The sequence below is a fragment of the Christiangramia qingdaonensis genome, from assembly GCF_048381525.1.
Classification (GTDB): Bacteria; Bacteroidota; Bacteroidia; order Flavobacteriales; family Flavobacteriaceae; genus Christiangramia.
On the sequence record NZ_JBLWIM010000008.1, the window covers coordinates 397,177 to 454,847 of the forward strand.

Here is a 57,671-nt window from a genome sequence, read left to right on the forward strand (position 1 = left end):
AAGCTGAGCGCGAAGGTGACTACGGTAAAGTAGCTGAGATTCGCTACGGAAAGATCAAGGAAGCGCAGGAGAAGCTAGAAAAGCTACAACAGAACGTTGCTGAAAATCAAAGTGAAAAATCATTGATCCAAGAAGAAGTTACCAATGAAGATATTGCAGAAGTAGTTGCGAAGTGGACAGGGATTCCGGTGACCAAAATGCTTCAAAGCGATCGTGAAAAATTACTCAAATTAGAAGATGACCTTCATAAGCGTGTGGTTGGACAGGATGAAGCGATCATCGCCGTTAGCGACGCAGTTCGCCGTAGTCGTGCCGGACTTCAGGATCAAAACAGACCAATTGGATCTTTCCTGTTCCTGGGAACAACCGGAGTTGGTAAAACAGAGCTGGCCAAGGCGCTTGCGGAATACCTGTTCGACGACGAATCTGCGATGACCAGGATCGACATGAGTGAATACCAGGAAAGACATTCGGTTAGCAGATTAGTTGGGGCACCTCCGGGATATGTTGGATATGATGAAGGTGGACAACTTACTGAAGCAGTGCGAAGAAAACCATATTCCGTGGTATTACTAGATGAGATCGAAAAGGCACATCCTGATACTTTCAATATTTTACTTCAGGTTCTGGATGAAGGAAGACTTACAGATAACAAAGGTCGTGTTGCAGACTTCAAGAACACCATCATTGTAATGACTTCTAATATGGGGAGCCAGATCATCCAGGAGAGATTTGAAGCTATCAAGGATGTAGATGCAGCGATGGAATCTGCTAAAGTGGATGTACTTGGATTGCTGAAGCAAACTGTTAGACCAGAATTCCTGAACAGGATCGATGATATTGTAATGTTTAGTCCGCTTACTCGAAAAGACATCAGGCAGATTGTGAGCTTGCAATTGAAAGGCGTAAAGAAAATGCTCGCAAAGCAACATATAGTTTTGGATGCTACAGATGAAGCACTTGATTATCTCGCTGCGAAAGGTTTTGATCCACAATTTGGTGCCAGACCCGTGAAAAGAGTAGTGCAAAGAGAAGTACTTAATAAACTATCCAAGGAAATCCTATCTGGCAATATTAGCACAGACAGTATCATTCTTCTGGATGAATTCAACGAAGAGCTGGTGTTTAGAAACCAGGAAGAACTTTCAGAAAATTAATCATAAAAAAAGGCGGTATTTCTACCGCCTTTTTTTTCTTCAACTATTCAATCTACCACTGATCAATTTCATTCTTCAATTCCTCCTTAGACTTTCCAGTTTTTTCCTGCATACGACCTAACATCTCATCAAATTTCCCTTCGGAATACGTAGTGTCATCATCAGTTAGATCTCCATACTTTTGTTTAAATTGTCCTTTGATTTGTTTCCATTTTCCTTCTCTTTGATCTTCATTCATAACGATTGATTTTGGTTAATACATAAATGTATTCATAGCATAGGCCTTAGCATCCCAAGGAAGTCCTATTTTTGTCTTAAGGATTTGTTATTTTTGATTTCTTCAAAACTCACTATGAAACTTCGATTACTATCTCTCTTTTCAATTTTAATTTTTAGCAGCTGCGGCGTCACTTCAAGAATAGAAGATGACCAGGTTAGACTGAATTATCTGGATGAATTTGTAATAGATGAAAACCTGAAATTTGAAGACACAAAAATTGGTGGACTCTCGGGAATAGACTACGCAAACGGAAAATTTTACCTGGTCAGCGATCAGGCATCCAATCCAAGAATTTACCAGGCCAATATCAAATTAGCCGACTCCAGAATCGAAAACATCGAGATTACTGATCTTATAAAGATTAGAAGACCTGAAGAATATTCGAAAGTAGTATTAGATCTTGAAGGCCTTCGCTATGATCCAAGAAATAACGGCTTTCTCATAGTTAGCGAAGGTTTGATCTCAGATGGACGTGATCCCGGAATTTATGAGACAAATACTGAAGGTGAAATAATCAGATCTTATAGTATTCCAGAACATTTTCAATCTAAGAATGATCAAAAACCACGGAACAACGGAGTTTTTGAAGGCATTACAAATACTGTTGATGGATTGGGAGTTTGGATTGCTACAGAATTACCCTTAGAAAAGGACTCTTCCAAACCCAAGATATTTCCTTCACGTTCCCACTCCAGGATCACCAAATTTAATACTGAAACTGGAAATGCAATCTCGCAATTTGTCTATCCACTTGAAGGAATCGCGAAGCTGCCTATTAATTATTTTGCGCTGAACGGAATCACAGAGATCCTTGAATATGCTCAAGATCGATTTCTGGTGATGGAACGCTCCTATTCTGCCGGTTATGGTTCCCACGGGAACACGGTGAAAATCTTTGATGTAGATGCAAGCAAAGCTACTAATACCCTAAACGAGAATTCGCTTCGAAAGGCTAACTATCAAACGGCAAAAAAGAAGCTTATTTTCAACTTTAAGTCTGTAGAAGATCAGCTAACCGATGGGATTGTTGATAATATCGAGGGCATGTGTTTTGGACCGGAACTGGAAAACGGAAACCGCAGCTTGATACTGGTAGCCGACAATAATTTTAATTCTTTCGTTAGGCAGTTAAATCAATTTATTCTCATGGAAATAAATATTTCAGAGTAATTTACAATCCTATAAAATCTTTCTCATGTCTACAATTCTTAAAATAGTACTTCCGTTCATTCTTCTTTTTGGAGTCTCTTCCGAAGAAAATATTGAAAACAATATTATACAGGAGACAACTACCTACTATTTCATAAGACATGCTGAAAAAGATCGCAGCAATAAAACTGAAAAAGATCCAAACCTAACTGCGGAAGGTTTGAAAAGGGCACAACGCTGGGCTGAAGTTTTAAAGGATATACCCCTTGATATGGTTTTGAGTACAAATTATAAACGCACCTTGCAAACAGGCGCTCCAATTGCAGGTAGTAAGCAATTGTCGATCGAAAACTATAATACCAGCAATGGATTTGATGATGAATTCAGGAAAAGAACGCATGGAAAAAGCGTTTTGGTGGTAGGACATAGTAACACGACTCCGCAGTTCGTAAATGAAATCCTTGGCGAGGAAAAATATGCAAATATTGATGATACCGAGAATGGAGCGTTATTTACTGTGCAAATACTTCCGAATAAAGAAATTCTAGACCAGGTACTTTACCTTAATTAATACTGTCCAGTTTTACCCGAATATTTTTTGTCTCTATAATGGATAGGAGATCCAACTCGCGTTCCTGGTAAAGACTATCCAGTTTAGTTAGCTGAACTTCAATATCTTTATATTCATAATTCTCGTAATCTACAAAGCTAATTCCTTCGATCACCCTGTGGTTAAAAGCTTTCCGGAATCTTACACCACCATCATTCACTTCAAAATTATAGGCTAGGTAGTCTACTTCAAAATTTTGAGTATCGATCCAGTACATATATTCATCCTCATGATCTGTTCCTCCCCCATTTTCAGAAAAGGTAACCTTGATCTCATAATATTCCCTTCCCGCGATGGTATCCTTCCCAATCAATTGCCTATTCGCGGCTTCAGCCATGAGTCCGTATGGTAAATGCACGAAATAGTTGACTGAGTTAATGGAATTGCCGATTGGCAGCATTAAAGAATCATGGACCACAACATTACTATCATTGATCATTCGAGTCAGCCTATCATTATCTAGAACATCTACCACTCTATTTCCTGAGGTATCGGTCATGATTCGAGTATAGCTAAACTCACCACCCTTTCTATAGCTCTTGTATTCTTTACCACGAAAAGTATAGTCGATCTCCGCCATTTCGTATAATTTGCCGCCAGATCTTTCTATAGCATTTTGAACGATCTCATCTGCCGTCAATGTATTTTCTTTTTCTGCACAGCTAATTATAAATAGAGAAATTAAGGCTGGAAGCAAACGTTTCATAGTAGAATTTTGAGTTCGCAAAAATAATAAACTTTGATCAGCTTCCTCACCGCTAATTTTAAAATTGCTTTAGTATGTTTTTAGCTTAAAGCTTGTATTTTTGTGACCTATGAAGAATTCTGTAAGCATCAAGAATCGAAAAGCGAAGTTCAATTATGAATTTCTGGATAAGTATACCGCCGGGATCAAGCTTGCGGGTACCGAGATCAAAGCAATTCGTGAAGGTAAGGCGAACATCGCAGAGAGTTTTTGTGAATTTAATAATCACGAGCTATTTGTGATCAATATGCATGTGGAGGAATATTCTCATGCCACTCATTTTAATCATAATCCAAAAAGTGAACGTAAACTTTTATTACAAAAAAGAGAGTTACGCAAACTGGAAAAAGAAGTGACCAATTCAGGATTGACCATAATTCCTCTAAAAATGTTCATTAACGATCGCGGGTTGGCAAAGCTACAGATCGCACTGGCAAAGGGTAAAAAGCTTTACGATAAGCGGGATACGATTAAAGATCGTGATAATAAAAGACGCCTGGATAGAATTCAGAAGGACTACAAATAATTTACTGCAACTTTTTGCGTTTATTTAGCATCTGAAAACTACCTCATGCTAAAAAAACTACTTGGACTCTGCCTTTTTCTGGCATTTTCCAGCCTTTCTGCTCAAATTACCGGTAAAATTTCTTCGGAAGATAATGAGCCTCTACCTTATGTGAACATCTACACAGAATCTGGTAATATCGGAACTACTTCCAACAATGAAGGCCTTTACGAACTCAAACTGAAGGAAACTGGTGAATATGTGATCGTATTTCAATTCCTTGGCTTTAAAACTCAGAAGAAAAAGGTCAATATCACCCAATTTCCTTACGAACTCAATATCCAGTTGAGCTCAGAAAGCACCAGCCTGGATGAAGTTACCATACAGAATGATGAGAATCCAGCCAACAGAATTATGCGGCTGGCGATCGAAAATAGAAAACAAAACTCGAACCGACTGGAAAGTTTTACGGCCGATTTTTATTCCCGGGGGTTATGGAGAATTGAAAATGCCCCAGAGAAAATTATGGGCCAGGAAATTGGTGATCTTGGTGGCGGACTCGATTCTACCAGAAGCGGTATTGTTTATTTAAGTGAAACAATTTCTAAGATCTCATTTCAAAAACCAGATGATTTCAAGGAAAATATCATTGCGTCAAAGGTTTCTGGAGATGACAATGGTTTTAGCCTCAACTCGGCCCAGGAAGCATACTATTCCTTTTACGAGAACACTATTAATTTAAACAGCGAAATGGTTTCTCCGCTGGCAGATTATGGATTTAATTATTATCGGTACAAGCTGGCAGGTACTTTTTTTGATGACCGGGGTAATCTTATCAATAAGATCGAGGTGACTCCAAAGCGTAAGCAGGACCGTGTATTTTCAGGTTTTGTCTATATCGTGGAAGACCTCTGGCAAATTTACGGGATCGATCTTACTACTACTGGTACAGCCATACAGGTTGCACCAATTGAAGAAATAGTATTTAAGCAGAATTTCAAATTTTCTGAAGAAAACAAGCTTTTTATCCAGATCTCCCAAAGTGTGGACTTCAGTTTTAAGATCTTCGGGTTTGGCGGGAACGGAAGGTTTACGGCAGTCTACAGCGATTATGATTTCGATCCTGGTTTTTCTAAAAACAGCTTCGGAAAGGAGATCTTAAGCTATTCACAGAATGCGAACGAAAAGGATTCGGTTTCCTGGGAAAAAGTACGTCCCGTACCCCTTACTTCAGAAGAAATTAATGATTATGCAAAAAAAGACAGCATCCAGGAAGTTCGCAGTACCAAAAAATACCAGGATTCTATAGATACCGAAAGAAATCAATTTGGAATAACCGATGTGCTTTTTGGATATAGTTATAGAAATAGCTGGAAGAACAGATCTTTTAGTTTTAGTGCTCCAGTATCAGGAATCGGTTTTAATACGGTACAGGGCTGGAATACTGATATTACAGTAAATTACACACAACGTACCGGCGAGGATCAGGAGAATTACTGGAGAGTCTTTACAGATATAGATTATGGACTAAGTGAAGACCGATTGCGTTTAAACGGTGGTTTTGAGAAAAAGTTCAACAACTATAGTAAGGACTTTCTGAGAGTTTCCGGAGGTGTGGAAAGCGCGCAAATCAATGCAAACGAACCTATTTCCCCGTTACTGAATAGCATCACTACTATATTTTTCGAAAGAAACTATATGAAGCTTTTTGAGAGAAGCTTTGCTAAAGCGGCATACGGCAGGGATATCTTTCCAGGTTTAAGAATTTTTGGCGAACTGGGCTGGGAAGACAGGACAGCTCTTACAAATTCTACAGATCATGTGATTATCGACTGGGAGGATCGGGAATACACTTCTAACAATCCTCTACAGCCAAACAGCTTTGGAACGAGTTTATTTGAGGATCATCATCTTTTTAAGTCCAGATTGGATTTCGGAATACGCTTTGATCAGAAATATATGAGCTATCCTAATGGGAGATATAATGTATATGAGAACAAGTATCCAAAATTGAACATTTCATGGGAAAGCGGATTTGGAGCAAGTGAGGAGCAGTTCAACTATAATCAATTTAAGGCAAGAGTAGAACAAAGTGTAAAAATTGGCAATAAAGGAACTTTCCAATATATGGCCAACGGCGGACTATTTAGTAATGCGGAAGGTATTAGCCTGGTAGATTACCAGCATTTTAATGCGAACCAGACGCGAATTGGTTTCGGCAGTTACGTGGGAGCGTTTAACCTGATGCCTTACTATAACTTTAGCACTAATGAAAATTATGCAGAATTTCATGCAGAACATGATTTCCAGGGTTGGTTTCTGGGCAAGATTCCGCTTATCAATAAATTGAACTATAACCTTATTCTGGGCGCACATCGCTTAACGACAAACAACAGAGCTCCTTATTCTGAATATTCTATAGGTCTCGATAATATTGGCTTCGGAAAATACCGTTTTTTAAGACTGGACTATGTGGTTTCAGATTTTAACGGTCAAAGAGATGGCGCTTTTATCTTCGGTTTGAAGTTCTAAACTGAAATATCTGTATCACATACTTCAGGATTATTTAAAATAATAAAAGGCTGAAATCGATGATTTCAGCCTTTTAATTAATATCAAATCGGAAGAAACTATTCCTCTTCGTCTGTATTTTTTTCAGCTTTATCTTCCTTCGCAAAGCTGGTCATTCCATTCTCCACTAAAAGATTATACCACTGAATGATCTTTTTCATATCACTGGCGTACACACGATCTTCGTCATAATCAGGAAGAATTTCAGAAAAGAATGCTTCCATTTCATTTTTGGAAACCTTGTGATTTATCGTTTTTTCACCATTCTCTTTTTCACTAATCTTTTGAAAAACCTCACCTAACGGAATCTCTTCTGTGTAGGTATAGATTGCGATCTCGCTAAGAATACTTACGTTGTGACGCATGTTTACGGCAATTTTCTTGCCATCTAGCATAGATTTAGCAACAAAGCCGCCTCTTGTTTGCGCGGTAAGCTCATAAAGTCCCGGTTTTCCCGAAATAGCAAGAATTTTATCTAATCCCATAGTCTTTTTAAATTTAGGTTGGCAAATATCAAGTCCCAGACTTAATTATCAAAGCCTTTAACGGGCTTTTTTCGCATTCGGAAAACGCATTTTATAATCTACGTTGATCTTTCCCTTCGAGATATTGCCTAATTTACTCTTAATCAATCTTTTCTTTAAACTAGAAAGCTTATCTGTAAACAGTACACCTTCAATATGGTCATATTCATGCTGAATGACCCTTGCAGCTAAACCGCTATACTGCTCGACATGCTTTTCCCAGTTTTCGTCATAATATTCGATAGTTATATCGGGTTGACGAAACACATCCTCCCGAACGTCTGGAATACTAAGGCAACCTTCGCTAAAAGCCCATTCTTCACCGCTTTCTTCTGTGATCTCCGGGTTGATAAAAACTTTACGAAGATCTTTCAATTCATCTTTTTCAGAATCACTTAAGTCGTCATCTTCGGCGAAAGGAGCTGGATCGATCATAAAGATTCGAACAGGAAGACCTATTTGAGGAGCTGCAAGTCCAACACCATAAGCATTGTACATGGTATCCCACATATTATCGATCAGAGCTTCCAGTTTTGGATAATCCTTGTCAATATTTTTAGCTTTTTTCTTTAGAACGGGATCCCCGTAAGCTACAATTGGTAAAATCATTCTATATATTTTTCGACTTTCTATTTTCAAAGCCGTCATTGTTCTATTTATAAAGCCAGGTTTGAAGAATGATCGTGGCACTAATTTCATCCACGAGTGCTTTATCTCTCCGCTTTTTCTTTTTCAGTCCGCTATCGATCATGGTTTGAACCGCCATCTTGCTGGTGAATCTTTCGTCCACCCGCTCCAGAGGCATCTCTGGAAACTTTTCAGTAAACTTCTTCAGGAACTCCTGGATATGTACTTCGCTTTCAGAAGGCATATCATTCATTCGCTTTGGTTCACCTACTAAAACTCTTTCTACATTCTCGTTCTCAAAATAGGTGTTCAGAAAATTCAACAGCTCAGGTGTTTCTACCGTTTTAAGACCAGATGCGATCATTTTCAATTCATCTGTAACGGCGACTCCCGTTCGTTTAGTACCATAATCAAGCGCTAAAATTCTGCCCATCTTCAAAATTTAGGCAAAGGTAAGGTTTATATTGGTTTGTCCATAAATATTGACTGATAGCTGTTATATTTGAAAAAAAATACAAAATGGACCAGTTGAAAGCTACAATTGAAAAGGCATGGGAAAACCGTGACCTTCTAAAAGATACTGAAACTACAGATGCTATCCGTAAGGTGATCGACCTTCTAGACAAGGGAGAACTTAGAACCGCTGAACCGGTAACAGATGGCTGGCAGGTGAATGAATGGGTGAAGAAAGCAGTAGTTCTTTACTTCCCGATTCAGAAAATGGAAACTCTGGAAGCCGGTATTTTCGAGTATCACGATAAGATGCCTTTGAAAAAAGGATATAAAGAAAAAGGAATTAGAGTTGTACCAAACGCTGTGGCGAGACACGGTGCTTATATTTCATCAGGCGTTATTTTAATGCCAAGCTATGTAAATATTGGCTCCTATGTAGATGAAGGCACCATGGTAGATACCTGGGCGACCGTTGGAAGCTGTGCTCAAATTGGAAAAAATGTGCATCTAAGTGGTGGAGTTGGTATTGGCGGAGTTCTGGAGCCGCTTCAGGCAGCACCAGTAATTATTGAAGATAATGCATTCCTTGGATCCCGAAGCATTGTAGTGGAAGGAATTCGTGTAGAGAAAGAAGCTGTACTTGGTGCAAATGTAGTTCTTACTGCATCTACCAAGATTATCGACGTAACAGGAGATGAACCAAAAGAATTCAAAGGCTATGTTCCGGCAAGATCGGTAGTGATCCCTGGAAGTTATACAAAAAAGTTCCCTGCAGGTGAATACCAGGTTCCGTGCGCCCTTATTATTGGGAAACGAAAGGAATCCACGAATAAGAAAACATCATTGAATGATGCCCTTCGTGAGTATAACGTGGCAGTTTAGCAATAGATTTGAAAATACTTGTAATACAGATGAAAATGATTGGGGACGTACTTACGTCCTCAATCTTATTTGAAGCACTTCGGAAAGAGTACCCGACCGCTCAGCTGGATTATCTAATTTACAAGCATACAATTCCCGTTGTAGAGAACAATCCTGATATCTCAAATATTATAATTTTTGATGCTGAAAAGCATAAGAGCCTGCCAGGCTTGATAAAATTCGGTAAAAAACTGAAGGAGAATGATTACGACATCGTTATCGATGCCTATTCTAAACCATACTCTGCTTTAATCTCTCATTTGACAGGTGCGAAAAAGATTATCGGACTTGAAAAATGGTATACAAAACTAGTTTTCAACCATGTCTTTAAAAATGAGAAAATTGCCAGGACTACAGCAGGACTCGCTATAGAAAACAGGTTAAAATTATTACATCCTTTAGGTTTAAAGGACTTACATCCTATAAAACCTAACGTCTATCTCACTTCTGAAGAAATCAATTGGGCACAGAATTATCTGTCAGCACAAAAAGTTGATATGACCAGTCCAGTTTATATGATCTCTATCCTAGGTAGCAGTGATGAGAAAACATATCCTGAAAAGTATATGGCTGAAGTTTTAAATTTCATTGCTTCTAAAAAAGACTGTACATTATTATACAACTACATTCCTTCGCAAAAACCGCAGGTAGATAACCTTATAAATTTGCTTTCAGAAGATGCAAAAGAAGTCTCCAGACCGGATATTTTCGGTAAAAGTTTGAGGGAATTTCTTGCTTTAAGTTCTCAATGTACAGCGCTAATTGGTAATGAAGGTGGAGCTATAAATATGGCTAAAGCACTTAATACTCCAACTTTCGCGATCTTCTCACCACAAGTTTCCAAAGAAGCCTGGTCCAGTTTTGAAGGTAGCAAAAATTATAGCGTACATCTTCACGATTATCATCCTGAAAAGAATGACTACGATGATTTTAAACCACAATTATTCCTGGCGAAACTTAAGGATTATGTCGAAGTTCACGACTAGCTTTTATTGATGCCGAATTTTGTACACGTAGATTTTGTGTCCCGGGTATTCTTACGAATGCTTCGGTTATAATCTATGGACTCCTGAGTTTTATAACCCCGTGGATGATCCAGGTGCACACAAATTGCCGAGTAACGAATTTGCTTACCTTTGATACCTGAATTTACCAGCCGTTCACCTAATTCCCGATCCTGACCACCATATTGCATACGCTCATCAAAACCATTCACTTTCAGAATATCGCTTGTCCAGCCGCTGGCATTATGACCATTCCAGGTTGGACTTGTTGGAGTAATCTTATTGAGGAAATCAGCTTTGCGACCCTTAGAAGTAAGTTTCATGGTTTTAATGATCGATTTGAGTCCATTTTTTTCCAGCCAGGATTTCTCAAAACAACGCTGCATCTCGATATCTTCCTTATTTATCTTTTCTGAAATATCCATGGGTAGCATAAAATAGCCACCAGACAGAAAATAACCAGGTTCACGACAATCAAAATGCACTTGCATAAAATCCTTTCTGGGAATGCAGTCTCCATCTGTCATTACAATATATTTTGAAGAGCACTTAAGGATCGCCTTATTGAGGATCTGTGACTTCTGGAACCCATTATCCTCATGCCAGACATGCACTACAGGAATCTCCGTTTCTGCTGAAAATTGCTCGATCAAATCACGGGTTTCCTGCTTAGATCCATCATCTGCGATTACAATTTCAAAATCCCGGAAGCTTTGTATACTAAAACCATACAGCGTTTTCTCCAGCCATTTTGGTGCATTATAAGTGCTTATAATGACAGACATTTCGGATTTTTTCATTTCTTCCAGAATTTTAATTTCTTTTTCAGTGCCTTTTTTCTCTGAAATTTATGCTGAAACTGTTCTGTATAAAACCACATTTTTTCAAAAACTTCAGCTTCAGATTTTCCAATAAGGGCGGCATATTCATTCGCCATGATCTTTACCATTTCCTCCTTAGGAGTTAAACGCGAAAAATTTTGCATTCTTTCCTCAAAATTCAGCTCCTTGAAATTCATGCGATTAAGATCCACCAGGAAAAATTCGTAAGATTTTCCAGCCCTAATAATGAGCGTGTTGCCCGGCGAATGGTCCAGGAATTGAATATTTTTTTGATGCAGGTCATAAGTAAACCTGGTAAAAGCTTTCAGGATATTTTCGTGATCTGGAAAACCAGGATCGGACACCAGTTCTCTGAAAGTAAGATGTGCTTGCAAATGCTTGCATACATAGAAACTTTCACGAAAAAATACAGAAGAAGGATTCTCAAAATAAGCTACAGGAGCCGGGGTTCCAATTCCTTTTTCTTCAAGAATACTGGCATACTCGAATGATCGCTGTGCCTTTGACTTTCTAAAAAATCTGTAAGCGATCTTATTTACCGTATTGGGAATTCTGAACGATTTAATGTTGAATTGCTCAGCATCATTTTCAAAGATCCTTATTTCATTACGCCCTTCAGCCAGAACCTTACCTTTTGAATCAAAGTTCTCAATGCATTGCCTTATAAAACCAGATTGTTGCTGGTAGTTTTTTGAGAAAACAGCTTTCATTCTGAAGAAATTAAATATTTTGCAACTCCGTTTTCACACTTCTGTTTTTTCTGACTAATAGTCGCCTGCTGAATTTCGTTATTAGACCCCAATTGATCTTTAGATGCTTCAGGATGGTAAATATGATATACAATTCCTCCATATTTCAATCTTTTTCCAGCTATTCCCGCATTGAGCATTCTTAAAACAAGTTCTGAATCCTCTCTTCCCCAGCCAGAAATATCTTCATTATACCCGTTGACTTCGAGGAAATCAGAACGCCAGAATGATAAGTTGCAACCACGAACCTTATTGCTGAAATCAAGACTTTTTACATTACTGTTCCGCAAATAGGGAATTCTGATCGTGCGTCCCCTTTTTTTGATACCAGCACTTAAAAAATTGAAATCAATGATCTTATCCACAAATACTTTTGGTTTGAAATCCTTCGTAATGTTCACCCTTGATCCAAATAAAAATACCTTCTTCTCGGCGATCGCAAGGTGATCTTTAATAAAATCACGATGCATGATGCAATCTCCATCTATCTGTATGATATAATCTGATTTACTACCTGCAATAGCTTTGTTCAAAATTTCTGATCTTCGAAAGCCTCTGTCTTCGTGCCAGACATGATTTATATCAAGGCTACTCTGCTTTTTAAATTCGGTGATCAATTTTGTAGTTTCTTCAGCAGAACCATCATCTGCAATAAGAACCTCATCAGGAGCAACCGATTGATTTTCAAGGCTTTTAAAAATAAGCGACAGGGCTTCAGGCCAATTATATGTTGATACAAGCAGGGCTGTTTTCATCGACGTAGTTCTTTTTGCATCATATCTTTATAGACCGCAAAGGTAGCCTCCCCGTAACGTTCAGCTGTAAATTTCTGAAGAAAAATCTCGTAAGACCTTTCTGTGAACTGAGTTTTTAATGCTGGATTATTTTTAATCTTCAGGATTTTTTCTGCCATCAATCCCGGACTTTTGATTGGTACAGAAAATCCATTAACGCCATCTTCGATGACCTCATCCACCACTCCAACCCTGGTACTTACAATGGGCGCTTTATAATAGAGCGCTTCTACTAGAGATGAAGGTCCGCCTTCCCTCTCTGAAGTTACTACGAACGTATCGAATTGCGGTAAAAATGAAAAAGCATTCTTTTGAAAGTCGGTCATTATAATATACTCTTCCAGTTTCCTTTCAGCAATCATCGATTTAAAACCGGGAGTAAGTTTCGAGAAATCACCCATCTGGATAAGTCGGATATTCTTAATGCCATGTTCGTGAACGATCATGTTCATGGTTTCTATGAGAACACCCAGATCTTTGGCAGCAGTATGATTCGCGATACTCCCTAGCAAGAATACATCATCTGGGATCTCATATTTATCCCTAAGCTGAAAATCTGGCGCTGGTCTGGAATCCTGTACTTTAATCCCATTATAAACGACGACCAACTTTTCTTTGTTCCGATCGCTTAAGATCTTTCCGAAGTGAGTTTTCACATATTCAGAAATACATAATATGGTATCTATATTCCGGTAATTATACTTGTATTTACTGAGTAAGCTGGTTTTCTTACCTCTAATACCTTTACGGGCAAATAAGGTTCTGGTCTTTAACTTCTTCAGAAGATCTGTTACCACGTAACCGGTGACTGCGTCGCTGGTATGTAAATGAATGATATCGATCTTGTTTTCCTTAACGATCCGGTATAGTTCATTCCTGTATTCCGAAGAATAGGGTTTGCAATATGGCACGGAAAGGATCTCCACATCCTTTTTAGATGCTTCTTCTTCCAATCGTGTATCCTCAAAACAGAATAGTTTTTGAGTTACATTGAAGGCCGGCAGTTCATCCATAAGATACATAAGCTGTTGCTCATTACCTCCCCATGACCTTGCCCCCGAAACATGTAATACCGTCATTTATTTTGAACGTTTAGCGCAAAGATAATTATTGCAGCTTAAGGCCAAAATTATCATTCTTTTTAAGTTTGTTGTTGCTAACTTCGCCTACTTGAGAAAAGAGCCCAGAATACTGCATATTTCTGCTGCCAGCCGATGGGGAGGTGGAGAAAATCATATTCTGAACCTATGCCAGGAAATGGATTCGGCATCACATATTGTTTTAAGCCGTAAAGGATCAGATCTTTCTAAGCGTTTAAAGCTGGAAAATATTGAAGTATATAGTGCTCCACTCCTCACTAAATTTGATCTACGATTTGTCTGGAAGATCATTGTGCTCTGCAAAAAACATAAGATTGACCTGATACATATTCATGATACCACGGCTCTTACGCTTTCGATCATGGCGACATATCTTTCAGCAAATTTGCCACCTTATATCCTTAGTAAAAAAACATCGTTTCCTATAAAGGATCGCAAAAGAACACTGTATAAATATAATCATGCCCAGATCAAGAAAATTCTGTGCGTGTCTGATATTACCCGGCAGATCACTTCAGAAAAGGTAATGGATCAGGAAAAACTGGTAACGGTCTATCATGGAACAAGCGTTCCGAAGGAAAATATCGGTAATATTATTTTAAGGGAGCAATTTAATATTCCGAAGAATGCGATATTGGTCGGAACTATTGCCAATCATATTCGAGCAAAAAACCTTGAAACCTGGGTGAATACAATAGATTATATTGTTAATAAACTGGGACACACTAATTATCATTTCCTAGTTATTGGCAGCAAAACCGATCGAACCGCAAGTTATCTGCAAAGAATGAAAGAAAAAGGACTCGAGAACTATTGTCATTTTTCAGAATTTATACCAGATGCTTCGGTGTTAATTCCTCAATTCGATATTTCTTTGATGACCTCCCAAAGTGAAGGTATTCCCCAATTTATTTATGAGAGCTTCTATTATAAGGTTCCAGTGGTCGCTACGGAAGTTGGTGGAATTCCAGAAATTATTACGAACGGAGAAAATGGTTTTCTAAGTAGACCACATGACGGGGTGAGCCTGGCCAATAAATTAGTACTTTTGTCCCAGGACAGGTCGTTGCAGGAGAAATTTACAAAGATCTCATACCAGCGACTCCTCGAAAACTATACAACCAAAAGAATGGCGGCCAATACGTTGGCTCAATATAAAGAAGTGCTTTATGGAAAAAATGGAACAGGAAGTTAGAAATTGCATAGATGTCTTAAAAAAAGGAGGTATCATACTTTATCCAACCGATACAGTTTGGGGAATAGGTTGTGACGCTACGAATGCGAATGCCGTAGACAAGATATTTCAGCTTAAGAAAAGAGAAGAATCTAAAGCACTGATTTGCCTGGTTTCAAATTTCAAGATGCTAGAACAGTATGTGGAAGATGTGCCGGAAACTGCCTACGATATTCTAAAGTACGCCAAGAAACCTACGACTATCATTTACGATAAGCCTGTACATATTGCAGAAAACCTGGTTAGCGATGATGAATCTCTAGGAATTCGTGTAGTACGAGACACTTTTTGCTCAGACCTTATTAAAAAATTAAAACGTCCATTGGTATCTACCTCGGCGAATGTTAGCGGCCAGCCGACACCACAATCCTTTGATCAAATCACACCTCAAATTTTAAAAGGTGTAGACTATGTAGTAAATTTGCAGCGTTCAAAAAAATCGCTAAAACCATCAGCAATTATCAAGTTAAGTAACGATGGGCAGGTGAGTGTGATACGCAAATAAAGATGCCGAAATACCATAATTACAGCAAAGCTTTACATCATAAAATTTTTTCTGTTATTTCCCAGGCTGCAGACGAGCTTGAAGTCGACGCCTATGTAATTGGTGGATTTGTACGTGACCATATCCTTGAGCGCGGCGAACCTAAAGATATTGATATCGTAGCTGTTGGCAGCGGAATCGAACTTGCGCAAAAAGTTTCAGATCTATTACCAAATAAACCCAAGGTTCAGGTTTTTCAAAATTTTGGTACGGCCATGCTTCGAGCCAATGATATGGAGATCGAATTCGTAGGTGCCAGGAGGGAAAGTTATCGCAAGGATAGTCGGAAACCCATCGTAGAAAACGGAACCCTTACAGATGATCAGAATCGGCGTGATTTCACCATCAACGCACTGGCTTTAAAACTGAATGAAAATGGGTTTGGAGACCTGCTCGATCCTTTTGATGGATATAAAGATCTACAGGACAGGATCATTAGAACACCTTTAGATCCCGATATCACCTATTCAGACGATCCACTTCGGATGTATCGCGCCATTAGATTCGGTTCGCAGCTTAATTTTATGATCGAAGCAGAATCACTTTCAGCAATTAAAAGAAATAATAAAAGGATCAAGATCATTTCAAAAGAGCGCATCATGGATGAGCTTAATAAGATCCTGATGAGTAAAAAACCTTCCAAAGGCCTGACTCTCTTATTTAAAGCTGGTCTTCTGGCTAAAATCTTACCTGAGCTTACCGCCTTACAGGGAATTGATGAAGTAGAAGGACAGACTCATAAAGACAATTTCTGGCATACTCTGGAGGTTGTAGATAATATTGCGAAGAATACCGATGATCTCTGGTTGCGCTGGGCCGCATTACTACATGATATTGGAAAAGCTCCAACCAAGAAATTTCATAAGAAAATTGGATGGACCTTTCACGGTCACGAATTTGTGGGTGCGAAAATGGTCTTCAAATTATTTAAGCGGTTGCGACTTCCCTTAAATGAGAAAATGAAGTTCGTGCAGAAAATGGTTTTGATGAGTTCGAGACCGATTGCGGTTGCAGACGATCATGTTACCGATTCAGCCGTACGCCGACTTATCTTTGATGCCGGAGATCATATCGAAGACCTTATGACGCTTTGTGAGGCCGATATCACGACCAAAAACCCTAAACGCTTCAGAAAATATCATAATAACTTTCAACTGGTTCGGCAAAAGATCGAAGAAGTGGAAGAGCGCGATCATGTTAGGAACTTCCAGCCACCGGTAAGTGGTGAAGAAATTATGAGCACCTTTGGCATCACACCAAGTCGTGAAGTTGGGCAAATTAAGGATGCCATTAAAGAGGCGATCCTTGAAGGTGAAATTCCGAATGAGCATGACGCTGCCAGAGATTTCATGCTGAATATGGGTAACAAACTCGGATTGAGCGTTGCGGAAAAAAGTTAGGCTTTAAATAAATATTGCTATGTATAGAAATTGGGTCAAAATCTCGTTAATCCTGGTTTATCTTGTAATAGTTGCCGGTGCCGTGGTTAGAATGACCGGCTCAGGCATGGGCTGCCCAGACTGGCCAAAATGCTTTGGATATTACATCCCTCCTACTGAAGTTTCAGAAATTAAATTCCAGCCGAACAGAGCTTATGAAGAAGGACAGGTGATCATTGTAGATGAAACCTTAAAGGTTGCCGTTTCAGATTTTACTTCAGCAGAAAACTATAATTCGAATAACTGGGAAAGTTATGAAAAGCATGACTATGCCATTTTCAACCCAACTCATACGTGGGTAGAATATATCAATCGGCTTGTAGGAGCTCTAGCAGGAATTGCCGTCCTGATCATGGCAATACTGTCGTTTAAAAAATTCAGAAAAAGTAAAAAGATCACGATCCTATCCTGGCTAAGCGTACTTATGATGGGATTCCAGGCATGGCTTGGAGCTACCGTAGTATATTCGGTACTTGCTCCGGCCAAGATCACCATTCATATGGTGATGGCCCTGGTGATCGTTGCTGTCCTGCTATACCTGTTATACATAAGCCGGGAGCACACTTCAGAAAAATTTAAAACCAGTACGTTTCAAAATCTTTTAGTTGCCGCAGTAATCTTAACGCTCATACAGGTGGTGATGGGTACACAGGTTCGACAATTTGTAGATGAGCAGGTTCGAAATTTCGGCTATAATACTGAAGAATTATGGCTGGCCAATCCGAATCTTACTTTTTATATTCACAGATCTTTCTCTATAATAGTGCTGCTATTGAATGTATTCTTATGGTGGAAAAATCGCCAGAACAACTTATTCCAGTCTAGGGTAAATTGGGTAATCGCCTTTATTCTACTGGAAGTTGCAACTGGAGTCGCCATGTATAATTTCGACTTCCCCTTTTTGTCACAACCACTTCACCTGGTGATAGCCTCCCTACTATTTGGTGTACAATTCTACCTGTTAATGGAGACTATTTATGCGCCTGAAAAGATTAAAAAAACGTAACTTTGCCCTCCAATTTTTTGAGATATGATATATAGATTTCGTGTAATTTTAGATGCTAAGGAAGATGTTTTCAGAGACATCGAAATGTTACATGACAGCACACTGGAAGATCTCCATAACACTATCGTTCAGTCTTTTGGATTCGACGGAACTGAAATGGCTTCTTTTTACATAAGTGACGAGGAATGGAACCAGGGTGAAGAAATTCACCAGTTCGATATGAGTGGAAATGATACTTCTATCAAATTGATGAATGAGACAACGCTGGATAGTGTTCTTTCCGAAAAGGAAACGAAGCTTATCTACGTGTATGATTTTCTGAAAATGTGGACTTTCTTTGTAGAGCTTGCTCAAATTGCAGAAGCTGAAGAAGGTACAGATTATCCAAACCTCATGTATGTTCATGGACAGATCCCTGATGATGCTCCGGAAAAGGAATTTACAGGTGAAAATGAAGATGGCTCACCAGATGACGACGGTTTTGGTGATAGTTACGGAACCGATGGATACGATGATTTCGAGTTCGATGAGAACTGGAATTAAGTAGCATTACTTCAGAAAGAAAACTAACTTTTAAAATAACTTCAGAAATATATGATCAATCTTTTTAATGCGCAGATAGAATCGCTATCTATCCACAGGGTTGGAAATAAGAATCGCGGTGAAAATATCTTTCTTTCCGCTTCTACCTTCAAACTTGATGATGAGATCAAACCTCTTATCAAGGAGTATTTCCTGAAGCCTTTTCGCGAAAAAGAGGAATCATATTATCGTTTTCATCATGAAACCGATATTGAGTTCAACGAATTATACGATCTTTCCAACAAGATCTTTAACGATCCTTATAACACCCATGAATATTCCAAGAAGATAGCAACCCTGCTTTATGAAGAATCTACTCATCCGCATATTAAAAGCGGTGAAGTTTATGTCGTTTACTTTGAAGGAATGCAATTGGATAATGTGAAAGTGCCGGCTATTGGCATCTTCAAATCTGAGTTGAAGCACGATTTCCTGCAATTTGAACAAAGCCAGAGCAATTTGGAAATGGTCGTGCAGCAGGGAGTGAATTTACAGAAATTGGATAAAGGCGCTATAATCTTCAATAGCAACCAGGCAGAAGGTTTTAAAATTCTTTCTGTTGATTCCAATCGCTATGACACCAAATACTGGCTGGAAAACTTTTTAGGGGTGGATGTTCTTGCAGATGAGAATTATTTCACTAAGAATTACCTCAACTTTGCCAAGAATTTTGCGAAGGACGTAGTATTGCCTGCGGAAGATAAAAAACAGGAAGTGATGTTCATGAACCGAAGTATGGATTACTTCGCTAAGAACGATGATTTCGAGGAGTCAAACTATATAAATTCTGTGATCGATAATCCAGATCTTATCCCCGAATTTCAGAATTATAAAACTGAAAAAGCTCCGAAATATAAAGTTGAAGATCTTACTAACTTCCCCATCGCGAACAAAGCGGTGACAGATGCACGCAAGAAGATCAAAAACGTGATCACCTTGGACACAAACATTCAGATCAAAATGGATTTTGTAAGCGCAGAGTCGGCTGAAAAATTCGTGGAAAAAGGATGGGATGAAGATAAGCAGATGTATTATTACCTCGTTTATTTTAATAAGGAAGAAAAGAAATAGCATAAAGACTTAAAAATAGCGGTGAATTTTTCACCGCTATTTTTTTAATCCAGCATACGCTGAGTATTTACATTTTCATAATTTCTTCTCACGAAATCCAGCGCGGTTCGCAGGATCTGTCCCATGGTACTTGCCCTTTTAAACTTCATATCCTTTGAGAAGGCATATAGTTGATTTCTAAGCATTTTCACATTATCCTTGGTAGACACATGGTCATTGATCATACAACGAATGAGCTCTTTGTACCTGCTCTGAGTATTGATCATTCTCTTAGCCAGCAAGGAACGCTCTTCTTTTCTATACTGTTCTATAGATGAGTTTTCCAGCTTATCTGAAACCAGTTGCACCATCTGAAAGTTTTCTTTGAAGAATTGTGGACGGTAAACTTTTAAATTACCCTCGAAACACTGCTGATCAAAATCGATTGCGCGAATCTGATACTCTACATGGTCGAAATCATGAGTTGGGATCACCACGTAATTATAAGATCTCATATCACCTAATAATCGTACAGTACAGCGTTCATTGAACTTTACGAACTGCTTCGCGATCTGGGTTTGTGCCCGAAGATCACATTTTGGCAAATGGTCTTCGATAAAAACATCACCTGGAATTCCTGCAATATGCTCTTCAATCAAGGTATCTTTATAAACCAGAAAATTAATCCTGTGTGGAGAAAGTAAATGCTCAAATTCAAGTCCGTATAACCTGGAGGCATCAGCTTTTTTCACATAGAAATAGGTGAAACTATCATTCAGAATATTCCGAACCTTGATTCTGAAGGGTTTTGAATTTCCAAAGGTGCAATAATCGATCGCATCGACATTCAGATAATTAAGAGAATCATCACTACCATCGGAGTGTAGTATGGTATATACCTTTTTAAGACTGTTATCGATCTCTACACGCTCAAATTCAGGATAATAACAACGTACCCAGAACGTATCCTCATCGTGCTGGTCATACACCACTACAGAACCTGAAAACCTGAGGAGATCATCATAAAAAACTGGAATCTTGGTATTACGGTTATATTTCTGAAGATAACGGTTAAAGCGTTCGTTCACGGGGAACGCCGGCTTCTTTTGTGACATCAGTTTTTCTTCCATAAAATCCCTCCTTTTGCTCAAAAATAAGCTTAATCTGCTAAAACTTGTAACAAAAGTCTAACTTCGTCAACACATATCAAACAATTCATCAATCTTGGAAACAATACTAACACTAAACAATCTCACCAAAAAATTTGGCGGAATGACCGCCGTGGACAACCTGAGTTTCAGCATTGAAAAAGGGAACGTTTACGGTATACTTGGACCTAACGGAAGTGGTAAATCCACTACCCTTGGAATGGTTCTCAATGTCGTTAATAAAACATCAGGCGATTTTCGCTGGTTCGATGGCAATACCTCTACTCATAATGCATTGAAAAAGGTGGGGGCCATTATAGAGCATCCTAACTTTTATCCTTATATGACTGCGGCACAAAATCTGGCACTGGTTTGCAAGATCAAAGGCACTAACAAAGCCAAGGTCGAGGAAAAACTAGAGATCGTTGGCTTGCTTGATAGAAAAGACAGTAAGTTCAAAACCTTTTCACTTGGAATGAAACAACGTCTGGCAATCGCATCTGCCCTGCTTAATGATCCTGAAATCCTAATTCTGGATGAACCTACAAACGGACTCGATCCACAGGGAATTCACCAGATCAGGGAGATCATAAGAAAGATCGCCTCTGGTGGAACCACCATTTTGCTGGCATCACATTTACTTGATGAAGTAGAAAAGGTCTGTTCTCATGTAGTTATTATTCGGAAAGGCGTAAAACTATATAGCGGTCCCGTTGACGAAATCGTTAGCAGTCACGGATTCTTTGAACTAAAGGCCGGCAACATGATAAGACTTCAGGAATTGCTCGAAAGGCATCCAAAAATTGGTAAGATCACCGACAAAGAAGGAACGCTTACCGCTTTCCTCGACGAACCAATGGAAGCAGAAGAGATCAACCGGTATTTATTTGACCAGGGATTGTCCTTATCGTTTTTGATAAAGCGTAAAGAAAGCCTGGAAGAACAATTCCTTCAATTAACCAATCAAACCGCCGAAGCATAATGTTACGTTTACTCGAAATAGAATACAATAAATTACGATATAGCAGATCTGCCAGGATCCTGATTATCACTTATTTTATACTCATCACATTTATTGCGCTTATCGCCTCTATTGAATTTAATATTGGCCAGATACAGTTTAGAGTTGCAGACCAGGGAATTTTTAATTTTCCTTACATATGGCATTTTAATAGTTATATCGCTGCTCTGCTGAAGATCTTTCTTGCGATCGTCATCGTTTCCATGATGTCGAACGAATACAGCAACCGTACGATCAAACAGAATTTAATTGATGGATTGAGCAAAAAGGAATTCATTCTTTCCAAATTTCTCACAGTACTGGTGTTTTCAGGAATATCTACGATCTTCCTTTTTATAGTAACCATTATCCTTGGGTACTCCTTTTCAGATTTTACTGAATTTTCTATAGTAGTTTCAGACCTGGAATACCTGCTGGCTTATTTTGTTAAACTAACCGGGTTCTTTGCATTTTGTATGTTCCTTGGAATACTAATCAAAAGATCTGCATTCGCCCTGGGATTCCTGGTAGTATGGGCAATTTTTGAAGGAATCGTGTACGCCGTTCTTAATTTCAAGGTCTTTAAAGGAACCGATATTGCAACCAATATTATGCAGTTTTTCCCTTTGGAGTCAATGAGCAATCTTGTGGTAGAACCATTCTCCAGATTGAATGCAGTACAAACAGCGGCCAACCAGATAGGTGGAGAATTAGATAAAGATTATGGCATCCACTGGTACCAGTTACTCATTGTGATCGCCTGGGTTTTCATATTTGTATACCTTTCATTATTTCTACTTAAGAAGCGTGATTTATAGACTTATTTTATAGCTTTACGTTAGTATGAAGTTGAAAGTGATCCTTGCCATATTCCTGCTGCCGACACTCATGTACGGCCAGCAGGAAGCAGCAAACTGGTATTTTGGTGTAGGCGCTGGATTATCCTTTACTTCAGGCGAGGCGGTTCCGCTTACTAACGGTGTTCTGAACACTATCGAAGGTTCTGCAAGTATCTCAGACAGAAACGGAAATCTTCTTTTTTATACTGATGGTTCAACGGTTTACAATCGCAATCATCAGGTAATGTTAAATGGGAGTGATCTAAAAGGAAATGTTTCCAGTACGCAATCGGCGATCATTGTTCCGAAGCCTGCAAATCCCGGGTACTATTATATTTTTACCGTGGACAAACCAGATTACTTTCGGGTAACTAACGATCCTATTGAAGGTGTTCATTTTTCTGAAGTTGACATGAGTCTTGACAATGGAAATGGCGGTATTATTGCGGGCACTAAGAATACTCACCTGGTTACCTACGATCCTTCAGATATAGTAGAAAAAGAATTCAAAAGTTCTGAAAAGATTTCCGCAGTGATCGCGGGAGATTGTGTTTCGTACTGGGTGGTCACTCAGTTTACTAATAAATTCTACTCATTTAGAGTAAGTTCCGCAGGAGTAAATACGAACGCAGTCATTTCCACTATCAATAACAATTTCCCTCCCAGGATTAACGAACAGGATCTAAACGTTACAGCTCCGGGTTATATGAAGATCTCTCCAAATGGAAATTACCTGGCTGCGGCTTATAGTGGAACCAGCATTGGGAGTCCGCGGTCGGGAGGTGCTAAGAAAACCGGAAAGGTATTTCTATACGATTTTAATGATCTTAGCGGTAGAGTTTCCAACGAAAAATTGCTGCTGGCCAATGCCTATCCATACGGCGTGGAATTTTCTCCGGAATCCACTAAACTCTACGCAACTTCCAATAATTATAATACAGAAGATGTGTTACAAAATGGTGAGTTATATCAATTTGATCTCGAAGCTACAGATATTGCTTCTTCCGCTTACTTGATAAATTCCTCCAGAAATGTTGCTGGAGCATTACAACTAGCGCCCAATGGCAAGATATATCGTGCTGGCTACTCTACTGATGGTGGCTTCGTTAGATGGAACCTGATGTCTGTGATCAATGAACCCGAAGAAGACGCTGCAAACGTAAATTACCGACATAACAGTTTAGATATTTCTCCCAAAGTGGTTAGGCTCGGTCTGCCCCCGTTTGTACAATCTCTTTTCAATAATAATTTTGAATATGAGAATATCTGCCTGGGACAGACTACAGAATTTACCGCAGGAGATGCTTCGAAATATGATGCCTTTATATGGGAATTTGGAGATGGTGCCACCTCAACTGCCTCAGCACCTATGCATACCTACAGTGCCACAGGAACTTATACAGTGAGTCTTACAGGGATCATCAATGGAATTCCTCAGGACCCGGTTTGTGAAGAAGTGACTATTTTTGAGATTCCCAATGTTCCTTCAGATTTTATCCTGAAACAATGTGATGTCCAGGATTCAGATCCAACAGATGGGATTGCAACTTTTAATCTTCAGCTTGCGAAGGAAGAGTTATCGCAGGGCCAATCAGGTATTCAGCTTTTTTTCTACGGAAGTGAGGCAGATGCTATTGCAGATGTGAATAACGAACTTACCCTGGATAACATCTACCGGAACAACACTTCGAATGAGGAGGTTTTTGTGAAAATCAGTGGCTTCGGAAGTGATTGTTACGATATAGAAAGTTTCAGACTGCAAACTACCGAAAGTGTCGATCTATCACTGGAAACAGCTACAGGCTGTGATCTGGGTGATGGTACGGCTCAATATAATCTGGGTACTATTGCTGAAAATGCCAGAAATGATCTTGGGTTAAATTCTGATGTTAAGTTAAGCTTTCATACTACTGAAGATGATGCGATTCTTGGCACTAATGCATTGCCTGATAATTATGTTACTAGCCCAAAAACCTTATATATTCGGGCAGATGCAGATAATATTTGCTATGGATTTGGTAGTATAGAATTGGAAATGACCGGTTTCCCGGCCATTCAATCTTTGATGAGCCTGAGTGGATGTGCAGCAGATTTCCCGGTAATTCTTGGTAATGATCTTGATCTTGCCAATCCTGATGAATTCGATTACACGTGGAGTACCGGCGAAACTGGCAGAACCATTGAGGTAAACGATTCTGGCAGCTATTCTTTAAGCCTCAAATTAAAGGAATCTGGCTGCGGAAGATCTATCAATTTTAATGTTGAAAAATTTGAAGCTCCTGAAATTTCGGAAATAGAGATTTCCAATAACGGCAGCGAAAATGATCTCTTAATTTTCACCAATTCAACCGATGAAAATACGGTTTACGCTCTTGACAACATCAACGGACCCTATCAGTCCAATCCGGAGTTTCGAGGAGTTCCTGGAGGACAACATACTATTTATATAAAGAACAGTATGGGATGTGCAACAGGTGAAATGCAGGTTACTTTATATGGACATCCGCCGTTTTTCACTCCAAACAATGATGGTTCGAATGATCTTTGGAGACCTTACGATATTTCTGAACCCGGATTCAAATTTCAGAAGATTATAATTTATGATCGGTATGGGAAGATCGTAGCCATGCTTCCTAAAGAAACTAAGGGCTGGGATGGTAACTTCAATAGCAGACCAATGCCGGCAGATGATTACTGGTTTGAAGTAAGTCTCGAAAATGGTAAAATTTTTAAAGGACATTTCTCCCTTATTAGAGAATAACATGAAATTATTAAGATTATTAATTCTCTTCCTCTCCTTCTCAGCACTTTCAAACGCTCAGAATCCTGCAAGTGATTGTAGTGGAGCGATTAAAATTTGCGGTGATGGCAGGATATCCAGCAATGCAGATGGTATAGGTACCCAGGAACTCAATGGCACCAACAATTGTGCAAGCCAGGAAACTAACTCTCTCTGGCTGGAGATCGAAATCACCAAAGCAGGATCATTAGGCTTCAATTTAAAACCTACCAGCAGCGATATTAATGTAGATTACGATTTCTTTATTTTTGGCCCAAATGCCAGCTGTAACAACCTTGGAAACGCTATTCGTTGTTCTACCACAAATCCTAATGCCGCAGGTTTAGCATCCAATTTCACCGGTTTAAACCCCAGATCGACAGAAACAAGCGAAGGACCTGGACCAGATGGTGATAGCTTTGTTGCAAATCTAGATGTACAGCCCGGGGAAACTTATTTTATCGTGATAGACAGACCTGTGGGAAACAGTCCGTTTGAACTGGAATGGACAGGAACAGCTACTACCGGCGGATTTCCTTTTCCTGATGGTCCGCAATATAATGAAGGCATAGATCTGGAAACCTGTAACGCAAATGGCAGCGCGATTTTCGATCTTAGCCAGAATACACCAGTTATTAATATTCAGAATAGTACTACACTAACTTACCATGAGACCATTGCCGATGCTACTGATGGTATCAATGCATTGAGCGATATTTATACAAGTGACGTCCCAAGTAGACCAATTTTTGCCCGAATCGAAAATGATCTTACCGGTTGTTCCAAGATCACAGACTTCACCCTGACCATCAATGATGGACCTCTGGTTGCTCAAAATTTAGAATTTGAGCAATGTGATCTGGACAAGGATAATCTCGCTGATTTTGAGTTAAGCGATCTTAATAACGAAATCCTGAATGGAATCAATGGAGCTCACAATATAGCCTTTTTCATTTCGGAAAATGCCGCCCGGGAAAATTCCAACGCTATTTCAAGTTTGTATACTTCAGCCGGAGCAGAGAGCCTGTTTGCAAGAACTTCCGAAGAAGGGAATCCAGATTGCTTTAACATTACCAGAATCGAACTTATTCTGAATGAACCTCCCAATGTGGAAAGCTTTTCACTTGTTCAGCCTGTTATTAATTCTAATAATAATACTGTAGAAATAAGCTTTCGGAATGCAGAAGCATATGAATATTCTATAGGAAGCGAAGATGGTCCTTTTCAAACGAGTACTACTTTTGAGAATGTAAACTCCGGTTTTCAGGATCTTTACATCCGTGATCTGAAGCAGTGCGCTATTATCAAAACACAAATTGCCATTATTGGGTATGATAACTTTTTTACTCCCAATCAGGATGGAATTAATGATTTCTGGCAGTTAAATGGTATTAGCAGCGAAACGGCTGCCTCCAATAAGATTAGCATATTTGATCGCTACGGAAAATTAATTTCAAAACTAACTGCGGCAGGCAAAGGTTGGGACGGCACATTTGATGGTAAGCCTATGCCAGCAGATGACTACTGGTTTCGCGTCTTATTACAAACTGGACAGGAATTTAAGGGGCATTTCTCACTTGTTAGGTAAATGCCAAAAACTTGAATAAAGCTCTGTAATTGTTTAATTTCGTCGGGCTAGGAAAAAGGAAGACTGCCTCATGAAATTCGATATAAAATCTGATTATAAACCTACGGGAGATCAGCCCAATGCTATTAAACAACTCGTTAGCGGGATCAATAAAGACGAACAGTTCCAGACGTTACTGGGAGTAACCGGTTCTGGTAAAACCTTTACGGTCGCCAATGTTATTGAAGAGGTGCAAAAGCCGACGCTCGTGCTGGCACATAACAAAACCCTTGCCGCCCAGCTATATTCAGAATTCAAGCAGTTCTTCCCGGAGAATGCTGTAGAGTATTTCGTGAGTTATTATGATTATTACCAGCCAGAAGCTTTTATACCCACTTCCGGAACCTACATAGAAAAAGATCTTTCCATCAACGAGGAGATCGAAAAGTTACGTTTAAGCACCACTTCTTCTCTTCTAAGCGGAAGACGCGATGTGATCGTGGTTGCTTCAGTTTCGTGTCTTTACGGGATTGGTAATCCTGTTGAATTCAAAAAGAACGTGGTTTCCATAGAACGAGATATGGAAATTAGCAGAACCAAATTTTTGCATAGCCTGGTGCAGTCGCTCTATTCCAGAACAGAGGCTGAATTTTCGCATGGAAATTTCAGAATAAAAGGTGATACGGTAGACGTGTTTCCAAGTTATGCAGATAATGCTTTCAGAATCCACTTCTTTGGAGATGAAATTGAGGAGATCGAAGCCTTCGATCCAGGAACTAATGATGTTATCGAGAAATATCAACGACTGAATATTTATCCTGCGAATATGTTCGTGACCTCACCTGATGTTTTAAAAGGTGCGATCCATCAAATTCAGGATGACCTGGTGAAGCAGGTTGATTACTTCTCTGATATTGGTAAAACTCTAGAAGCAAAAAGGCTGGATGAAAGAACGAATTTCGATCTTGAAATGATACGGGAACTTGGCTATTGCTCGGGTATTGAGAATTACTCTCGCTATTTGGATGGACGTCTTCCCGGGACCAGACCTTTCTGTTTGCTGGATTATTTTCCAGATGATTACTTAATGATCGTAGACGAAAGTCACGTAACCATTCCTCAGGTTCACGCCATGTATGGTGGTGACCGCTCTAGAAAAGAGACCCTGGTTGATTACGGATTCCGACTCCCGGCTGCGATGGACAACCGACCATTGAAATTCGAGGAATTTGAAGCCCTGCAGAATCAGGTAATCTATGTAAGTGCGACTCCAGCAGATTATGAACTTCAGAAAAGTGAAGGAGTGTATGTGGAACAGGTTATTAGACCTACAGGTTTGCTTGATCCCATTGTGGAAGTGCGTCCAAGTTTAAACCAGATCGATGATCTAATTGAAGAGATTCATGTTCGAGTAGAAAGAGATGAAAGAACGCTGGTTACTACGCTTACTAAAAGGATGGCGGAAGAGCTGGCGAAATATCTGACGCGCATCGATGTACGCTGTCGCTATATACATTCTGATGTTGATACGTTGGAACGCGTAGAGATCATGCAGGATCTTCGACGCGGAATCTTTGACGTTCTTATAGGTGTAAACCTACTGCGTGAAGGCCTGGATTTACCAGAAGTTTCCCTGGTTGCGATCATCGATGCAGATAAAGAAGGTTTTTTGAGAAGTAACCGATCTTTAACTCAGACCATTGGTAGAGCTGCCCGACATGTGGATGGACGAGCTATTCTGTATGCAGATAAAATAACAGATAGTATGCAGCAAACGATCGACCAGACTGAGTATCGTCGCCAGAAGCAGATGGATTATAACAAGGAACACAACATTACTCCTACTAAACTAAATAAGAAATTTGACAGTGCCCTGGTTAAGCAAAAACTGGATATTTATGGTGACGAGGAACGCACCGACTTAAAAGCTGCGGAAGCTGAAGCCGAATATCTCACCAAGCCACAAATGGAAAAGAAAGTTCGGGAGAAGCGAAAAGCTATGGAAACGGCTGCTAAAGAACTTGATTTTATGCAGGCCGCGAAGCTAAGAGATGAAATCAAAATACTCCAGGGAAAAATTAACGATAGCGACTAAAATAAATAGTTGCAGTGTTGATTATTCGTCTATATTTGGATCACCCAATTCGTCCCTAGATCCACTTCTATGGCAAGCTAAATTGTTTGTTCATGAAAAAAATTATATGCCTGTTTTTAATGGGTATGATGATGTCTCAACTCGAGGCACAGGTAGGAATTGGAACCTCAGAGCCTAAAGCACAGTTGGATATTGTGGCGACTAACACTGTAGATCCAGCAAGTATTGATGGTATCTTAATACCAAGAATTGCGAAATTTCCAATTGTTTTACCTTCGGAAGATCAACATGGAATGCTGGTATTTTTAAGTAAAAGCGTTAGCGGTTTTCCAGAAGGATTCTATTTCTGGAATGCTATGGAAAAGAAATGGAAAGCGATCGCTACAGAAACTAATACAGTAAACTTCTATAAAACCGGAACGACTGTCTCCCCGAATAATATTACAGAACCCATTTTTCGCGAAGCCAGCATTGGTATTGGTACAGATCAGATTTCCTCAAGATTGCAAATTGCCATAGCTCCGGGCAAAGATACCGGGCTTAAAAAAGGTCTTGAGGTAGATAACGCGAACTCCGCTACAGATAACCTTACCACTTACGGGATTCTTAGTGACAATAGAAGCGCTACCAACGGTAACAAATATGGAATTAAAAACAATGTTGGTGGTGTGGGTCTTGGGATTCATTATGGAATATTCAACGAAACCTATCAGAATACCGGCACAAATGATATCTACGGTATATACAACCGCGTTGGAAGAACTTTTGGAGCGAGAAGTAATAACTACGGGATCTATTCTGAAATTGGATCCATTCAGGGCGTGGGAAATATTTTCGGGATTTACAGTATTGCTACCGGAGATGCAAACAGCAATGTGTACGCCGGCTACTTTAACGGACGAATAGGAATAGGAACCAGTCCGGAAACTGAATATGTACTGCCTTTGAATAGAGGTACAGAAGGTCAGGTAATGTCTATCAACGCAAACGGACAGGTAAGTTGGACCAATGCTGGCTTCGCAAATTACAGCTCTACAACCAGTGCTGTAGCGGACTATGCAATAACTGATGATGTAGGAACCCTGAGAATCAATAACCAGGTTACCGGATTGATCATGCCTGCATCTGCTTCAAATAAAGGACGAATATTACGTCTTATCAACTGGCCTGGAAATTCTGAAAAGTTTTTCCAGTTTACAGGAGGTGATGACCTATTCGATCCAAGAACAAACGCCAAAGTTCCTAGCATCAAGTCTGGACAAATCTTTACAATTCAGAGTGCGGGAAACAGGTGGATACTTTTAAGTCAGTAAAAAAGCGCTCCGTAGAGCGCTCTTCAACTTTAACTAATCAAACTACCATTGGTTACGAAATATCGATCAACCTTTTAGCCTGTACTTTCGCTTCTTCTTTCTTCGGAAGAGCAATTTCGAGAACACCATTTTTATAGGTTGCGGATATTTTGCTGCTATCTACAGAATCTGGAAGACTAAAAGCTCTTCTAAAATTACTGTAGCTAAATTCTCTTCTGGTAAATCTACCCTGCTCTTCAGATTTCTCCACCTCTTTTTTAGCTTCCGAAGAAATAGTTAGAACATCATTATCAAGTTCTATATTAAAATCCTCTTTCACTTTTCCTGGAGCAGCAACTTCAACAGAAAAACTGTCCTCAGTTTCTCTGATATTTACTGCCGGAATACTGGTTCCAATACTGTTCACATTCGTAGTTCCACCAAGCCAGTCATTTTTGAACATATCATCAATAACTGATGGCAACCAACCTGTTTCATTTCGCTTAATAAGACTCATAGTTTTATGTTTTAGATTATTAATCAATTTTAATTTCATAAAAGGAATAGCAATTCCGGTACCATCAAGAACATCATGCCTTTTTGTCGTTTTTATTCATTTAAAACATGTCATAATGTCTCTTTTAACCATTTTCTACCAAAAATCCGACTGCTAATCAATGATTGCTTAATTTTATGCTCAATCTCAATTGTATGAAGCAACTTTATAATCGCACTCTTTCTTTCTTTAATGTACTGGAAAGCAAGATTGCCTTCTACCCTACATTGTTAGCATTTTTTGGTTTCAATTTCGCTTTCTTCATGCTGTATCTGGAAAATCGCGGAATATCCAAATACCTCATAGAAAATATTCCTCAACTTGTAATCGATAATGGTGATACTGCCATGACCATCCTGAGTTCTCTGATTTCCGGACTTATTTCGATGATGGTTTTCAGTTTCTCTATGGTCATGTTACTACTCAGTAACGCCTCCAGTAATTTTACACCCAGATTACTACCGGGATTGATTAGTGACAAACGGCATCAGATAATCCTCGGAATCTTCTTATTTACGATCCTTTACTGCATATTCGTACTATTTGCTATACAACCAACCGGAGATGAGTATCAATTACCCGGGGTAGCTGTGCTGCTAGGAATTCTTCAAACGGTGGTATGCTTTTATTCTTTCATTTATTTTATTCATAATATTTCGCAAAGTATTCAGATTAGCAATATCCTTCAGAATATATACCAGGTGGCTAAAGACCGGCTACAGGAACTTGTAGACAAACAAAAATTTAAGGAAATTGAATTTCCGGAGACAGAGAACTGGACGAATTATCATAGCGAACAAAGCGGGTATCTTCAGAATATTTCATTTACCAATCTCGTGGATATATGCATAGAACATGATGTAAAGATTCATATTTTACCGGTCAAAGGTATATTTGTTCTTAGCGGTATTCCGCTGTTCAGAGTCAGCAAGGAGGTTGACGAGAAGATCGTAAAGTTGATATTATCTAACTTCAATTTTTCGAGAGAGGAACTCGTGGCCGATAATTATACCCTTGCTTTCAAACAAATGACCGAGATCATTGTAAAAGCAATGTCTCCAGGAATTAATGATCCAGGTACTGCGATCAATGGGATCGATTATCTTACTGAACTCCTTGCCTTGAGAATGCAAAAAAGAGATACGAGCTATATTTTTAGAGATGAAGAAGCTTACATAAAAATAAACACGATCGATTTTGAAGATCTTTTGTATAATATCATGGCCTCGATTCGTACATATTGCAAACATGATATAACTTTGGTGCAGAAATTACTTCTAATGTTCTATTATCTTGAAAAACAGGTAAAACATAACAATGAATATTCTGAATGCCTGCGAAAGGAGGCTGAGAATCTACTTATAGACGCCAGAAGTTCTATTCAGAATGAAGTGGATATTAACACTATTACGAATCTGGTTAAACGTTTTAATTTACAAACAACATAAGCATGGCGCTAACGAACAATGATATTTTTAAGAAACTAAGAGTTGCTCATAAACTTACTAATGACGATATCGTTAAGATTTGCGAACTCGTGGATTTCAAGGTAAGTAAAAGTGAACTTGGAGCGATCTTCAGAAGAGAAGATCATGATAAATACGTGGAATGTGGAGATCAGTTCCTTCGGAACTTTCTAGATGGCCTCATCATTCACTTACGCGGCCCAATGCCGAAGAAGAAGTAGCTTTAGACTTTATAAAAAATTAAAAAGAGGAGTTGAAACAAATTTCAACTCCTCTTTTTAATTGTGAAAAAACTAATTCTTAGCGAACCAGTTTTTTGTATTTGATACGTTTCGGCATAAGATCACCGCCCAAACGCTTTTTCTTATTCTCTTCATAATCTGAGAAGCTACCTTCAAAGAAATAAACCTGAGAATCTCCTTCGAATGCCAGGATATGCGTACATATCCTATCCAGGAACCAACGGTCGTGAGAGATCACTACCGCACATCCCGCGAAGTTATCCAGACCTTCTTCCAAAGCACGAAGCGTGTTTACATCAAGGTCGTTGGTAGGCTCATCCAAAAGCAGAACGTTTCCTTCTTCTTTTAGAGTCATGGCCAGGTGCAACCTGTTTCTTTCTCCTCCAGAAAGCATGTTCACTTTCTTATTCTGTTCGCTACCGCTAAAGTTAAACCTGCTCAAATAAGCTCTTGAATTAACCTGGCGACCGCCCATCATGATCAATTCCTGTTCATCACTAAAGTTTTGCCAGATGGTCTTTTCAGGGTCTATATTGGAATGGCTTTGGTCAACGTAAGCGATCTGGGCAGTTTCACCTACCTTAAAAGATCCTTTATCTGGAGCTTCCTCTCCCATGATCATTTTGAATATCGTGGTTTTACCTGCACCGTTTGGTCCAATAATTCCAACAATTCCTGCCTGTGGCAACTGGAAGTTCAGGTCTTCATAAAGAAGTTTATCACCAAAAGCCTTACTTACACCCTCAGCCTCGATCACATTTGTTCCCAATCGAGGTCCGTTTGGAATATAGATCTCCAGCTTTTCATCCATTTGCTTTTGATCCTGACTAAGAAGTTTATCGTAATTCTTTAATCTCGCCTTCTGCTTGGACTGTCTTCCTTTCGGACTCATTCTTGACCATTCAAGCTCTCGTTCTAAAGTTTTCTGTCTTTTGCTAGCTTGTTTTTGCTCCTGAGCAAGTCTTTTAGATTTTTGATCTAACCATGAAGAGTAGTTTCCTTTCCATGGAATACCTTCTCCCCTGTCAAGTTCCAGGATCCATCCAGCTACATTATCAAGGAAATACCTATCGTGAGTTACCGCGATCACAGTACCTTTATATTGTTGCAGGTGATGCTCCAGCCAGTGTACAGATTCTGCATCAAGGTGGTTGGTAGGCTCATCAAGTAAAAGGACATCTGGTTCTTGAAGTAGTAATCTACATAGAGCAACTCTTCTTCTCTCTCCTCCTGAAAGTACTCCGATCTTTTTATCTGGCTCTGGAGTTCTCAAAGCGTCCATCGCGATTTCCAGTTTGGTATCAAGTTCCCAGGCATTGCTGGCATCGATCTTATCCTGAAGTTCCGCCTGCTTATCCATAAGTTTCTGCATCTTATCTGCATCCTCATAAACTTCCGGTAAACCGAACATATCATTGATCTTGTTGTACTCATCAAGGATCGCTACGGTTTCAGCAGCACCTTCTTTTACAACCTCCAGGACCGTTTTCTCATCATCAAGTTCTGGTTCCTGTTCCAGCATTCCAACTGTATAATTAGGAGAAAACACCACATCACCCTGGAAGTTCGTGTCCTTCCCGGCAATAATATTCATCAAGGTAGATTTACCCGAACCGTTAAGACCAAGAATCCCGATCTTAGCGCCATAAAAGAAACTTAAATAGATATTTTTCAATACCGGTGTGTTTGCCTTCGGAAAGGTTTTGGTCACACCAGACATCGAAAAGATCACTTTTTTATCGTCTGACATATTTTTGTAATTAATTTTCAATTGATTGCGAGTGCAAATATCCTGAAATTTTCAGAGAAATCAATTATCATGGATTTCCAATAATCTGCTTAACAAAAGTAATTGTCCAGTATGGTAAGCATTATGTTCAATTACCAGCAAAACCTGTCTTATAATTGTATGTTCCGTTGAATTCAGGACAACATCATCCAGGGCATTTTCTTCAGAAGTAAAAAAGCTTTTTAAGCTCTCTCTATCCTGAAAGAACTGATTCTTAAGGTCTTCCCATTCCTCTTCATTATCCGGCTTTTGCTTTTCAGGCCAGTAATCCTTAGGCCAGTTAGCTGCTGAATAATCTTTACTATTAGAATAATCCAGAATATCTTTTTGTGCAAATACTATGTGATAAAACAATTCGTAAATAGAATAAGGCAAATTGTGAGGTCGTATTCCTATTTTTCCAAAGGGGATTTCCGTGATCAAATTCTGAATTGGCATAAATGCTTTTCCGCCATCCAGATGTATCGCTATTTGCTTCTTTACAACATCTACATCCATATTATATACGACCCTTTAAAGCATTAAACACCCATGAAATAAAGAAGAACCCTATCCCGGTAACCGAAAATCCGATGGCATATTCCTTATATTTTAATACTCCTAATAATACTAATGCTGCACCAACTAAAAAGGTGAGAAAAGAGGCCCATGCGAAGATGGTGTTTTTGTTCATTGCCATAGATGCGATTTTAGTGTCCTTGTAATTATAATTAGCGCAATTAATCTGAAGAATTGCAGTCTTTTTGTATTTTAGCAAAAGCCATTTCTGAGTGAGAATTCTTAAAAATTATTCAGAAAAGAGATTAATTTCGAATTAATCACATTAAAATAATCAAATTCCTGTAATAAATTCAAAATAATGGATATCAACTTCAATAAGAATGAAGATCATAACAAGTTACTGGTTTCCACATTAAGACAGAAACTTGCCAAGGTAAAATTAGGTGGTGGAGAGAAAAGAATTGAAAAGCATCATGCGAAAGGCAAAATGACTGCGAGAGAGCGCATCAATTTCCTACTTGATGATGCTGAAAAAGCTATAGAGATCGGTGCATTCGCCGGTGAAGGAATGTACGAAGAACACGGTGGCTGCCCTGGAGGTGGTGTTGTAGTGAAGATTGGTCATGTTTCTGGAAAGCAATGTATCGTGGTGGCAAACGATGCTACCGTAAAAGCCGGTGCATGGTTTCCAATAACCGGAAAAAAGAATCTTAGAGCACAGGAGATCGCTATTGAAAACCGACTTCCAATTATTTACCTGGTGGATAGTGCAGGAGTTTTTCTACCAATGCAGGATGAAATATTTCCTGATAAAGAACACTTCGGAAGGATCTTCAGAAATAATGCGGTAATGAGCAGTATGGGAATTACCCAGATCGCTGCCGTAATGGGTAGCTGTGTCGCTGGTGGGGCTTATCTTCCAATTATGAGTGATGAGGCGATCATCGTAGAAAAAACAGGAAGTATCTTTCTTGCCGGAAGTTATCTTGTAAAAGCAGCCATCGGAGAAAGTATCGATAATGAAACTCTTGGCGGAGCTACAACTCATTCAGAAATTAGTGGAGTAACAGATTATAAAGCGAAAGACGACAAAGATGCTCTTACCAAGATTCAGAATATCATGGATAAGATCGGAGATTTTGACAGAGCTGGTTTTAGCCACAAAAAGTCTGTAAAACCTAAAGAAGATCCAGATGAGATTTACGGAATTCTTCCGAAGAAAAGAAGTGATCAATACGATATGCGTAAGATCATAGAAAGATTGGTTGATAATTCTGAATTTGAAGAATATAAAGAAGGCTACGGCCAGACGATCATTACCGGTTATGCTCGTATTGACGGTTGGGCTGTTGGTATCGTAGCGAATCAGCGTAAGATCGTAAAGACGAAAAAAGGCGAAATGCAGTTTGGCGGAGTGATCTACTCAGATTCCGCAGACAAGGCAACACGCTTTATCGCAAATTGCAACCAAAAGAAAATTCCGCTGGTCTTTCTTCAGGACGTGACCGGTTTTATGGTTGGAAGTAAAAGTGAGCACGGCGGGATCATTAAAGATGGTGCAAAAATGGTAAATGCTGTAAGTAATTCGGTAGTACCAAAATTTACTATTATTCTAGGAAATTCCTATGGAGCTGGAAATTACGCAATGTGCGGGAAAGCTTATGATCCAAGGTTGATCGCTGCATGGCCAAGTGCAGAACTTGCGGTGATGGGAGGAACTCAGGCTGCAAAAGTACTGGCACAAATCGAAACCGCTTCTTTAGCAAAGAAAGGTGAAAAGGTAGATGAAGCTAAAGAAAAGGAAGTTTTCGAAAAGCTTAAAGCGAAGTATGATGAACAAACTTCAGCATACTACGCAGCAGCCAGACTATGGACAGATGCAGTAATAGAACCTAAAGATACCAGGAAATGGATCTCGATGGGAATAGAAGCTGCAGACCACGCCCCGATTGAGAAAGATTTCAATATGGGTGTTATCCAAACCTGATTTCTATGAAGAAACTGATAATTCTTTTGATCATAATGATGGTCTGCCAGGGATACGCTCAGGACACGATTGGCCTGAGACATTCAAGGAAATATATTCCTAAAACAGTATATCTCTCACAGTTCAAATCTATTCCTGATACTGTAGATGTTCGCTATATAAATGGTGATTCCATGGTTCAGGTTCCTATGGATTATGATCCTTTTCGCGGCAAGAAACAGGTCCGCTACGAACCTAAAGATTCGGCTTTTCTTAACACCTACAAAGCGGTGGTATACGATACAGAAAATAAGGTTGATTCTTCAAGGTTGATGCGCTACTGGAAAGATGATATTCGTATCTACTTTGATAAAAGCGTACCTGAAGATGATGCGAGGTTTCTAATGAGTTTTGCTGAAAAACTATCCAGCGAGGTTGACTCTCTCAAAATTAGTCGGAATTTTATTCGGGAGAAGAGCAATTATATTGTCTATTATCTCAACGAAGATCACAAGACAGAACATGAACCTCGAATTGGTAATAAAAGCGGTTACTATGTAAACTGGAATGGCAAAAGCCAGATCTATAAAGCATCATTAAAAGTGAATACTGCAGTGGTTACCAATAATCTTCTGAAAGAAAATCTACTGAAATACCATTTTTTCAAGTCCCTGGGGTATTTTGCGTCCAGTAAGGATCTTAATTGTGAAAGTATCTTATCTGCTTGCAACTCTTATAGAAGATTATCTGAAGAAGATCTGGAACTATTGAAGTATCATTACTCATATGGTGTTTGTAAAGGTCAGTCTTTAAAAAGTTTTACTCAATTAACCAATAGCATGCAGGAGAAACTGGAAGAGGATCCTAATGCTCAATTATTTGTTATCCATGCAGAATAAATTATTACTCGTTGGCTTGCTGGTCTCATTGTTCTTATCAATGAACCTGGAGGCTCAGGTAGTTGGTTCAAATCATACTACTTATACTGAAGCTGATACTTTAAGAGGTTCGTTGCGACCTGAAAGATCCAATTACGATGTTACAAAATATCACCTTGATCTTAAAGTGAACCCTGAAGCACGATCAATTGCCGGTAGTAATACCATTCATTTTAAAGTTCTTGGCTCTCTACCAGTGATGCAATTGGATCTATTCGAGAATATGCAGATAGACTCTATCGTACATCAAAATACAAAACTGGAGTTCACCCGTAAGTACAACGCGGTATTTGTAAATTTTGAAGAAGCCTTGAATGAGGGAACTTCAGACTCTATTAAATTCTATTACCACGGAAATCCTATCGTTGCCAAAAATGCACCCTGGGATGGAGGTTTCGTCTGGGATACCGATGAAGACGGAAACCCTTGGGTTGGAGTTGCAGTGCAAGGAACCGGCGCAAGCCTGTGGTATCCTAACAAGGACCATCAAAGCGATGAACCGGATGCTGCTCAAATTGATATTGCAGTACCAAACGGACTCATGAATGTCTCCAACGGAAGATTTTTAGGAAAAGAGAAGTTGAATGATGGATATACGAAGTGGAAATGGGTAGTGAAAAGTCCCATTAACAACTACAATATCATGATCAATATTGGGAACTATTCTCATTTCTCTGATAAATTTAAAGATCTTGATATGGATTATTATGTTCTGCCCTACAACCTTGATAAAGCAAAAAAACAGTTCGAAGAAGTTCAGGATATGATGGCTTGTTTCTATGAAAAAATGGGTCCTTATCCTTTTGAAGAAGACGGATTTAAACTCGTAGAAACTCCTTATTTAGGAATGGAACACCAGTCGGCTGTGGCCTACGGGAACGAGTATATGAAAGGTTACCTTGGAAATGATCTTTCCGGAACGGGAATCGGATTACTTTGGGATTACATCATTATCCACGAATCTGGTCATGAGTGGTATGGGAATAGCATCACCGCTAAGGATATTGCAGATATGTGGATACAGGAAGGTTTTACCAGTTATACTGAATCTATTTATGTAGAATGCCGCTGGGGTAAAGAAAAAGCTCAGGAATACCTGAAAGGAACAAGAAGAGGCATTAGTAATAACAGCACAATCATTGGAGATTACGGCGTTAATTCTGAAGGTTCCGGAGACATGTATTTTAAAGGAGCAAATCTTCTGAACATGATCAGAAGTATTTACGATGATGACGAATTATGGTGGAACACTCTGAGAGACTATACCAGCACTTACAGACATAAAACCATTACTACAGGAGATACGGAGACCTTTTTCGATAAAGCTACCAAAGTGAATTTGAAACCGGTTTTCGATCAATATTTGCGACATTCAGCATTACCGGTACTACAACTAAAACAGGGCGATGAACACTTCCAGTATCGATGGAAAGCAGATGTTACTAATTTTAGCATGCCGGTAGATATTTTCATAGATGAAGAGGAAATAAGACTCGATGCAACTTCAGAATGGCAACGTATGGAAACTGGTGAAGAACTGGATGAAGTCACACTGAATGAGTTAGAATTCTATGTTCGGGTAGAGAAAATTAAATAAAAAATAGCAGCTTTTCAGCTGCTATTTTTATTCCGCAGAAGGATCGATAAGAATTAAAGATGTCTGTCTATTATTCACATATCGAAAGCCTTCTTTCCCCCAAAATCCCGCTTCTTCCAGCATAATTCTTATATCTTTATCCCATTCTGGAATGTTCACCTCAGTATTTAATTCGATTGCATAGGCTGTTTCCTCATAAAGTGGGTAGTCCCCAGTCCCGGGAACTCCACCCTGTTGATCCCACATTCCAATCGTTGGTCCTGCAGAATGCCCATAAAGACCAAGTGGATGCGTGTAGATTGAAGGTTTTAAACCTTCAGCTTTTGCCTTTTCAAGACTTGCAGCCAGAATCTCATTTCCTGTTCTGCCAGTTCTAAAATTTTGAGTTAGAATATCCTGCAACCTGTTTCCTTTTTCAAGTGCTTCCTGCAAGAATTGTGGAGCTTCGGTTTCATCATCCTGAAGGACATAAGCCATTTGCTGGCAATCTGTATTCAAACCTAAATATGAAATTCCGAAGTCACAATGAAGCAAGTCACCTTTGAGAATAATATCGCTTCCATTTTCATCAGAGAATGCAGTGATATGATCCACAAGTTGCTCGTTGCTCCGCTGAATATCCACAGTTGGATGAAACCAGGTTTCCAGCCCAAGATCGGTTACTTTTTGTCGTAACCACCAAACCACATCATCTGTAGTAGTTACTCCCGGCTCTATCACCTGAGTACTAAAGGCCTCTTCAATGACCTCATGTGTTAGCTCCACAAGTGAACTAAATAGAAGCATCTCTTTAAGAGTTCGGGTTTCTATCCAACCTACGGCAAGATCTTCCGCAGAGATCAACCTGGAATGATATTCTTGCGGCAAACTTTTTAGAAGTTCCTCATAATCGGTTTTTACCAATCCGTCTGCAAGACCATAATTATCAGAAATATTGATCCCGATCTTTTTAGGATCCCTGGAACTAATGATATCTGCTAGAGCTTTCCATTGATCGGGCTGTTTTTCCTTGTTCCACGCAGACTTGATAGCATCGCCAATATTATAACGGGCAACCGCAAGTTTTTCTATAGAATCTGCCTTTCTGGAAAAGACCAGCATGGTTCGTCTTCTCGCATTTAGCCAGGTAGAAGGCAGCATGGTTTTCATCACAGGATCTTCATTATATTCTCTTGAAATGATCACCCACATATCAATTTCAGCCCGATCCATCAATACAGGTAGAAGCTTATCAAATCGTTCTGCAAGTAGCTCATCTCGAACAGAAGCACGAGCTTTTTCTGAAAGTATTTGGGTATGAGCACTAAAAGTGAGCATACAAAGTATAAAAACTAGTAAATAGCGCATAAGAATAAGGTGATGGGAATGGGTTTATTTCAGTCGAATATAGTCTATTAATAAACTGAATTCTTCATTTTTTTTATTGCCAATTAAGAAGGTGATTTCCTGTATGATATCATGGTCCCAATTAGGAATATCTAATATTCTACCTCGAAATCCAGGGTGCATTTTTGCCAGATCCAGTTCGATTTCCTGCCATTCCCCATTAGTAGAGAATTCCTGTATGTACGAGTGACGATCGTTCAATTTGTTCTTGAGTCGGAATTGATAATTCTTACCATCGCCTTTGAGCCTGATCACAGCTTTGCTAAACTTCTTTATTCCATCTACATTTAATCGATAACGAACTGAAGCAAAACCTCCATTGTTTTCAAGCGATACATTCCCACTAAATTTGGCATGACCTGTTTCGGTAAGACTGATATCTGCATTGGATCTACCACCCATAACGCGATCTTCAACTACCACCCAATCACTGATTGTGGTACCGTTATTAAAATCGAAAATTACTTTTTCATTCAAATTGAGCAGAATTATAATGATAAGAGCAGTTCTAATCATGATTTAAGATACTTTGCTTTTCGCAGTATTTTCACGGTGAATCTTACCGTTTGGAGTTTCTTCGAACTTAGCGATTAAATAGATCTTTCTAGGTTTCTCATATTTCCCAAGCGATTTCATCCTATCAACCATTTCTCTAAGTTCCGTTAGTCTTTCTTCGGAAAAATCATCTTCCACGAACATAACTACTTTTTCACCCAGGGCATCATCTGGCATAGAAGTGATAAAGAATCGATGATCCAGTTTTTTGTTGATCTTACGTTCTATTTCTTCAGGAAATATCTTGATTCCTCCGGAATTGATCACATTATCATATCTCCCTTTCCAGATAAATTTTTTATAGGTAATGATCTCTACAACATCGTTGGTTACGATTTCTTCGTCCAGCACTTTTGGAGCTTTGATCACAAGACAATCACGTTCATCTTTAGTAATGCTAACATTTGGTAATAACTTGAAGGCTTTTGAAACTTTCTTCTTCTTGGGATTTAAACGTTTTGCGGCTATATGACTACAGGTTTCAGTCATTCCGTAGGTTTCGTAAATTCGGGTATCTATATCCACCAGCATTTTTCGCAACCTTGGTGAAACTGCTCCACCACCAATGATAAGTTTTTTCACCAGATGAAGCCTACTTATCGAATTGTCCAGCTGGAATGGCGTCATTGCTGAAAAATCGTAAACCTTGAATAGCTGATCGAATGGATTTGAAGAGGGAGGAACCGAATCCAGGTCCCAACCTAAAAACATCGCTCTTACCAACATCATTTTTCCTGCTATATAATCTACAGGAAGACATAATAATGCTTTGGTATGATTAGGAAGTTTAAAGAATTTTGAAGTTGCCAGCGCAGAGTTGATCATGTGCTCTTTAGTAAGCCTGATCTTTTTGGGTTTACCGGTAGATCCCGAAGTATGCACTTCAATGTAATCCTTAGGTTGTAACCAATCCAGCAGGAAATTACCAATTTGCTGTTCAAACGGCTCACCTTCCTTGATATAACTATAGGCGATATGTTTCAATTCGGCATTTGTGAAGTGCCGTTTGTTCAACCTAAAGTCAGGGTGAGTTTCAGGAATCTTGTAATTATTATTCATACTTCAAGCTAAGTTGGACATTCACCGATTACTTAAAGTTAAGAATTTGCAATTAAATTACTGAATATCCTAAGTAATTGTTACATTTTCAGGTCTTTTCACTCTTCCGAAGAGCTTTTGAGACCAGTTATTCCATTTGTATTTCCTGGCAAAGATGAAAAGGAAGATAGGGTATATGATCAAAACAGGAATCAACACATCCCATCCGGCAGAAGGTTCTGAGACATCCTTTAAGATAGAATTCGTCTGGAACGCAGTCCAGTCGGCAGTAACAAGTAAGGCTGTAATTAGATTATTCGCAGCATGAAATCCTAGAGCAAGCTCCATTCCCTCATCCATCAAGGTCATGATCCCAAGCATAAAACCAGTTCCAATATAATAGATCATGATAATGTTGCCCAGTTTGGTCACTTCAGGATTAAAATAATGCAACCCTCCAAAAATCACAGAAGTAAGTACCAAAGGGATCCACCTGTTTTTAGCAAGCACACCTATCCCCTGCATCAAATAACCTCTGAAGAAATATTCCTCAAAACTCGTTTGAATGGGTATCAGAAAAACTGAAATCAAAAGAAGATATAAAAAGGGTTCCCATTGAAAATTAAATACATAATCCTGCGGATTCGAATAATAATCTAGTACGGTGATCCCAATATTGAATACGGCAACCAGGGCAAAGGCAAACCAGAATCTACTCCAGTCCACTTTTTTACGACTGGTCGTCAGAGTTTTAATTGGTTGTTTATGAACATATTTGACCCAAAGCAAGAGCCCGGCAAGAAACACAAGGAATGATAACAAATTCTCGAAAAGTACCCTGTTGGAACCTTTACTTTCAATTTGTTGCCGCATCATTTCATTCACGTCCAGATCCAGCATTTCAACCGCTACATAATTAAGAGCCATTAAGCCAAAAAACAAAATTGGAATCACCAGATATCTCCAGAAAGAATGTTCGTATTTGAACGCTTGCCCTATAAACATAGTTTACTTAAAATTTAAAATCCCAGCTTACCTGAGGATCATATTGAATTTTACCATCCTGCACCAGCAACGGACTGGTATAGTTATTCGTATACAAACCACCCGTTCCCAAACCTTGGGGAAGATCTGTATCCAGCGTGTAAGTCCACTGCGCAATTGCATTGAGCCCTATATTGCTTTCCAGCGCGCTGGTGATCCACCATTTCACCTGGTTAGCTTCACAGATATCGATCCATTCCTGGGTGCCTTTCATTCCACCGATCAAACTTGGTTTGTAAATGGCATATTGTGGTTGTATAGTTTGTATCAGTTTAGCCTTTTCTGTTACATCTGTGACTCCAATCAATTCTTCATCGAGTGCAATTGGAATTGGCGTTTTTGAGCATAACTGAGTCATCTCCGGGATTTGTCCCTGCTTAATTGGCTGTTCAATGCTATGAAGGTCGAATTTAGAGAGCCGCTCTAGTTTACGCAATGCTTCTGTTGGGTGAAAAGCACCGTTCGCATCTACCCTTAACTCCATGGACTCTGCGGAAAAATTTTCCCGAATGGATCTCAGCAATTCTATTTCAGTTTCAAAATCTATTGCCCCAATTTTCAGTTTAATACAACGAAAACCCTGTTCGATCTTTTCTGAAATCTGTTTTTTCATGAACTCCTTGTCACCCATCCAGATGAGTCCGTTTATTGGAATATGATCCTTTCCCTGAGTAAATTCCGAAGGAAATAATTCGAAAGGAGTACTTGATTCGAGGCTGCGAAACGCCATTTCAACTCCGAACTGGATACTAGGGAATTCGCGTAATTCTTCCCATAGCAATTCCTTTCCCATGTTGATATTTTGGCAAACCCAGTGTAGCTTATCCTCGTAATCTGGACGATCATCATAACTTAATGATCTTAAAATTCCGCATTCACCTATACCGTAGCGCTCATTATCCTCGATCTTCAGGAACCACGTTTCTTTTTCAGTAAGAACGCCCCGGGAAGTTCCACTGGGGCGTTTGAATTCTAAAAGGTATCGTTTGTAAAAAGCTTTCATAATTATACTTCAACAGATTTACCAATATCGAGCAGTAAAAGATCTTTACCCTTGGCAGCAAATTTCTTTTTAGCATCATCATGGTCGATTTCAATAAAACCGAAGGTATCATAGTGACATCCTAGTATACGATTACATTCGATGAAATCACTGGCGATTATCGCATCTTCCACGCCCATGGTAAAGTTATCGCCAATTGGAAGCACGGCGAGGTCAATTTTGGTTCTCATGGGTATCAATTTCATGTCGAGCGTTAAAGCTGTGTCACCGGCGATATAAATATTCCCGCTATCAGTTTCGATCACAAAACCGCCGGGTTGTCCTCCATACTTGCCATCAGGAAATGAACTGGTATGCAAAGCATTCACGTATTTCACTTTTCCGAAGTCAAAATCCCAGCTACCTCCGTGATTCATGGGATGTACCTCGAAGCCCTTATCTCCGTAATGATTAGCGATCTCGTAATTACTAACGATCTTGGCGCCTGTATTTTTTGCAATAGCTTCAGCATCGAGAATATGGTCCTGATGAGCATGGGTCAATAAAATATAGTCTGCCTTTAGATCATTAATATCTACTTTATCCTTGGAAAGATCGTTGCCAGTAATAAATGGATCTACGATAATGTGTTTGTTACCAATCTCGAGAGCAAGCGAATTCTGCCCGTAAAATGTAATTTTCATAAAAAAAGTTTTCGGTTTCTATAAAAATAAGGATTCGGCTAAATTCCTATAATTAGCTGGCTATATAGTTTTGTTAAACTTGAACCTTAGAGTACAAGTCCAATAGCAAAGAGAATAGAGATTCCAAATGTGGAAAGCGCCACTATCTTTAACTCGGGATCCAGATCTTTAGGGTTCTCATTTTTATCTACTCGTATTAAATGAAAAATAAGTGGAATAAAACCTAACAGATACATATAATCATCCAGTTCCCTGGAAACCAATGCTGAATAGATTAACATAAAGAACAAAGCTCCAATAATTAACAGGTAATGGTAATTCTTTGCTTTCCGTTCGCCTAATTTCACCACCAGTGTATTTTTTCCTGCTTTCGCATCTGAAATTCTATCACGAAGATTATTAAGGTTGAGAACCGCGACACTTAAAAAACCTATGGCTACTGCCGGAAAGAAGCTTACAAAGTTGTGATCATGTGTATTTAAAAAATAGCTACCGTAGACGGCAACCAGTCCAAAAAATACAAAAACAAAAATATCGCCTCTACCGCGATATCCATAAGCAGAATTTCCTACAGTGTATTTGATCGCAGCGACGATAGCGCCTATTCCCAGCATCAAAAACACCAGTGCAGCGATCCAGTTCTCGTCTTCGAAAGAAGCATAGATAAGTAACACAGCCAGTATAAAAGTGGCAACCGCGGTGATGACCATCGCACGAAGCATTTCCTTTTGGGTGATAATCCCGCTTTGTAAGGCACGCATGGGTCCTATCCGGTCTTCATTGTCGGTTCCTTTGACTCCATCACCGTAGTCATTAGCAAAGTTTGACAGGATCTGTAATCCAAGGGTAGTTCCTAGTGCGAGACTAAAAATTGCGAGGTTGAACTGTCCCTGTTGTGCAGCGATACTACTTCCTACAATTATCCCTGAAATGGATAATGGTAGTGTTCTCAGTCTTGCCGCACCAACCCAGGTTGAAAATTTGCTCATTTAGTTCATGATTTTTACAAGTAGTTCTTTAAGAAGATCTCCCTGTGAAACATTTGCAGCGCCTACCCCTTTACTTTTCACATCAGTTTCATGCAGATCACTAATAACCTTGCTTACTTTTTTCATGGGAAAATTTCTCGCTGCTGTAATATAATCACCCACGAAGTAAGGACTTATTTTTAATTGCTTTGAAACCGCTCCCTTGGATTTGTCATTAAGACCATGGTATTGCAGGATCTGGGAAAAATAGGAAAATAGCAGGCTTATGGTCACTACCAGTGGATTGTCTTTCGGATTCTGAGCAAAATAATTGATTATTCGATGCGCCTTTAAAGTATCTCTTTCCCCAATCGCCTTACGCAGTTCGAAATTATTGAAATCTTTGCTAATCCCGATATTCTCTTCAATGATCTCCGGACTAATAAGTGTTTCCTTTTTGCAAATAAGCTGAAGTTTTTGAAGTTCATTATCGATCTTCCCGAGATCTGTTCCAAGGAATTCAACCAGCATTTGAGAAGCTTTTGGAGAAATTGAATATCCCCGACTTTTCATCGTTTTCATGATCCAGTCTCCCACCTGGTTCTCATAAAGTCGTTTACTTTCGAAAATAAGACCGGTTTTCGCAATGGTTTTATGCAGTTTGCGTCGCTTATCGATCTTTTTATATTTATAACACATCACCAATACCGTGGTAGGCTGAGGATTTTCAGCGTAATCTGCCAGTTTCTCTATGGTTCTGGAAAGATCCTGAGCTTCTTTTACAATAATCACCTGCCTTTCAGCCATCATTGGATACCGCTTGGCATTGCTCACGATCTCCTCGATATTCGTATCTCTTCCGTAGAGGGTCATTTGATTAAAGCCCTTTTCTTCTTCGGAAAGAAGGTTGTCTGCGATATAATTCGAAATTCCGTCGATATAAAAGGTTTCCTCACCCATCAGGAAATAGATAGGTTTGATATCACCTTTTTTAATATCGTTTACTATTTTTCTGGCTTCGTCCATAGAGGAGTTTACGGCGATTTTGAATTGATGGAAAACTGAAGGCGATATTTTATCACTGAATAATCTTCATTACTTTTGAAAAATGCAGAAGCTGAATTTTCCATCATACTCATTTCGATTCAAAAATAATCAAAATAAAGTAGCTGTTTTTGACGATCTACGGAAAAAGTTTATCATCCTTACGCCTGAAGAATGGGTACGCCAGCATACCGTGAAGTTTCTGGAAAAAGAAAAAAATTACCCGATAAGCCTCATAAATGTTGAAAAGCAGTTAAAGATCGCCGGTCTCACCAAAAGATATGACGTGGTCGTGTTCGATCCGCAAGGAAACATACATATAATCGTGGAGTGTAAAGCTCCGAAGATAAAGATCACCCAGGACACCTTCGACCAGATCGCCAGGTATAACCTGAGCTTAAAAGCGAATTATTTGATGGTAACTAATGGGATTGAGCATTACTTTTGCCAGATGGATTATGAAAAGGAAACTTATATATTTCTAACCGAATTACCGGAATACCAACGAGCATGAATATAGCTGTAGTTATTCTGAACTGGAATGGGAAAGATCTTTTAAAAAAATTCCTGCCTTCGGTTATTACAAATTCTAAAGAAGCAAAGATCTATGTAGCTGATAATAATTCTACAGATGAATCGGTAGCGGTTTTAAAGATCAGCTTCCCAGAGGTCCATATTATCCAGAATAAATCGAACAATGGTTATGCCGGCGGATACAACGAGGCTTTAAAGTCGGTTTCTGAAGAAATTATCATTCTACTGAATAGTGATGTAGAGGTTACCAGGAACTGGCTGGTTCCAATACTGGAAATCTTTCAAAAAGAAGCAGAGGTAGCGGCAATTCAGCCAAAGATCCTGGATTACAAAAAAAAGGATCATTTTGAGTATGCCGGTGCAGCCGGTGGTTATCTTGATCAACTTGGTTATCCTTTCTGCAGGGGAAGGATCTTTCAGAAAATGGAGGAAGATAAAGGACAGTATAATGATAACCATGAAATCTTCTGGGCTTCAGGCGCCTGTTTTGCGATTAGAAATTCAGTTTTCCAGGAAGCTGGCGGACTCGATGAAGACTTTTTCGCTCACCAGGAAGAAATAGATCTCTGCTGGAGAATTCAGAATATGGGATATCGCATAAAATATGTAGCAAATTCTGTCGTTTACCACGTAGGTGGAGCGACCTTATCAAGTATGGATCCCAAAAAAACCTATTATAATTTTAGAAATGGTCTTTTTCTACTGCTGAAAAACCTTAGATCAACAGATTTGTTCCCAATATTATTTGGAAGGATGATCCTAGACGGAGTTGCTGCTCTGAAGTTTTTAACCGAAGGAAAAGTGAACCATTTTACGGCAATTTTAAAAGCTCATGGAAGCTTCTACTCTTCATTTAACAAGATTAGAAAAAAGCGTCCTGATCAATTTAAAATTGACCGATATTATGAATTGCGTTCTATTGTGTATCAACATTTTATCCTTAAAAAGGATCGCTATAGTGAACTCTAAAAATAATATAGAAAGGAAATGTTAAAATAGCTTTCCACCTTGCTATTTTTTTGATATTTTTGGCCTCTAAACAATTTAAAATTTAAGAAACTAGTTATGAAAAAAATCATGCTAATGTCGGCTACTGCGGCCCTTTTGCTATCTTCATGTGTTTCACAGAAAAAATACAATGAACTTGAAACAAAACAACGTGAAACTCAGGATCAATTAAACACGGCTACCGTGAAATTGAACTCCTGTCTTGATGAAAAAGAGCGTCTAAATAGCCAGGTTGCAACTTTAAATAATACGAATGCTGCGTTATTGAACAACGTAGGGAACTTGGCAACTCTTTCTAAGAAAGAAGCTGAGAACATGGAACGTTCTTTGGAAAGTATTAAAGAGAAGGACCTTGCAATTCGTTCTATGCAAGATGCAATGAACAAGAAAGATTCTGTAACTCTTGCTCTTGTAACCAGTCTTAAAGGAGCTCTTGGTAACCTTAATGATGAGGATATCGAGATCAATGTTGAGAAAGGTGTTGTTTATGTATCTATTTCAGACAAATTACTTTTCGATAGCGGTCGTTACAACGTAACATCTCGTGCGAAAGAAGTTCTTGGTAAAGTAGCTACTGTTGTAAATAACAAGCCAAATATCGAATTTATGGTTGAAGGTCATACAGATGACAAAGCTATTAGCACTTCAATGTTCGAAGATAACTGGGATCTAAGTGTAAAGCGTGCAACTTCTGTAGTACGTGTTCTTCAGGACGAGTTTGGTGTTGAGCCAGCGCGTATGACTGCTGCAGGTAGATCTTACTATGTGCCACTTGCAAGCAACGAAACTGCTGAAGGTCGTGCTAAGAACCGTAGAACAAGAATTGTTGTTCTTCCTAAACTTGATCAATTCTACAGTATGATCGAAGATGGAATGGAGAAAGCTAGTTCTCAGTCTAACTAATTAGAATCCTTTTCTATATATCAAAGCCTCTGCAATGCAGAGGCTTTTTTATTTGGTAGCTTTAACTTCTGATCTTCAATATTTTATATTATTTTAGTAGTATTCCCTACTCTCTAAATCACTAATTATGAAAGCACTCAAAATTAGTAGCGGAATACTTTTTTTAGGTCTCTACCTCTTCCAGGTATCCTGCTCCTCTGAGACTATTAAAACTCAGACCGAATCAACAGATTTCATTTCCACTTCAGCTGATTTTGAAATTAGGGAAATTGATTTCAACTCTTATAATACGCTTACTGAGGTTGAACATCTTCCAGTTAAAAATAGCTCCTGCGAAATCACTTCGTTTCAAAATCTACTTCAGAAGAATTTCGAGAAGCTAATTCAAGATCCAAATTTTGATGTTGAGATGGTCTTCTATTTAAGAGACCTGCATAGAAAATACGTTACTCATTATATAGGTCCGAATTATTATGGCAGCGACGGGCAATACGATCGTCTAGCAAATAAACGAATGCGAGAGCTTCAGAAGTTCTGGCAGCTTGACCGGCAGATCTATTTAAATGGACAGCATACCGCAACCCTGGAAGATCCAAAGCAATTGGCAGATATGATCGAAAGTTTTGATCGCAGTGTTCGCAATGCTTCAGAAGCCAGGATTAAAGCTTCACAAATTATTGAAGCTAATCAGAATAGTTGCCAGATCCCAGAGAATAGCTTCTTCGCCCTCGAGGCATTTACAAGATCAAATGGTCTCCTGGTCATAAGTGATGGTATTCTAGAGATACTGGAAGAATCCGGAATCCCAGAAGAAATAGTCTTCAGCGGACTCCTCGCCCACGAATGGTGGCACCAGGCCCAATTCGAGTACGACCTGCAATGGGAGAATGACTATAAAGATAATCCCGAGCTTTTAAGAGAATTAGAGGCTGATTTTGCAGCAGCCTATTTTCTGGGGCATAAAAGAGGTGCAACTTATAACTGGAAGCGACTCGAATCATTTTTCAACATGAGCTATAATTCTGGAGATTGTTTTGCTGAAAGTCCAGGTCATCATGGAACACCTACCCAAAGATTAAAAGCTGCCCGAAGTGGTTTTGAGCTGGCGTTCTCTGAGAAGAAGAAAGGAAAATCAGGAAAGCCATCAGAAATACATAAAGCGTTTTTGAAATCCATGTAATAAAAAAGCCCTCTAGCGAGGGCTTCATACATTTTGTTGATTGTAGATTACCTCTTAAGGAAATCTACGAGAATCTTATTGAATTCTGCAGTGTGAGTTAAAATAAGCCCGTGTGGAGCGTCCATCACCTCGTGGTATTCGCTATTTGATATCATTTCAGCACTCTTTTTCCCGGATATTTCGATAGGTACGACTTGATCTGCGGTACCATGAACCACCAGCGTAGGAATATCAAATTTCTTCAGATCTTCTCTAAAATCTGTTTTTCCGAAAGAGTCTACACATTCCAGCGTGGCATTTGGTCCAGCCTGACATCCTATAGACCAATAGTATTGCGCCATATCCTCACTAATTCGATCTGAATTGTCTTCAAAGTTCAGGAATTGCTCGCCAAATTCTGATAAGAATCCGGGACGATCTTTTCTAAGTTTCTTCTTAAAACCTTCAAATGTCTCTGCATCCAAACCATCTGGATTATCATCAGTCTTCAGCATAAATGGTGGCACCGCTGAAATTAAGGCAGCTTTACTTAATTTTGAAGTTCCGTAGTTTGCGATATAGCGGGCTACTTCTCCTCCACCCATGGAAAAACCAACAATTGTAGCATCTGTTAGGTCCAATTTAGTAATTAGATCATTCAGATCCTTTGCCAGTGAATCATAATCATAACCAGTCCAGGGTTTATCACTTGCCCCAAAACCTCTGCGATCGTAAGCAATACATCTAAATCCTGCCTCTACAATAGACTCTATCTGGTATTCCCACATTCTATGACTTAAAGGCCAACCGTGAATTAAAATTACCGGTTTACCATCACCATAGTCTTCATAAAATAAATTTATAGGTTGTCCTTTAACTTGAGTTGTAGTTTCTAATATACTCATAACTTATTTTTTCTTTTAAGTTACTATCTCATTGCGTATTTGAAAAACCTTGATCCTGCTTTAATAGAGAATTAACTAGAAAGCACAGAAAATCCTAAAATTTTACATGATTTCAAGGGAACCTTTTCCTTCCCGGATTACTTCCGGCTCTGGCGTTGTAAGATCGATAACGGTAGAAGCAACATTATCACCATAACCACCGTCGATCACCAGATCCACAAGGTTATCCCATTTCTCTCGGATTAATTCTGGATCTGTACTGTATTCGAGTACCTCATCTTCATCCCTAATGGAGGTTGAAATAATTGGGTTACCAAGTGCTTTGACTATCGCCTGGCAAATAGAATTATTTGGAACTCTTATTCCTACTGTTTTTTTCTTTTTGAATACACTTGGAAGATTATTTCCGCCCGGCAATATAAACGTGTAAGGTCCTGGTAAACATCTTTTGAGAATCTTGAAGGTAGTAGTGTCGATTTGTTTTACGTAATCAGAAAGATTGCTAAGATCTTCGCAAACAAAGGAAAAATTAGCTTTTTCCAACTTTACATTCTTGATCCTGGCAATCTTTTCTAGTGCACTGTTATTGGTAATATCACATCCCAACCCATATATAGTATCGGTCGGATAAATAATAAGTCCCCCTTTTTTGAGGACTTCTACTACCTTATTTATATGTTTTGGTGCGGGATTTTCATCATAAATTCTTAGAAGTTCAGCCATATTAGTATGTTTTTGATCTTCTTAAAATTAAGATATTCCGCGCAAATGGAATGTTTTAGTCCGCCTTTTTAACTTCGCTTTCAAGTTTAAGGACATTACTGCCATCTTCCTGTTCGATATACAATGCTTTGTTTCCCTCTTCTCCGTCACGGGTCACTTCATTACCATCGATCGTACGGGTTACTTTCTTGGTAAATGTACTTTGCACTTTTCCTTCCGCAGTTCCATTTCCCCATTCCCATTTTACTTTACTTCCTTCTTTGATCATAACTTTATTTTTTTTCAAGATAGTTCATAGATCAACTTTCTGTAAAAATTTAAATAAATCGCTAACAGTGTTTTAGAAGAAGATTAACGTATTGCTGTACAGGCATAAAAAAAGAGACCTTAAAGCAGGTCTCTATAAAAACGTTGTTTTTTATTTGGTTTTTGGAGTTGTAAAAATGTAGGGATTAATACGACTCTGAGCTAATATATGTATTTTCTACAGTAATCCTAGAAATTTTTAAGAAAGAATTTTCAGCTTGGCAAAACGTAAGAGCAAATTCTTGATTCCGCCCTGTTCAAAATCGATCTCTGCTTTTCGATCCTGGCCAACACCTTCAAGCTTAAGAACTTTACCTTTTCCAAAACGCATATGTTCCACTTCATCCCCTGCGGAAAGATTCAAAGTGTTCATCGCTTTCTCCGGTTCTTTCGCAGCTGGCCTTAGTTTTCTAAGTTTACGCAGCTGTTCTTCTGAAGGTTTATGAGCTGGAGGTGGAGTTCCTGTTCTTGGTTTGGATTGTCGTAATTTGCTCTTATCTACATCGTCCCCAAAGATATCTGTATCTATTAAAGGCTTGTACTTATAATCGTCCTGTGGCACCAGAGTTTCAAGATATTGCTCATCGATTTCTTCAATAAATCTACTAGGCTCGGCATCTACAAGTTTACCCCAGCGATACCTGGAAAGTGTGTAGGTAAGATATGCCTGCTTCTCGGCCCTGGTTATAGCTACATAGAACAATCGGCGCTCTTCTTCAAGTTCACTTCTGGTATTCATACTCATCCCAGATGGAAAAAGATCTTCTTCCATTCCTACAATATATACGTATGGAAATTCCAGACCTTTGGCCAGGTGAATGGTCATTAAAGCAACACGATCATCATCCCCGGTATCATTATCCAGATCTGTGGCAAGTGCCACATCTTCAAGAAATTCAGACAAAGAACCACTGGCGTCTGCGATCTCCCGCTGACCTTCCACGAAATCCCTGATACCATTGAGCAATTCCTCAATATTTTCAATTCTGGCAATTCCTTCAGGAGTACCATCTTTTTTAAGTTCCTGAACCAGCCCGGTCTTTTTGGTCACCATTTCAGCGATCTGAAAGGCGTCCATAGTTTCGTTGGAAATAGCAAAACTCTGGATCATATTTACAAAATTCTCCAGTTTGGTCTGCGTTCCTCGGTTGATCTTAAGATCAAGTTTATCTAGATTCTGAATTACTTCAAAGATAGACCTGTTATGCTGATTGGCGGTTACAGAAAGCCTGTCCATCGTAGTCTGTCCAATCCCTCGCGCCGGATAGTTGATCACTCTTTTCAGAGCTTCTTCATCCTTATTATTCAGTATAAGTCTTAGATAAGAAAGAACATCCTTGATCTCTTTTCGCTGGTAAAATGATAGTCCGCCATAAATTCTATATGGAATATCCCTCTTCCGCAGTGCGTCTTCCATCGCCCTACTCTGCGCATTGGTTCTGTAAAGGATTGCAAAATCACCATTGTTAAGCTGTTGTTGCATTTTGTTCTCAAAGATAGAACTAGCAACATAACGTCCTTCTTCCCCATCTGTAAGTAACCTATTTACAACGATTTTTGGACCATCATCATTCGCAGTCCATACGATCTTATCCAGCTTGGTCTTATTCTTATCAATAATCGAGTTGGCAGCATGTACAATGTTTCGGGTAGACCTGTAATTCTGCTCAAGCCTGTACATCTGTACATTGTCATAATCCTTCTGGAAATTCAGAATATTATTAATATTGGCACCACGAAATGCATAGATACTCTGGGCATCATCTCCTACCACACATATATTCTGAAATTTATCTGAAAGTGCTCTTACGATCAAGTACTGAGAATGATTGGTATCCTGATACTCATCCACCAGAATATATTTAAACCTACTCTGGTACTTGTGAAGTACATCCGGAAACCTGTTCAGTAATTCATTAGTTTTTAGAAGCAGATCATCAAAGTCCATCGCGCCCGCCTTGAAACAGCGATCTACATATTGCTGGTAGATCTCACCCAGTCTTGGCTTTTTGGACATGGCATCGGCTTCCTGTAATTCCTGATTCTGGAAATAGGCCTTTACCGTAATAAGACTGTTCTTATAAGAAGAAATTCGGTTATAGACCTGCTTGTATTTGTACACATCTTTGTCCAGACGCATATCTTTTATGATCGACCTGATCACCGAATGAGAATCCTGAGTATCGTAAATGGTGAAATTCGAAGGGTATCCAAGTTTATCTGCCTCGAACCTCAACATTTTAGCAAAAACAGAGTGAAAAGTTCCCATCCAGAGATTCTTCGCTTCGCTACTTCCTACGATCTTGGCGATACGCTGCTTCATCTCTCGTGCTGCCTTATTGGTAAAGGTTAGCGAAAGAATATTGAACGCATCAACGCCCTGATTCATCAAGTAAGCGATCCTATAGGTTAACACCCTGGTCTTACCAGATCCTGCACCGGCAATAACGATCATTGGTCCGTCTTTCTGCAGCACCGGGGCCCTTTGTGCATCATTTAATTCAGCTAAGTAAGCTTCCAAATCTTCTCCATTTTATTAATGCTGAAAGGTAACTAAAATGCTCAAAAAACTAAACCCGTAGTGAACCGAATTTTAAACATTAAGGAAGTCTTCTGAAGCATTGCACGATATTTTAATATCTTTAAAAATTCAACATTATTCCATCTTACTTCCATGAAGAAATTGATCTTGCTATTTGCGATTTTTTGGATAAATCTATCTTTTGCTCAACAATTTGAAGCTGGAAATGTTATTCCTGAATATGGCAAAACCATTACTGTTCCTCATGCCGAATTTAAAGTAGACACCAATCTGGCATATAAAGTGGTATTTGATATCGACACGAATTTTGATCCTGCTGAAGTCAATAAACTGGTTGAAACAGCTGCTCGATTTTTGAACATGCATGAAAAAGCTGGAGTAGATCCTGAAAATATGCATCTAGCTCTGGTCTTTCATGGTTCAGCTACCAAAGATGTTCTCAATGATGCTTCTTATTCCCAGGCCTATCCTGAAACTGAAAAAAATCCCAATACCGCGCTATTTCACGCATTGGCAAATGCTGGTGTCGAACTTATTGTTTGCGGGCAGAGCGCAGTACATCATAATGTAGATCCTGAAAATATCCATAAAGACATAAAGTTTGCTCTTTCAGCAATGACGGCACTTGTACAGCTTCAGGCAGATGATTATCATTTGATCAAATTCTAAACTTTCTAATATGAAATATATATTTACTCTAAGCATTCTTCTGGCAACACTTGGACTTCAGGCGCAGCAGAATATTCCAGAAGCTGATTTTCAGAATATAGAAAAGCAGGTGATCGAGTGGCGAAGAGATCTTCACGAAAATCCGGAATTATCCAATCGTGAATTCGAGACTGCCAAAAAGATAGCAGCCCACCTGCAGTCACTTGGTATCGAAACTACTACTGGAATCGCAAAAACCGGAGTTGTGGGAATTTTAAAAGGTGACAAGCCTGGTAAAACCCTGGCTCTTAGAGCAGATATCGACGCCCTACCCGTTACAGAAAAAAATGAGCTGGAATTTAAATCTACCAAGACCACAGAATTCTTAGGTGCTCAAACCGGAGTGATGCATGCTTGCGGGCATGATACCCATACCGCCATTCTTATGGGAGTTGCTGAAATTCTTGCAAAGCATAAAGACAAAATCAATGGCACCGTAAAATTTATTTTTCAACCCGCTGAAGAGGGGCCACCACCAGGGGAAGAAGGTGGAGCTGCCCTTATGATCAAAGAAGGTGTTCTTGAAAATCCTGAGGTAGATGCCATATTTGGATTGCATATTAATGCTGCTACTCCGGTGGGAACTATCAAGTATAAACCTGAAGGCACCATGGCAGCAGTGGAAAGATTTGTAATCAATGTTCAGGGTAAACAGGCACATGGTTCAGCTCCATGGAGTGGCGTGGATCCAATATTAATCTCTGCCAAGATCATCGATGGTCTGCAAACGATCATCAGTAGAAATGCAGACTTAACTGAGTCGGCTTCTGTGATAACGGTTGGAAAGATTACCAGTGGTGTGCGATTTAATATCATTCCTGAAACTGCAGAACTTATTGGTACCGTTAGAACTTTGGATCCGGAAAACAAAAAAGTGATCTTATCCAGAATGCGTGAACTAGTTCCGGCAATTGCTAAGGCATACGGAGGTTCTGCCACAATCGATATTCAGAATAATACCGCGATCACTTTTAATGATGTAGCTCTGACTCAACAAATGCTTCCCACTCTTGAAAATGTTGCAGGAAAAGGAAATGTAAACTTAATGAAGGCTACTACCGGTGGGGAAGATTTTTCCTTTTTCCAGGAGAAAGTACCAGGTTTTTATTTCTTTTTAGGTGGAATGCCTCAAAATGCTGAACCTACAAGACACCATACTCCCGACTTTTATATTGATGAAAGCGGACTTTTACTTGGTGTGAAAACAATGACACAATTAACTCTTGATTTTTTAAGCAATTCCTAATGGATCAAATTTTAAGTTTTTTAACCTCTATCCCATGGTGGGGATGGATACTACTCATATTAGTAATTATCGCAATTAATGATGTTCTCTTTAATCGGAAACACACCATTAAGCACAATTTCCCAGTGGTTGGGCATCTACGCTACTTCCTGGAAAGCATTGGACCTGAAATTAGACAATATCTTGTAGCCAACAACAGGGAAGAATTACCTTTCAACAGGCGTGAAAGAAGCTGGATATATGCTTCAGCAAAAA

The 57,671-nt window shown here is 39.2% G+C and carries 57 protein-coding genes (1 of these 57 running past the window's edge); 31 read left to right on the forward strand and 26 right to left on the reverse strand.

Features of this window, described 5'->3' with window-relative positions; translation table 11 throughout:
• On the forward strand, positions 1–1,157 hold a 1,157-nt coding region (locus ACNI3T_RS02500; protein ID WP_418226491.1), incomplete at its 5' end, for an AAA family ATPase.
• A 52-nt stretch (positions 1,158–1,209) separates the two neighbouring features.
• On the opposite strand, the gene ACNI3T_RS02505 is transcribed toward ACNI3T_RS02500, so the two are convergent.
• Positions 1,210–1,395, reverse strand: coding sequence for a CsbD family protein (locus ACNI3T_RS02505; RefSeq protein WP_418226492.1), 186 nt, complete (start codon positions 1,393–1,395; stop codon positions 1,210–1,212).
• A gap of 114 nt (positions 1,396–1,509) precedes the next feature.
• Between ACNI3T_RS02505 and ACNI3T_RS02510 the strand changes: the two genes are divergently transcribed.
• Positions 1,510–2,607 carry an esterase-like activity of phytase family protein gene (locus ACNI3T_RS02510; protein ID WP_418226493.1) on the forward strand — a complete coding sequence of 366 codons (1,098 nt, stop codon included), beginning with the start codon at positions 1,510–1,512 and terminating at the stop codon, positions 2,605–2,607.
• Positions 2,608–2,632: 25 nt separating this feature from the next.
• Positions 2,633–3,157: a SixA phosphatase family protein gene (locus ACNI3T_RS02515; RefSeq protein WP_418226494.1), complete on the forward strand. Its 525-nt coding sequence runs from the start codon at positions 2,633–2,635 to the stop codon at positions 3,155–3,157.
• Here the strand turns inward: ACNI3T_RS02515 and ACNI3T_RS02520 are convergent.
• Positions 3,150–3,902 carry a DUF6503 family protein gene (locus tag ACNI3T_RS02520; protein WP_418226495.1) on the reverse strand — a complete coding sequence of 251 codons (753 nt, stop codon included), beginning with the start codon at positions 3,900–3,902 and terminating at the stop codon, positions 3,150–3,152. The two genes, ACNI3T_RS02515 and ACNI3T_RS02520, sit on opposite strands and share 8 nt — an antisense overlap.
• A gap of 109 nt (positions 3,903–4,011) precedes the next feature.
• Between ACNI3T_RS02520 and smpB the strand changes: the two genes are divergently transcribed.
• Both smpB and ACNI3T_RS02530 read left to right on the forward strand, forming a co-directional pair.
• Entirely contained in the window at positions 4,012–4,467 is a 456-nt protein-coding gene (gene smpB / locus ACNI3T_RS02525; RefSeq protein WP_322302241.1) for an SsrA-binding protein SmpB, read from the forward strand.
• Between the two features lie 45 nt (positions 4,468–4,512).
• Positions 4,513–6,978 carry a DUF5686 and carboxypeptidase regulatory-like domain-containing protein gene (locus tag ACNI3T_RS02530; protein ID WP_418226496.1) on the forward strand — a complete coding sequence of 822 codons (2,466 nt, stop codon included), beginning with the start codon at positions 4,513–4,515 and terminating at the stop codon, positions 6,976–6,978.
• 98 nt (positions 6,979–7,076) lie between these two features.
• On the opposite strand, the gene ACNI3T_RS02535 is transcribed toward ACNI3T_RS02530, so the two are convergent.
• Genes ACNI3T_RS02535 through ruvX form a run of 3 tightly spaced genes read right to left on the reverse strand, consistent with a single transcriptional unit; the run spans position 7,077 to position 8,601 of the window.
• Positions 7,077–7,502 carry a DUF5606 family protein gene (locus tag ACNI3T_RS02535; RefSeq protein WP_322302239.1) on the reverse strand — a complete coding sequence of 142 codons (426 nt, stop codon included), beginning with the start codon at positions 7,500–7,502 and terminating at the stop codon, positions 7,077–7,079.
• A gap of 57 nt (positions 7,503–7,559) precedes the next feature.
• Positions 7,560–8,150, reverse strand: coding sequence for a peptide deformylase (def, locus tag ACNI3T_RS02540; protein WP_322302238.1), 591 nt, complete (start codon positions 8,148–8,150; stop codon positions 7,560–7,562).
• A gap of 43 nt (positions 8,151–8,193) precedes the next feature.
• Positions 8,194–8,601, reverse strand: a complete 408-nt coding sequence (gene ruvX / locus ACNI3T_RS02545) for a Holliday junction resolvase RuvX (RefSeq protein WP_322302237.1) — start codon at positions 8,599–8,601, stop codon at positions 8,194–8,196.
• Between the two features lie 86 nt (positions 8,602–8,687).
• Between ruvX and ACNI3T_RS02550 the strand changes: the two genes are divergently transcribed.
• Entirely contained in the window at positions 8,688–9,503 is an 816-nt protein-coding gene (locus ACNI3T_RS02550; RefSeq protein ID WP_295179646.1) for a 2,3,4,5-tetrahydropyridine-2,6-dicarboxylate N-succinyltransferase, read from the forward strand.
• A gap of 29 nt (positions 9,504–9,532) precedes the next feature.
• The gene (locus ACNI3T_RS02555) at positions 9,533–10,528 is read left to right on the forward strand and encodes a glycosyltransferase family 9 protein (RefSeq protein WP_418226497.1); all 996 of its coding nucleotides are present in this window, start codon (positions 9,533–9,535) and stop codon (positions 10,526–10,528) included.
• Here the strand turns inward: ACNI3T_RS02555 and ACNI3T_RS02560 are convergent.
• The 4 genes from ACNI3T_RS02560 to ACNI3T_RS02575 are packed head-to-tail and all read right to left on the reverse strand — an operon-like array spanning position 10,525 to position 14,010.
• On the reverse strand, positions 10,525–11,346 hold the full coding sequence (locus ACNI3T_RS02560) for a glycosyltransferase family 2 protein (RefSeq protein WP_418226498.1): 822 nt from the start codon (positions 11,344–11,346) through the stop codon (positions 10,525–10,527). The genes ACNI3T_RS02555 and ACNI3T_RS02560 overlap by 4 nt on opposite strands.
• Entirely contained in the window at positions 11,343–12,098 is a 756-nt protein-coding gene (locus tag ACNI3T_RS02565) for a lipopolysaccharide kinase InaA family protein (RefSeq protein ID WP_418226499.1), read from the reverse strand. Before ACNI3T_RS02565 ends, ACNI3T_RS02560 begins: the two co-directional genes overlap by 4 nt.
• Positions 12,095–12,892: a glycosyltransferase family 2 protein gene (locus tag ACNI3T_RS02570; protein WP_418226500.1), complete on the reverse strand. Its 798-nt coding sequence runs from the start codon at positions 12,890–12,892 to the stop codon at positions 12,095–12,097. The genes ACNI3T_RS02565 and ACNI3T_RS02570 overlap by 4 nt, the downstream gene beginning before the upstream one ends.
• The gene (locus ACNI3T_RS02575; protein WP_418226501.1) at positions 12,889–14,010 is read right to left on the reverse strand and encodes a glycosyltransferase family 4 protein; all 1,122 of its coding nucleotides are present in this window, start codon (positions 14,008–14,010) and stop codon (positions 12,889–12,891) included. Before ACNI3T_RS02575 ends, ACNI3T_RS02570 begins: the two co-directional genes overlap by 4 nt.
• Positions 14,011–14,101: 91 nt before the next feature.
• Here ACNI3T_RS02575 and ACNI3T_RS02580 point away from each other — a divergent pair, with 91 nt between their 5' ends.
• From ACNI3T_RS02580 to ACNI3T_RS02605, 6 genes are read left to right on the forward strand one after another with little or no spacing between them, the layout of a single operon-like run.
• Positions 14,102–15,226 (forward strand): glycosyltransferase family 4 protein, encoded by a 1,125-nt coding sequence (locus tag ACNI3T_RS02580; protein ID WP_418226502.1) that lies wholly within the window; start codon positions 14,102–14,104, stop codon positions 15,224–15,226.
• Positions 15,201–15,770 carry an L-threonylcarbamoyladenylate synthase gene (locus ACNI3T_RS02585; protein ID WP_141877170.1) on the forward strand — a complete coding sequence of 190 codons (570 nt, stop codon included), beginning with the start codon at positions 15,201–15,203 and terminating at the stop codon, positions 15,768–15,770. Before ACNI3T_RS02580 ends, ACNI3T_RS02585 begins: the two co-directional genes overlap by 26 nt.
• A gap of 2 nt (positions 15,771–15,772) precedes the next feature.
• On the forward strand, positions 15,773–17,209 hold the full coding sequence (locus ACNI3T_RS02590; protein ID WP_418226503.1) for a CCA tRNA nucleotidyltransferase: 1,437 nt from the start codon (positions 15,773–15,775) through the stop codon (positions 17,207–17,209).
• A 19-nt stretch (positions 17,210–17,228) separates the two neighbouring features.
• Positions 17,229–18,254: a COX15/CtaA family protein gene (locus tag ACNI3T_RS02595; protein ID WP_418226504.1), complete on the forward strand. Its 1,026-nt coding sequence runs from the start codon at positions 17,229–17,231 to the stop codon at positions 18,252–18,254.
• Between the two features lie 24 nt (positions 18,255–18,278).
• Positions 18,279–18,797, forward strand: coding sequence for an IS1096 element passenger TnpR family protein (locus ACNI3T_RS02600; RefSeq protein ID WP_418226505.1), 519 nt, complete (start codon positions 18,279–18,281; stop codon positions 18,795–18,797).
• Positions 18,798–18,848: 51 nt separating this feature from the next.
• The gene (locus tag ACNI3T_RS02605; RefSeq protein ID WP_418226506.1) at positions 18,849–19,907 is read left to right on the forward strand and encodes a nucleoid-associated protein; all 1,059 of its coding nucleotides are present in this window, start codon (positions 18,849–18,851) and stop codon (positions 19,905–19,907) included.
• Positions 19,908–19,951: 44 nt separating this feature from the next.
• Here ACNI3T_RS02605 and ACNI3T_RS02610 read toward each other — a convergent pair whose 3' ends face one another.
• Entirely contained in the window at positions 19,952–21,016 is a 1,065-nt protein-coding gene (locus ACNI3T_RS02610) for a hypothetical protein (protein WP_295179662.1), read from the reverse strand.
• A 94-nt stretch (positions 21,017–21,110) separates the two neighbouring features.
• Between ACNI3T_RS02610 and ACNI3T_RS02615 the strand changes: the two genes are divergently transcribed.
• The 6 genes from ACNI3T_RS02615 (at position 21,111) to ACNI3T_RS02640 (ending at position 30,627) form a co-directional block, all read left to right on the forward strand.
• Complete coding sequence (locus tag ACNI3T_RS02615; protein ID WP_322302224.1) at positions 21,111–22,016, forward strand: ABC transporter ATP-binding protein; 906 nt, start codon at positions 21,111–21,113, stop codon at positions 22,014–22,016.
• Positions 22,016–22,852 (forward strand): ABC transporter permease, encoded by an 837-nt coding sequence (locus ACNI3T_RS02620; protein ID WP_418226507.1) that lies wholly within the window; start codon positions 22,016–22,018, stop codon positions 22,850–22,852. Before ACNI3T_RS02615 ends, ACNI3T_RS02620 begins: the two co-directional genes overlap by 1 nt.
• 25 nt (positions 22,853–22,877) lie before the next feature.
• Positions 22,878–25,634, forward strand: a complete 2,757-nt coding sequence (locus tag ACNI3T_RS02625) for a T9SS type B sorting domain-containing protein (RefSeq protein ID WP_418226508.1) — start codon at positions 22,878–22,880, stop codon at positions 25,632–25,634.
• A complete protein-coding gene (locus ACNI3T_RS02630; protein ID WP_418226509.1) occupies positions 25,591–27,240 on the forward strand; it encodes a T9SS type B sorting domain-containing protein in 1,650 nt (549 codons plus the stop codon). Before ACNI3T_RS02625 ends, ACNI3T_RS02630 begins: the two co-directional genes overlap by 44 nt.
• A 70-nt stretch (positions 27,241–27,310) precedes the next feature.
• The gene (uvrB, locus tag ACNI3T_RS02635) at positions 27,311–29,314 is read left to right on the forward strand and encodes an excinuclease ABC subunit UvrB (protein ID WP_418226510.1); all 2,004 of its coding nucleotides are present in this window, start codon (positions 27,311–27,313) and stop codon (positions 29,312–29,314) included.
• Between the two features lie 92 nt (positions 29,315–29,406).
• Complete coding sequence (locus ACNI3T_RS02640) at positions 29,407–30,627, forward strand: hypothetical protein (protein WP_418226511.1); 1,221 nt, start codon at positions 29,407–29,409, stop codon at positions 30,625–30,627.
• 52 nt (positions 30,628–30,679) lie between these two features.
• On the opposite strand, the gene ACNI3T_RS02645 is transcribed toward ACNI3T_RS02640, so the two are convergent.
• The gene (locus ACNI3T_RS02645; RefSeq protein ID WP_418226512.1) at positions 30,680–31,123 is read right to left on the reverse strand and encodes an Hsp20/alpha crystallin family protein; all 444 of its coding nucleotides are present in this window, start codon (positions 31,121–31,123) and stop codon (positions 30,680–30,682) included.
• 194 nt (positions 31,124–31,317) lie between these two features.
• On the opposite strand from ACNI3T_RS02645, the gene ACNI3T_RS02650 reads away from it, so the two are divergent.
• The gene (locus ACNI3T_RS02650) at positions 31,318–32,610 is read left to right on the forward strand and encodes a DUF2254 domain-containing protein (protein WP_418226513.1); all 1,293 of its coding nucleotides are present in this window, start codon (positions 31,318–31,320) and stop codon (positions 32,608–32,610) included.
• Positions 32,611–32,612: 2 nt separating this feature from the next.
• Positions 32,613–32,849: a DUF1456 family protein gene (locus ACNI3T_RS02655; RefSeq protein ID WP_295181959.1), complete on the forward strand. Its 237-nt coding sequence runs from the start codon at positions 32,613–32,615 to the stop codon at positions 32,847–32,849.
• Positions 32,850–32,928: 79 nt separating this feature from the next.
• On the opposite strand, the gene ettA is transcribed toward ACNI3T_RS02655, so the two are convergent.
• From ettA to ACNI3T_RS02670, 3 genes are read right to left on the reverse strand one after another with little or no spacing between them, the layout of a single operon-like run.
• Positions 32,929–34,620 (reverse strand): energy-dependent translational throttle protein EttA, encoded by a 1,692-nt coding sequence (gene ettA, locus ACNI3T_RS02660; protein ID WP_295181957.1) that lies wholly within the window; start codon positions 34,618–34,620, stop codon positions 32,929–32,931.
• Positions 34,621–34,680: 60 nt separating this feature from the next.
• Positions 34,681–35,157 carry a DinB family protein gene (locus tag ACNI3T_RS02665; protein WP_418226514.1) on the reverse strand — a complete coding sequence of 159 codons (477 nt, stop codon included), beginning with the start codon at positions 35,155–35,157 and terminating at the stop codon, positions 34,681–34,683.
• Position 35,158: 1 nt separating this feature from the next.
• A complete protein-coding gene (locus tag ACNI3T_RS02670) occupies positions 35,159–35,338 on the reverse strand; it encodes a CAL67264 family membrane protein (RefSeq protein WP_141877153.1) in 180 nt (59 codons plus the stop codon).
• Between the two features lie 180 nt (positions 35,339–35,518).
• On the opposite strand from ACNI3T_RS02670, the gene ACNI3T_RS02675 reads away from it, so the two are divergent.
• From ACNI3T_RS02675 to ACNI3T_RS02685, 3 genes are read left to right on the forward strand one after another with little or no spacing between them, the layout of a single operon-like run.
• Positions 35,519–37,147 (forward strand): acyl-CoA carboxylase subunit beta, encoded by a 1,629-nt coding sequence (locus ACNI3T_RS02675; RefSeq protein WP_418226515.1) that lies wholly within the window; start codon positions 35,519–35,521, stop codon positions 37,145–37,147.
• Between the two features lie 5 nt (positions 37,148–37,152).
• Positions 37,153–38,025 carry a hypothetical protein gene (locus ACNI3T_RS02680; protein WP_418226516.1) on the forward strand — a complete coding sequence of 291 codons (873 nt, stop codon included), beginning with the start codon at positions 37,153–37,155 and terminating at the stop codon, positions 38,023–38,025.
• Positions 38,015–39,661: a M1 family metallopeptidase gene (locus ACNI3T_RS02685; RefSeq protein ID WP_418226517.1), complete on the forward strand. Its 1,647-nt coding sequence runs from the start codon at positions 38,015–38,017 to the stop codon at positions 39,659–39,661. The genes ACNI3T_RS02680 and ACNI3T_RS02685 overlap by 11 nt, the downstream gene beginning before the upstream one ends.
• Positions 39,662–39,688: 27 nt before the next feature.
• On the opposite strand, the gene ACNI3T_RS02690 is transcribed toward ACNI3T_RS02685, so the two are convergent.
• From ACNI3T_RS02690 to holA, 8 genes are all read right to left on the reverse strand, one after another.
• A complete protein-coding gene (locus ACNI3T_RS02690) occupies positions 39,689–41,008 on the reverse strand; it encodes a M24 family metallopeptidase (RefSeq protein WP_418226518.1) in 1,320 nt (439 codons plus the stop codon).
• A 24-nt stretch (positions 41,009–41,032) separates the two neighbouring features.
• Entirely contained in the window at positions 41,033–41,563 is a 531-nt protein-coding gene (locus ACNI3T_RS02695; RefSeq protein WP_418226519.1) for a CIA30 family protein, read from the reverse strand.
• Positions 41,564–41,566: 3 nt separating this feature from the next.
• Positions 41,567–42,661, reverse strand: coding sequence for an AMP-binding protein (locus ACNI3T_RS02700; protein WP_418226520.1), 1,095 nt, complete (start codon positions 42,659–42,661; stop codon positions 41,567–41,569).
• A gap of 69 nt (positions 42,662–42,730) precedes the next feature.
• Positions 42,731–43,645 carry a CPBP family intramembrane glutamic endopeptidase gene (locus ACNI3T_RS02705; RefSeq protein ID WP_418226521.1) on the reverse strand — a complete coding sequence of 305 codons (915 nt, stop codon included), beginning with the start codon at positions 43,643–43,645 and terminating at the stop codon, positions 42,731–42,733.
• 7 nt (positions 43,646–43,652) lie between these two features.
• Positions 43,653–44,687, reverse strand: coding sequence for an o-succinylbenzoate synthase (locus tag ACNI3T_RS02710; RefSeq protein WP_418226522.1), 1,035 nt, complete (start codon positions 44,685–44,687; stop codon positions 43,653–43,655).
• Between the two features lie 2 nt (positions 44,688–44,689).
• A complete protein-coding gene (locus ACNI3T_RS02715) occupies positions 44,690–45,370 on the reverse strand; it encodes a metal-dependent hydrolase (RefSeq protein WP_418226523.1) in 681 nt (226 codons plus the stop codon).
• An 86-nt stretch (positions 45,371–45,456) separates the two neighbouring features.
• Positions 45,457–46,359, reverse strand: coding sequence for a 1,4-dihydroxy-2-naphthoate octaprenyltransferase (menA, locus tag ACNI3T_RS02720; RefSeq protein WP_418226524.1), 903 nt, complete (start codon positions 46,357–46,359; stop codon positions 45,457–45,459).
• Positions 46,360–47,364 carry a DNA polymerase III subunit delta gene (holA, locus tag ACNI3T_RS02725; RefSeq protein ID WP_418226525.1) on the reverse strand — a complete coding sequence of 335 codons (1,005 nt, stop codon included), beginning with the start codon at positions 47,362–47,364 and terminating at the stop codon, positions 46,360–46,362. It abuts the gene before it with no gap.
• Between the two features lie 82 nt (positions 47,365–47,446).
• On the opposite strand from holA, the gene ACNI3T_RS02730 reads away from it, so the two are divergent.
• The 4 genes from ACNI3T_RS02730 (at position 47,447) to ACNI3T_RS02745 (ending at position 51,007) form a co-directional block, all read left to right on the forward strand.
• On the forward strand, positions 47,447–47,896 hold the full coding sequence (locus ACNI3T_RS02730) for a type I restriction enzyme HsdR N-terminal domain-containing protein (protein WP_418226526.1): 450 nt from the start codon (positions 47,447–47,449) through the stop codon (positions 47,894–47,896).
• On the forward strand, positions 47,893–48,885 hold the full coding sequence (locus ACNI3T_RS02735; protein ID WP_418226527.1) for a glycosyltransferase family 2 protein: 993 nt from the start codon (positions 47,893–47,895) through the stop codon (positions 48,883–48,885). Before ACNI3T_RS02730 ends, ACNI3T_RS02735 begins: the two co-directional genes overlap by 4 nt.
• Before the next feature lie 96 nt (positions 48,886–48,981).
• A complete protein-coding gene (locus ACNI3T_RS02740; RefSeq protein WP_418226528.1) occupies positions 48,982–49,827 on the forward strand; it encodes an OmpA/MotB family protein in 846 nt (281 codons plus the stop codon).
• 127 nt (positions 49,828–49,954) lie between these two features.
• The gene (locus tag ACNI3T_RS02745; protein WP_418226529.1) at positions 49,955–51,007 is read left to right on the forward strand and encodes a hypothetical protein; all 1,053 of its coding nucleotides are present in this window, start codon (positions 49,955–49,957) and stop codon (positions 51,005–51,007) included.
• 47 nt (positions 51,008–51,054) lie between these two features.
• Here the strand turns inward: ACNI3T_RS02745 and ACNI3T_RS02750 are convergent, their stop codons facing one another.
• The 4 genes from ACNI3T_RS02750 to ACNI3T_RS02765 form a co-directional block, all read right to left on the reverse strand.
• Complete coding sequence (locus tag ACNI3T_RS02750) at positions 51,055–51,891, reverse strand: alpha/beta fold hydrolase (protein WP_418226530.1); 837 nt, start codon at positions 51,889–51,891, stop codon at positions 51,055–51,057.
• Between the two features lie 102 nt (positions 51,892–51,993).
• A complete protein-coding gene (locus ACNI3T_RS02755) occupies positions 51,994–52,614 on the reverse strand; it encodes an L-threonylcarbamoyladenylate synthase (protein WP_418226531.1) in 621 nt (206 codons plus the stop codon).
• Positions 52,615–52,669: 55 nt separating this feature from the next.
• A complete protein-coding gene (locus ACNI3T_RS02760; RefSeq protein WP_141877135.1) occupies positions 52,670–52,882 on the reverse strand; it encodes a hypervirulence associated TUDOR domain-containing protein in 213 nt (70 codons plus the stop codon).
• Positions 52,883–53,119: 237 nt separating this feature from the next.
• A complete protein-coding gene (locus ACNI3T_RS02765; protein WP_418226532.1) occupies positions 53,120–55,441 on the reverse strand; it encodes an ATP-dependent helicase in 2,322 nt (773 codons plus the stop codon).
• A gap of 153 nt (positions 55,442–55,594) precedes the next feature.
• On the opposite strand from ACNI3T_RS02765, the gene ACNI3T_RS02770 reads away from it, so the two are divergent.
• The 3 genes in view from ACNI3T_RS02770 to ACNI3T_RS02780 are tightly spaced (at most 10 nt apart) and all read left to right on the forward strand, a layout consistent with a single transcriptional unit that may run on beyond the window.
• A complete protein-coding gene (locus ACNI3T_RS02770) occupies positions 55,595–56,131 on the forward strand; it encodes a DsrE family protein (protein ID WP_418226533.1) in 537 nt (178 codons plus the stop codon).
• A 10-nt stretch (positions 56,132–56,141) separates the two neighbouring features.
• The gene (locus tag ACNI3T_RS02775) at positions 56,142–57,416 is read left to right on the forward strand and encodes an amidohydrolase (RefSeq protein ID WP_418226534.1); all 1,275 of its coding nucleotides are present in this window, start codon (positions 56,142–56,144) and stop codon (positions 57,414–57,416) included.
• Positions 57,416–57,671, forward strand: the beginning of a protein-coding gene (locus ACNI3T_RS02780) for an FMN-binding glutamate synthase family protein (protein ID WP_418226535.1). It continues 1,340 nt past the right edge of the window; 256 of the gene's 1,596 nt are visible here — the first part of the coding sequence; its start codon is at positions 57,416–57,418; its stop codon lies beyond the right edge, outside the window. Before ACNI3T_RS02775 ends, ACNI3T_RS02780 begins: the two co-directional genes overlap by 1 nt.

Excerpts from the sequence above, each read along its gene's own strand:
- ACNI3T_RS02705 (WP_418226521.1), bottom strand. The coding sequence starts at position 43,645 with ATGTTTATAGGGCAAGCGTTCAAATACGAACATTCTTTCTGGAGATAT.
- ACNI3T_RS02665 (WP_418226514.1), bottom strand. The coding sequence starts at position 35,157 with ATGGATGTAGATGTTGTAAAGAAGCAAATAGCGATACATCTGGATGGC.
- ACNI3T_RS02605 (WP_418226506.1), top strand. The coding sequence starts at position 18,849 with ATGATCAATCTTTTTAATGCGCAGATAGAATCGCTATCTATCCACAGG.
- ACNI3T_RS02620 (WP_418226507.1), top strand. The coding sequence starts at position 22,016 with ATGTTACGTTTACTCGAAATAGAATACAATAAATTACGATATAGCAGA.
- ACNI3T_RS02700 (WP_418226520.1), bottom strand. The coding sequence starts at position 42,661 with ATGAATAATAATTACAAGATTCCTGAAACTCACCCTGACTTTAGGTTG.
- ACNI3T_RS02630 (WP_418226509.1), top strand. The coding sequence starts at position 25,591 with ATGGTAAAATTTTTAAAGGACATTTCTCCCTTATTAGAGAATAACATG.
- ACNI3T_RS02695 (WP_418226519.1), bottom strand. The coding sequence starts at position 41,563 with ATGATTAGAACTGCTCTTATCATTATAATTCTGCTCAATTTGAATGAA.
- menA (WP_418226524.1), bottom strand. The coding sequence starts at position 46,359 with ATGAGCAAATTTTCAACCTGGGTTGGTGCGGCAAGACTGAGAACACTA.
- ACNI3T_RS02565 (WP_418226499.1), bottom strand. The coding sequence starts at position 12,098 with ATGAAAGCTGTTTTCTCAAAAAACTACCAGCAACAATCTGGTTTTATA.
- ACNI3T_RS02515 (WP_418226494.1), top strand. The coding sequence starts at position 2,633 with ATGTCTACAATTCTTAAAATAGTACTTCCGTTCATTCTTCTTTTTGGA.
- holA (WP_418226525.1), bottom strand. The coding sequence starts at position 47,364 with ATGGACGAAGCCAGAAAAATAGTAAACGATATTAAAAAAGGTGATATC.
- ACNI3T_RS02560 (WP_418226498.1), bottom strand. The coding sequence starts at position 11,346 with ATGAAAAAATCCGAAATGTCTGTCATTATAAGCACTTATAATGCACCA.
- smpB (WP_322302241.1), top strand. The coding sequence starts at position 4,012 with ATGAAGAATTCTGTAAGCATCAAGAATCGAAAAGCGAAGTTCAATTAT.
- ACNI3T_RS02640 (WP_418226511.1), top strand. The coding sequence starts at position 29,407 with ATGAAAAAAATTATATGCCTGTTTTTAATGGGTATGATGATGTCTCAA.
- ettA (WP_295181957.1), bottom strand. The coding sequence starts at position 34,620 with ATGTCAGACGATAAAAAAGTGATCTTTTCGATGTCTGGTGTGACCAAA.
- ACNI3T_RS02535 (WP_322302239.1), bottom strand. The coding sequence starts at position 7,502 with ATGGGATTAGATAAAATTCTTGCTATTTCGGGAAAACCGGGACTTTAT.
- ACNI3T_RS02775 (WP_418226534.1), top strand. The coding sequence starts at position 56,142 with ATGAAATATATATTTACTCTAAGCATTCTTCTGGCAACACTTGGACTT.
- ruvX (WP_322302237.1), bottom strand. The coding sequence starts at position 8,601 with ATGGGCAGAATTTTAGCGCTTGATTATGGTACTAAACGAACGGGAGTC.
- ACNI3T_RS02520 (WP_418226495.1), bottom strand. The coding sequence starts at position 3,902 with ATGAAACGTTTGCTTCCAGCCTTAATTTCTCTATTTATAATTAGCTGT.
- ACNI3T_RS02745 (WP_418226529.1), top strand. The coding sequence starts at position 49,955 with ATGAAAGCACTCAAAATTAGTAGCGGAATACTTTTTTTAGGTCTCTAC.
- ACNI3T_RS02755 (WP_418226531.1), bottom strand. The coding sequence starts at position 52,614 with ATGGCTGAACTTCTAAGAATTTATGATGAAAATCCCGCACCAAAACAT.
- ACNI3T_RS02510 (WP_418226493.1), top strand. The coding sequence starts at position 1,510 with ATGAAACTTCGATTACTATCTCTCTTTTCAATTTTAATTTTTAGCAGC.
- ACNI3T_RS02685 (WP_418226517.1), top strand. The coding sequence starts at position 38,015 with ATGCAGAATAAATTATTACTCGTTGGCTTGCTGGTCTCATTGTTCTTA.
- ACNI3T_RS02555 (WP_418226497.1), top strand. The coding sequence starts at position 9,533 with ATGAAAATGATTGGGGACGTACTTACGTCCTCAATCTTATTTGAAGCA.
- ACNI3T_RS02760 (WP_141877135.1), bottom strand. The coding sequence starts at position 52,882 with ATGATCAAAGAAGGAAGTAAAGTAAAATGGGAATGGGGAAATGGAACT.
- ACNI3T_RS02590 (WP_418226503.1), top strand. The coding sequence starts at position 15,773 with ATGCCGAAATACCATAATTACAGCAAAGCTTTACATCATAAAATTTTT.
- ACNI3T_RS02750 (WP_418226530.1), bottom strand. The coding sequence starts at position 51,891 with ATGAGTATATTAGAAACTACAACTCAAGTTAAAGGACAACCTATAAAT.
- ACNI3T_RS02550 (WP_295179646.1), top strand. The coding sequence starts at position 8,688 with ATGGACCAGTTGAAAGCTACAATTGAAAAGGCATGGGAAAACCGTGAC.
- ACNI3T_RS02675 (WP_418226515.1), top strand. The coding sequence starts at position 35,519 with ATGGATATCAACTTCAATAAGAATGAAGATCATAACAAGTTACTGGTT.
- ACNI3T_RS02595 (WP_418226504.1), top strand. The coding sequence starts at position 17,229 with ATGTATAGAAATTGGGTCAAAATCTCGTTAATCCTGGTTTATCTTGTA.
- uvrB (WP_418226510.1), top strand. The coding sequence starts at position 27,311 with ATGAAATTCGATATAAAATCTGATTATAAACCTACGGGAGATCAGCCC.
- ACNI3T_RS02680 (WP_418226516.1), top strand. The coding sequence starts at position 37,153 with ATGAAGAAACTGATAATTCTTTTGATCATAATGATGGTCTGCCAGGGA.
- ACNI3T_RS02710 (WP_418226522.1), bottom strand. The coding sequence starts at position 44,687 with ATGAAAGCTTTTTACAAACGATACCTTTTAGAATTCAAACGCCCCAGT.
- ACNI3T_RS02740 (WP_418226528.1), top strand. The coding sequence starts at position 48,982 with ATGAAAAAAATCATGCTAATGTCGGCTACTGCGGCCCTTTTGCTATCT.
- ACNI3T_RS02585 (WP_141877170.1), top strand. The coding sequence starts at position 15,201 with ATGGAAAAAATGGAACAGGAAGTTAGAAATTGCATAGATGTCTTAAAA.
- ACNI3T_RS02625 (WP_418226508.1), top strand. The coding sequence starts at position 22,878 with ATGAAGTTGAAAGTGATCCTTGCCATATTCCTGCTGCCGACACTCATG.
- ACNI3T_RS02655 (WP_295181959.1), top strand. The coding sequence starts at position 32,613 with ATGGCGCTAACGAACAATGATATTTTTAAGAAACTAAGAGTTGCTCAT.
- ACNI3T_RS02610 (WP_295179662.1), bottom strand. The coding sequence starts at position 21,016 with ATGGAAGAAAAACTGATGTCACAAAAGAAGCCGGCGTTCCCCGTGAAC.
- ACNI3T_RS02715 (WP_418226523.1), bottom strand. The coding sequence starts at position 45,370 with ATGAAAATTACATTTTACGGGCAGAATTCGCTTGCTCTCGAGATTGGT.
- ACNI3T_RS02575 (WP_418226501.1), bottom strand. The coding sequence starts at position 14,010 with ATGACGGTATTACATGTTTCGGGGGCAAGGTCATGGGGAGGTAATGAG.
- def (WP_322302238.1), bottom strand. The coding sequence starts at position 8,150 with ATGATTTTACCAATTGTAGCTTACGGGGATCCCGTTCTAAAGAAAAAA.
- ACNI3T_RS02690 (WP_418226518.1), bottom strand. The coding sequence starts at position 41,008 with ATGCGCTATTTACTAGTTTTTATACTTTGTATGCTCACTTTTAGTGCT.
- ACNI3T_RS02730 (WP_418226526.1), top strand. The coding sequence starts at position 47,447 with ATGCAGAAGCTGAATTTTCCATCATACTCATTTCGATTCAAAAATAAT.
- ACNI3T_RS02735 (WP_418226527.1), top strand. The coding sequence starts at position 47,893 with ATGAATATAGCTGTAGTTATTCTGAACTGGAATGGGAAAGATCTTTTA.
- ACNI3T_RS02530 (WP_418226496.1), top strand. The coding sequence starts at position 4,513 with ATGCTAAAAAAACTACTTGGACTCTGCCTTTTTCTGGCATTTTCCAGC.
- ACNI3T_RS02600 (WP_418226505.1), top strand. The coding sequence starts at position 18,279 with ATGATATATAGATTTCGTGTAATTTTAGATGCTAAGGAAGATGTTTTC.
- ACNI3T_RS02570 (WP_418226500.1), bottom strand. The coding sequence starts at position 12,892 with ATGAAAACAGCCCTGCTTGTATCAACATATAATTGGCCTGAAGCCCTG.
- ACNI3T_RS02505 (WP_418226492.1), bottom strand. The coding sequence starts at position 1,395 with ATGAATGAAGATCAAAGAGAAGGAAAATGGAAACAAATCAAAGGACAA.
- ACNI3T_RS02650 (WP_418226513.1), top strand. The coding sequence starts at position 31,318 with ATGAAGCAACTTTATAATCGCACTCTTTCTTTCTTTAATGTACTGGAA.
- ACNI3T_RS02770 (WP_418226533.1), top strand. The coding sequence starts at position 55,595 with ATGAAGAAATTGATCTTGCTATTTGCGATTTTTTGGATAAATCTATCT.
- ACNI3T_RS02670 (WP_141877153.1), bottom strand. The coding sequence starts at position 35,338 with ATGGCAATGAACAAAAACACCATCTTCGCATGGGCCTCTTTTCTCACC.
- ACNI3T_RS02645 (WP_418226512.1), bottom strand. The coding sequence starts at position 31,123 with ATGAGTCTTATTAAGCGAAATGAAACAGGTTGGTTGCCATCAGTTATT.